The 57,671-nt window shown below is 39.4% G+C and carries 55 protein-coding genes and 1 riboswitch (1 of these 56 running past the window's edge); of the genes, 18 read left to right on the top strand and 37 right to left on the bottom strand.

Annotated features, from left to right (window positions below):
• Nucleotides 1-205: 205 nt before the first annotated feature.
• From AAEY62_RS07855 to xerD, 6 genes are all read right to left on the bottom strand, one after another.
• On the bottom strand, nucleotides 206-388 hold the full coding sequence (locus AAEY62_RS07855; protein ID WP_010553261.1) for a hypothetical protein: 183 nt from the start codon (nucleotides 386-388) through the stop codon (nucleotides 206-208).
• Between the two features lie 324 nt (nucleotides 389-712).
• Nucleotides 713-2,248 carry a lysine--tRNA ligase gene (gene lysS / locus AAEY62_RS07860; RefSeq protein ID WP_007583775.1) on the bottom strand — a complete coding sequence of 512 codons (1,536 nt, stop codon included), beginning with the start codon at nucleotides 2,246-2,248 and terminating at the stop codon, nucleotides 713-715.
• Nucleotides 2,249-2,274: 26 nt separating this feature from the next.
• Nucleotides 2,275-3,373 (bottom strand): peptide chain release factor 2 gene (gene prfB, locus AAEY62_RS07865; RefSeq protein WP_096058065.1). Its coding sequence is split into 2 segments (ribosomal slippage): nucleotides 2,275-3,297 and nucleotides 3,299-3,373, totalling 1,098 coding nucleotides; the frame shifts between segments, so codons are not numbered across the junction.
• Between the two features lie 143 nt (nucleotides 3,374-3,516).
• A complete protein-coding gene (gene recJ / locus AAEY62_RS07870; protein ID WP_350634772.1) occupies nucleotides 3,517-5,238 on the bottom strand; it encodes a single-stranded-DNA-specific exonuclease RecJ in 1,722 nt (573 codons plus the stop codon).
• An 81-nt stretch (nucleotides 5,239-5,319) separates the two neighbouring features.
• Nucleotides 5,320-6,048, bottom strand: a complete 729-nt coding sequence (dsbC, locus tag AAEY62_RS07875; RefSeq protein WP_007583768.1) for a bifunctional protein-disulfide isomerase/oxidoreductase DsbC — start codon at nucleotides 6,046-6,048, stop codon at nucleotides 5,320-5,322.
• A 63-nt stretch (nucleotides 6,049-6,111) separates the two neighbouring features.
• Nucleotides 6,112-7,038 (bottom strand): site-specific tyrosine recombinase XerD, encoded by a 927-nt coding sequence (gene xerD / locus AAEY62_RS07880; RefSeq protein WP_024590718.1) that lies wholly within the window; start codon nucleotides 7,036-7,038, stop codon nucleotides 6,112-6,114.
• 94 nt (nucleotides 7,039-7,132) lie between these two features.
• On the opposite strand from xerD, the gene fldB reads away from it, so the two are divergent.
• A complete protein-coding gene (fldB, locus tag AAEY62_RS07885) occupies nucleotides 7,133-7,654 on the top strand; it encodes a flavodoxin FldB (RefSeq protein ID WP_007583764.1) in 522 nt (173 codons plus the stop codon).
• A 344-nt stretch (nucleotides 7,655-7,998) separates the two neighbouring features.
• Here the strand turns inward: fldB and AAEY62_RS07890 are convergent, their stop codons facing one another.
• The 4 genes from AAEY62_RS07890 to AAEY62_RS07905 form a co-directional block, all read right to left on the bottom strand.
• Complete coding sequence (locus AAEY62_RS07890) at nucleotides 7,999-8,466, bottom strand: YHS domain-containing (seleno)protein (RefSeq protein WP_007583762.1); 468 nt, start codon at nucleotides 8,464-8,466, stop codon at nucleotides 7,999-8,001.
• A 139-nt stretch (nucleotides 8,467-8,605) separates the two neighbouring features.
• Complete coding sequence (locus tag AAEY62_RS07895; protein ID WP_024607541.1) at nucleotides 8,606-9,052, bottom strand: DUF2147 domain-containing protein; 447 nt, start codon at nucleotides 9,050-9,052, stop codon at nucleotides 8,606-8,608.
• 146 nt (nucleotides 9,053-9,198) lie between these two features.
• Nucleotides 9,199-11,208: an alpha-amylase gene (locus tag AAEY62_RS07900; RefSeq protein WP_350634773.1), complete on the bottom strand. Its 2,010-nt coding sequence runs from the start codon at nucleotides 11,206-11,208 to the stop codon at nucleotides 9,199-9,201.
• A gap of 156 nt (nucleotides 11,209-11,364) precedes the next feature.
• Entirely contained in the window at nucleotides 11,365-12,063 is a 699-nt protein-coding gene (locus AAEY62_RS07905; RefSeq protein ID WP_350634774.1) for a tRNA1(Val) (adenine(37)-N6)-methyltransferase, read from the bottom strand.
• 75 nt (nucleotides 12,064-12,138) lie between these two features.
• On the opposite strand from AAEY62_RS07905, the gene srmB reads away from it, so the two are divergent.
• Nucleotides 12,139-13,365 carry an ATP-dependent RNA helicase SrmB gene (gene srmB, locus AAEY62_RS07910; RefSeq protein WP_007376476.1) on the top strand — a complete coding sequence of 409 codons (1,227 nt, stop codon included), beginning with the start codon at nucleotides 12,139-12,141 and terminating at the stop codon, nucleotides 13,363-13,365.
• A gap of 273 nt (nucleotides 13,366-13,638) precedes the next feature.
• Nucleotides 13,639-13,959, top strand: a complete 321-nt coding sequence (locus AAEY62_RS07915; RefSeq protein WP_010553266.1) for a BON domain-containing protein — start codon at nucleotides 13,639-13,641, stop codon at nucleotides 13,957-13,959.
• Nucleotides 13,960-14,052: 93 nt separating this feature from the next.
• On the opposite strand, the gene AAEY62_RS07920 is transcribed toward AAEY62_RS07915, so the two are convergent.
• The 3 genes from AAEY62_RS07920 to yaaA form a co-directional block, all read right to left on the bottom strand.
• Nucleotides 14,053-14,736, bottom strand: coding sequence for a hypothetical protein (locus AAEY62_RS07920; RefSeq protein ID WP_197237131.1), 684 nt, complete (start codon nucleotides 14,734-14,736; stop codon nucleotides 14,053-14,055).
• A 238-nt stretch (nucleotides 14,737-14,974) separates the two neighbouring features.
• Complete coding sequence (locus AAEY62_RS07925; RefSeq protein WP_024592853.1) at nucleotides 14,975-15,931, bottom strand: mechanosensitive ion channel family protein; 957 nt, start codon at nucleotides 15,929-15,931, stop codon at nucleotides 14,975-14,977.
• A gap of 121 nt (nucleotides 15,932-16,052) precedes the next feature.
• Nucleotides 16,053-16,832: a peroxide stress protein YaaA gene (gene yaaA / locus AAEY62_RS07930; RefSeq protein WP_350634775.1), complete on the bottom strand. Its 780-nt coding sequence runs from the start codon at nucleotides 16,830-16,832 to the stop codon at nucleotides 16,053-16,055.
• 225 nt (nucleotides 16,833-17,057) lie between these two features.
• Between yaaA and tal the strand changes: the two genes are divergently transcribed.
• Together tal and AAEY62_RS07940 are read left to right on the top strand one after the other, a co-directional pair.
• A complete protein-coding gene (gene tal, locus AAEY62_RS07935) occupies nucleotides 17,058-18,008 on the top strand; it encodes a transaldolase (protein ID WP_007376481.1) in 951 nt (316 codons plus the stop codon).
• A 223-nt stretch (nucleotides 18,009-18,231) separates the two neighbouring features.
• Entirely contained in the window at nucleotides 18,232-18,420 is a 189-nt protein-coding gene (locus AAEY62_RS07940) for a DUF3545 family protein (RefSeq protein ID WP_007583746.1), read from the top strand.
• A gap of 107 nt (nucleotides 18,421-18,527) precedes the next feature.
• Here AAEY62_RS07940 and ung read toward each other — a convergent pair whose 3' ends face one another.
• The 8 genes from ung to AAEY62_RS07980 all read right to left on the bottom strand — a co-directional run bounded on the left by ung (nucleotide 18,528) and on the right by AAEY62_RS07980 (nucleotide 26,390).
• On the bottom strand, nucleotides 18,528-19,190 hold the full coding sequence (gene ung / locus AAEY62_RS07945; RefSeq protein ID WP_350634776.1) for a uracil-DNA glycosylase: 663 nt from the start codon (nucleotides 19,188-19,190) through the stop codon (nucleotides 18,528-18,530).
• Entirely contained in the window at nucleotides 19,187-20,047 is an 861-nt protein-coding gene (locus tag AAEY62_RS07950; RefSeq protein ID WP_350634777.1) for a cobalamin-binding protein, read from the bottom strand. Before AAEY62_RS07950 ends, ung begins: the two co-directional genes overlap by 4 nt.
• Nucleotides 20,047-20,646, bottom strand: coding sequence for a cob(I)yrinic acid a,c-diamide adenosyltransferase (gene cobO / locus AAEY62_RS07955; RefSeq protein WP_165722116.1), 600 nt, complete (start codon nucleotides 20,644-20,646; stop codon nucleotides 20,047-20,049). Before cobO ends, AAEY62_RS07950 begins: the two co-directional genes overlap by 1 nt.
• Nucleotides 20,639-22,123, bottom strand: a complete 1,485-nt coding sequence (locus tag AAEY62_RS07960; protein WP_350634778.1) for a cobyric acid synthase — start codon at nucleotides 22,121-22,123, stop codon at nucleotides 20,639-20,641. The genes cobO and AAEY62_RS07960 overlap by 8 nt, the downstream gene beginning before the upstream one ends.
• 4 nt (nucleotides 22,124-22,127) lie before the next feature.
• The gene (locus tag AAEY62_RS07965) at nucleotides 22,128-23,132 is read right to left on the bottom strand and encodes a FecCD family ABC transporter permease (RefSeq protein ID WP_024590707.1); all 1,005 of its coding nucleotides are present in this window, start codon (nucleotides 23,130-23,132) and stop codon (nucleotides 22,128-22,130) included.
• A gap of 1 nt (nucleotide 23,133) precedes the next feature.
• Nucleotides 23,134-23,946, bottom strand: a complete 813-nt coding sequence (locus AAEY62_RS07970) for an ABC transporter ATP-binding protein (RefSeq protein ID WP_024590706.1) — start codon at nucleotides 23,944-23,946, stop codon at nucleotides 23,134-23,136.
• A 288-nt stretch (nucleotides 23,947-24,234) separates the two neighbouring features.
• Nucleotides 24,235-24,384, bottom strand: a riboswitch (cobalamin riboswitch).
• A 34-nt stretch (nucleotides 24,385-24,418) separates the two neighbouring features.
• Nucleotides 24,419-25,351, bottom strand: coding sequence for a porin (locus tag AAEY62_RS07975; protein WP_024590705.1), 933 nt, complete (start codon nucleotides 25,349-25,351; stop codon nucleotides 24,419-24,421).
• Between the two features lie 166 nt (nucleotides 25,352-25,517).
• The gene (locus AAEY62_RS07980) at nucleotides 25,518-26,390 is read right to left on the bottom strand and encodes a LysR family transcriptional regulator (RefSeq protein ID WP_010553277.1); all 873 of its coding nucleotides are present in this window, start codon (nucleotides 26,388-26,390) and stop codon (nucleotides 25,518-25,520) included.
• Nucleotides 26,391-26,481: 91 nt separating this feature from the next.
• Here AAEY62_RS07980 and AAEY62_RS07985 point away from each other — a divergent pair, with 91 nt between their 5' ends.
• Both AAEY62_RS07985 and AAEY62_RS07990 read left to right on the top strand, forming a co-directional pair.
• Nucleotides 26,482-26,856, top strand: coding sequence for a MaoP family protein (locus tag AAEY62_RS07985; protein ID WP_002961378.1), 375 nt, complete (start codon nucleotides 26,482-26,484; stop codon nucleotides 26,854-26,856).
• 86 nt (nucleotides 26,857-26,942) lie between these two features.
• Nucleotides 26,943-28,178 (top strand): response regulator, encoded by a 1,236-nt coding sequence (locus tag AAEY62_RS07990; protein ID WP_024590704.1) that lies wholly within the window; start codon nucleotides 26,943-26,945, stop codon nucleotides 28,176-28,178.
• A 17-nt stretch (nucleotides 28,179-28,195) separates the two neighbouring features.
• Here the strand turns inward: AAEY62_RS07990 and rarD are convergent, their stop codons facing one another.
• Together rarD and AAEY62_RS08000 are read right to left on the bottom strand one after the other, a co-directional pair.
• Nucleotides 28,196-29,113, bottom strand: a complete 918-nt coding sequence (gene rarD, locus AAEY62_RS07995; RefSeq protein ID WP_024590703.1) for an EamA family transporter RarD — start codon at nucleotides 29,111-29,113, stop codon at nucleotides 28,196-28,198.
• A gap of 51 nt (nucleotides 29,114-29,164) precedes the next feature.
• Entirely contained in the window at nucleotides 29,165-29,620 is a 456-nt protein-coding gene (locus tag AAEY62_RS08000; RefSeq protein ID WP_007583728.1) for a thioesterase family protein, read from the bottom strand.
• Nucleotides 29,621-30,005: 385 nt separating this feature from the next.
• On the opposite strand from AAEY62_RS08000, the gene recQ reads away from it, so the two are divergent.
• The 4 genes from recQ to AAEY62_RS08020 all read left to right on the top strand — a co-directional run bounded on the left by recQ (nucleotide 30,006) and on the right by AAEY62_RS08020 (nucleotide 34,642).
• Nucleotides 30,006-31,829 carry a DNA helicase RecQ gene (gene recQ / locus AAEY62_RS08005; RefSeq protein ID WP_024590701.1) on the top strand — a complete coding sequence of 608 codons (1,824 nt, stop codon included), beginning with the start codon at nucleotides 30,006-30,008 and terminating at the stop codon, nucleotides 31,827-31,829.
• Nucleotides 31,830-31,836: 7 nt separating this feature from the next.
• Nucleotides 31,837-32,121 carry a DUF3630 family protein gene (locus tag AAEY62_RS08010; protein WP_007583724.1) on the top strand — a complete coding sequence of 95 codons (285 nt, stop codon included), beginning with the start codon at nucleotides 31,837-31,839 and terminating at the stop codon, nucleotides 32,119-32,121.
• A gap of 171 nt (nucleotides 32,122-32,292) precedes the next feature.
• The gene (locus tag AAEY62_RS08015) at nucleotides 32,293-34,002 is read left to right on the top strand and encodes a BamA/TamA family outer membrane protein (protein WP_024590700.1); all 1,710 of its coding nucleotides are present in this window, start codon (nucleotides 32,293-32,295) and stop codon (nucleotides 34,000-34,002) included.
• Between the two features lie 64 nt (nucleotides 34,003-34,066).
• Nucleotides 34,067-34,642, top strand: a complete 576-nt coding sequence (locus AAEY62_RS08020; RefSeq protein ID WP_024590699.1) for a mechanosensitive ion channel domain-containing protein — start codon at nucleotides 34,067-34,069, stop codon at nucleotides 34,640-34,642.
• Between the two features lie 88 nt (nucleotides 34,643-34,730).
• Here the strand turns inward: AAEY62_RS08020 and AAEY62_RS08025 are convergent, their stop codons facing one another.
• The 3 genes from AAEY62_RS08025 to AAEY62_RS08035 are packed head-to-tail and all read right to left on the bottom strand — an operon-like array spanning nucleotide 34,731 to nucleotide 37,118.
• Complete coding sequence (locus AAEY62_RS08025) at nucleotides 34,731-35,789, bottom strand: succinylglutamate desuccinylase/aspartoacylase family protein (protein WP_024590698.1); 1,059 nt, start codon at nucleotides 35,787-35,789, stop codon at nucleotides 34,731-34,733.
• A complete protein-coding gene (rimK, locus tag AAEY62_RS08030) occupies nucleotides 35,776-36,681 on the bottom strand; it encodes a 30S ribosomal protein S6--L-glutamate ligase (protein ID WP_002961977.1) in 906 nt (301 codons plus the stop codon). The genes AAEY62_RS08025 and rimK overlap by 14 nt, the downstream gene beginning before the upstream one ends.
• Before the next feature lie 2 nt (nucleotides 36,682-36,683).
• Entirely contained in the window at nucleotides 36,684-37,118 is a 435-nt protein-coding gene (locus AAEY62_RS08035; protein WP_024590696.1) for an ATP-dependent zinc protease family protein, read from the bottom strand.
• A gap of 285 nt (nucleotides 37,119-37,403) precedes the next feature.
• Here AAEY62_RS08035 and zntB point away from each other — a divergent pair, with 285 nt between their 5' ends.
• Entirely contained in the window at nucleotides 37,404-38,375 is a 972-nt protein-coding gene (zntB, locus tag AAEY62_RS08040) for a zinc transporter ZntB (protein WP_024590695.1), read from the top strand.
• Between the two features lie 285 nt (nucleotides 38,376-38,660).
• Here the strand turns inward: zntB and AAEY62_RS08045 are convergent, their stop codons facing one another.
• The 10 genes from AAEY62_RS08045 to AAEY62_RS08090 form a co-directional block, all read right to left on the bottom strand.
• Nucleotides 38,661-39,848 carry a polysaccharide lyase family 7 protein gene (locus AAEY62_RS08045; protein ID WP_024590694.1) on the bottom strand — a complete coding sequence of 396 codons (1,188 nt, stop codon included), beginning with the start codon at nucleotides 39,846-39,848 and terminating at the stop codon, nucleotides 38,661-38,663.
• An 898-nt stretch (nucleotides 39,849-40,746) separates the two neighbouring features.
• Nucleotides 40,747-41,082 carry a ribonuclease E inhibitor RraB gene (rraB, locus tag AAEY62_RS08050; RefSeq protein WP_007585369.1) on the bottom strand — a complete coding sequence of 112 codons (336 nt, stop codon included), beginning with the start codon at nucleotides 41,080-41,082 and terminating at the stop codon, nucleotides 40,747-40,749.
• Nucleotides 41,082-41,795, bottom strand: coding sequence for a 1-acylglycerol-3-phosphate O-acyltransferase (locus tag AAEY62_RS08055; protein ID WP_024590693.1), 714 nt, complete (start codon nucleotides 41,793-41,795; stop codon nucleotides 41,082-41,084). The genes rraB and AAEY62_RS08055 overlap by 1 nt, the downstream gene beginning before the upstream one ends.
• Nucleotides 41,796-41,957: 162 nt before the next feature.
• Nucleotides 41,958-44,252: a DNA topoisomerase IV subunit A gene (parC, locus tag AAEY62_RS08060; protein ID WP_350634779.1), complete on the bottom strand. Its 2,295-nt coding sequence runs from the start codon at nucleotides 44,250-44,252 to the stop codon at nucleotides 41,958-41,960.
• Between the two features lie 10 nt (nucleotides 44,253-44,262).
• On the bottom strand, nucleotides 44,263-45,357 hold the full coding sequence (locus AAEY62_RS08065) for a PQQ-dependent sugar dehydrogenase (RefSeq protein WP_350634780.1): 1,095 nt from the start codon (nucleotides 45,355-45,357) through the stop codon (nucleotides 44,263-44,265).
• Between the two features lie 29 nt (nucleotides 45,358-45,386).
• Nucleotides 45,387-47,276 carry a DNA topoisomerase IV subunit B gene (gene parE, locus AAEY62_RS08070; protein ID WP_024590690.1) on the bottom strand — a complete coding sequence of 630 codons (1,890 nt, stop codon included), beginning with the start codon at nucleotides 47,274-47,276 and terminating at the stop codon, nucleotides 45,387-45,389.
• Between the two features lie 108 nt (nucleotides 47,277-47,384).
• Nucleotides 47,385-47,945: a YqiA/YcfP family alpha/beta fold hydrolase gene (locus tag AAEY62_RS08075; protein WP_007585377.1), complete on the bottom strand. Its 561-nt coding sequence runs from the start codon at nucleotides 47,943-47,945 to the stop codon at nucleotides 47,385-47,387.
• Complete coding sequence (locus AAEY62_RS08080; RefSeq protein WP_024590689.1) at nucleotides 47,930-48,715, bottom strand: metallophosphoesterase; 786 nt, start codon at nucleotides 48,713-48,715, stop codon at nucleotides 47,930-47,932. The genes AAEY62_RS08075 and AAEY62_RS08080 overlap by 16 nt, the downstream gene beginning before the upstream one ends.
• Complete coding sequence (locus AAEY62_RS08085) at nucleotides 48,702-49,160, bottom strand: DUF1249 domain-containing protein (protein WP_024590688.1); 459 nt, start codon at nucleotides 49,158-49,160, stop codon at nucleotides 48,702-48,704. The genes AAEY62_RS08080 and AAEY62_RS08085 overlap by 14 nt, the downstream gene beginning before the upstream one ends.
• Nucleotides 49,161-49,186: 26 nt before the next feature.
• Entirely contained in the window at nucleotides 49,187-49,813 is a 627-nt protein-coding gene (locus AAEY62_RS08090; protein ID WP_010553288.1) for an NUDIX hydrolase, read from the bottom strand.
• Between the two features lie 151 nt (nucleotides 49,814-49,964).
• Here AAEY62_RS08090 and tolC point away from each other — a divergent pair, with 151 nt between their 5' ends.
• The 3 genes from tolC (at nucleotide 49,965) to AAEY62_RS08105 (ending at nucleotide 52,973) form a co-directional block, all read left to right on the top strand.
• Nucleotides 49,965-51,320 (top strand): outer membrane channel protein TolC, encoded by a 1,356-nt coding sequence (gene tolC / locus AAEY62_RS08095; protein WP_024590686.1) that lies wholly within the window; start codon nucleotides 49,965-49,967, stop codon nucleotides 51,318-51,320.
• A gap of 109 nt (nucleotides 51,321-51,429) precedes the next feature.
• Nucleotides 51,430-52,359, top strand: coding sequence for an LpxL/LpxP family Kdo(2)-lipid IV(A) lauroyl/palmitoleoyl acyltransferase (gene lpxL, locus AAEY62_RS08100; RefSeq protein ID WP_024590685.1), 930 nt, complete (start codon nucleotides 51,430-51,432; stop codon nucleotides 52,357-52,359).
• A 41-nt stretch (nucleotides 52,360-52,400) separates the two neighbouring features.
• Nucleotides 52,401-52,973: a toxin co-regulated pilus biosynthesis Q family protein gene (locus tag AAEY62_RS08105; RefSeq protein ID WP_024590684.1), complete on the top strand. Its 573-nt coding sequence runs from the start codon at nucleotides 52,401-52,403 to the stop codon at nucleotides 52,971-52,973.
• Nucleotides 52,974-53,048: 75 nt separating this feature from the next.
• Here the strand turns inward: AAEY62_RS08105 and glnE are convergent, their stop codons facing one another.
• Nucleotides 53,049-55,844, bottom strand: a complete 2,796-nt coding sequence (gene glnE, locus AAEY62_RS08110; RefSeq protein ID WP_024590683.1) for a bifunctional [glutamate--ammonia ligase]-adenylyl-L-tyrosine phosphorylase/[glutamate--ammonia-ligase] adenylyltransferase — start codon at nucleotides 55,842-55,844, stop codon at nucleotides 53,049-53,051.
• Nucleotides 55,845-55,921: 77 nt separating this feature from the next.
• Between glnE and AAEY62_RS08115 the strand changes: the two genes are divergently transcribed.
• The 3 genes from AAEY62_RS08115 to rsmE form a co-directional block, all read left to right on the top strand.
• Nucleotides 55,922-56,815 (top strand): DUF350 domain-containing protein, encoded by an 894-nt coding sequence (locus AAEY62_RS08115; protein ID WP_024590682.1) that lies wholly within the window; start codon nucleotides 55,922-55,924, stop codon nucleotides 56,813-56,815.
• A gap of 64 nt (nucleotides 56,816-56,879) precedes the next feature.
• Nucleotides 56,880-57,380, top strand: coding sequence for a hypothetical protein (locus tag AAEY62_RS08120; RefSeq protein WP_081709157.1), 501 nt, complete (start codon nucleotides 56,880-56,882; stop codon nucleotides 57,378-57,380).
• A 69-nt stretch (nucleotides 57,381-57,449) separates the two neighbouring features.
• On the top strand, nucleotides 57,450-57,671 hold the 5' end (the start) of the coding sequence (gene rsmE, locus AAEY62_RS08125) for a 16S rRNA (uracil(1498)-N(3))-methyltransferase (RefSeq protein WP_350634781.1). The gene runs 513 nt beyond the window's last position; only the first 222 of its 735 coding nucleotides appear in the window; its start codon is at nucleotides 57,450-57,452; its stop codon lies off the right edge, out of view.

A 57,671-nucleotide genomic window follows, 5' to 3' on the forward strand; every position in this document is an offset into this window, starting at 1 on the left:
ATTCGAACCCTCGATAGAGCTACAAACTCTATACTCCCTTAGCAGGGGAGCTCCTTCGGCCACTCGGACACCTCTCCGTCTTGTGGGGCGTATAATAAAGATTTCAGAAAATATGTCAAACACTTTTCTACCAAAAACGACTATATGGTTATAGATTGCACATATGCTTGGTTTAAAAGTGTAATTAGTTTGAAATTTAAGCGGGTTACGTATTTTTATTTGAAGGATTAACACCTAGCACAGGAACTAAGTCATCAGTTAACTGAGCCAAATACTGTTCTTGGTAACCTAATTGTTGGAATTCAGCAATACAAGCACGGTAGTAAGCATTTCTTTCTTGCTCTGATGTGCATTCTTCTGATAAATCATCTACTCGTTTGTCTTTCATACTATTATTCTAAGTCCTTTAAGAATCTATATTTAGCTGCTAAATACCAAGCAGTGTAAATTTCGTGCGTATTCTAGCTAAAACCTTTACATAAATACAACATATGTTTAAAAAACAATCATACTAAAAAGTTATAGCACTGTTAGTTTTAATATTAAAAACTGCCAATAACAATAAATTAGCGAAGCTGAATTGCACATTAACCAGCACTAATAACTACATTTAATTTTTAGTGTAGTACTTATTAATTAAAATACTAATGCAAAGCAAAAAAAACGCCGCTATTAAGCGGCGTTTATTAACTTACTTTGTTCCACCCAAAGCTTAGTCAGCTTGTGGACGCATATGCGGGAACAAAATAACGTCTTTAATTGTTGATGAGTCAGTAAACAACATTACTAAACGGTCAATACCAATACCTTCACCTGCAGTTGGCGGTAAGCCGTACTCAAGTGCGCGTATGTAGTCTTCATCGTAATGCATTGCTTCATCATCGCCTGCGTCTTTCTCTTCAACTTGGCGAGTAAAGCGCTCAGCTTGGTCTTGTGCATCGTTAAGCTCAGAGAAGCCATTTGCAAGTTCACGACCGCCAACAAAAAATTCAAAACGGTCTGTAACAAATGCATTTTCGTCGTTACGGCGCGCAAGTGGAGATACTTCCCACGGGTAGCCAGTAATAAACGTAGGTTGAATAAGCATGTGCTCTGCTGTTTCTTCAAATATTTCACACAAGAACTTACCTGGGCCCCAAACACAATTTTCAGGAATTTTAACGTGCACTTGTTTAGCGTACGCTTTTAATTCGTCAAAGTGGTTTTCTGGGTCGTTAAATACCGCAGCATCAAACTCAGGGTTATATTTTAATATTGCATCGCTCATGCTTAAACGTGTAAACGGTTGGCCAAAGTCGTATTCAACTGAGTCAATTACTTCGCCGTTTTCGTCTTTAGTTGTATTAACTACAACTGCACTACCTAGTACGTTTTCTGCAACCGTACGAAGCATGTCTTCGGTGATGTTCATCAGGTCGATGTAATCAGCGTATGCTTGGTAAAATTCAATCATTGTGAATTCTGGATTGTGACGCGTAGATAACCCTTCGTTACGGAAGTTACGGTTAATTTCGAATACACGGTCAAAACCACCTACCACTAAGCGCTTTAAGTAAAGCTCAGGCGCTATACGCAAGTACATATCGATATCAAGCGCGTTATGGTGAGTTACAAACGGACGCGCAGATGCACCGCCAGGTATAACCTGTAGCATTGGTGTTTCTACTTCCATAAAGTCACGGTCTGCTAAAAAGCGACGAATGCCTTCAACTACTTGTGAACGAATGCGGAATGTTTCGCGCGTTGCTTCGTTAGTAATTAAATCAACGTAACGTTGGCGGTACTTTGTTTCTTGATCTGATAAGCCATGGAATTTTTCTGGTAACGGACGAAGTGACTTAGTTAATAGTTGGTACTCAGTCATTTCTACGTATAAATCGCCTTTACCTGATTTATTTAATGCGCCTTTAACACCAATAATATCGCCAGTGTCTAGTTGACCATATTTTTCTTTAAGATCTTTTTGAACATCTTTAGATGCATACGCTTGTACGCGACCTTTCATGTCTTGAATTACAAAAAACGGTCCACGTTTTGCTAAAATACGGCCAGCGATAGACACAACTTCTTGCATCTCTACTAATTCTTCTTTGCTCTTATCACCAAACTGGGCTTGCAAATCAGCCGTGTAATGCTCACGACGGAATTGGTTTGGATGACCGTTGGCTGGGCAATTTTCGCGTATAGCGTCTAACTTGCCGCGACGCTCAGCGATTAACTTGTTTTCGTCTTGGATTTTATCAGTCATTTTTTAGCTCTTTATTAGCTTGGTGGTTATAGGCCAGATTTAAGGCTGGCTTCAATAAATTTATCTAAGTTACCGTCAAGTACCGATTGGGTATTGCGGTTTTCAACGCCTGTACGTAAATCTTTAATACGTGCGTCATCAAGTACGTATGAACGTATTTGGCTACCCCAACCTATATCAGATTTAGCGTCTTCTTGCGTTTGTTTTTCAGCATTTTGCTGCTGTAGCTCAAGCTCAAATAATTTAGCTTTTAATTGCTTCATCGCTTGGGCTTTATTTTTATGCTGTGAACGCTCGTTTTGACACTGCACTACGGTATTTGTTGGTACGTGAGTGATACGAACCGCCGATTCGGTGGTGTTAACGTGCTGACCACCCGCGCCCGATGCACGGTAAACGTCTATACGCAGGTCTGACGGATTCATATCAATTTCAATATTATCGTCAACTTCTGGGTATACAAACGCAGAAGCAAATGAAGTATGACGACGACCACTAGAGTCAAATGGGCTTTTACGTACTAAGCGATGTACGCCAGTTTCTGTGCGTAACCAACCGTAAGCGTATTCGCCAACAAAGCGGACAGTTGCGCCTTTAATACCAGCAACATCACCGTCGGTCGCTTCAACTAGCTCAACTTTAAAGCCTTTAGCCTCGCCCCAACGTAAATACATACGAAGTAGAATATTACACCAGTCTTGTGCTTCAGTACCGCCAGAACCTGATTGTAAATCAAGGTACGCATCGTTTGAGTCATGAGGACCTGAAAACATACGACGAAACTCTAAACCTTCTAACTGCTCGTTTAGATCAGTTAATTCGCTTTGCGCTTCGTCAAAGGTATCTTGATCTTCAGCTTCTACAGCAAGCTCAAGTAAGCCTTCAACATCATCAGTACCGGCTACAAGGTTGTCGATTGTTTCAACAACAGCTTCTAATGCTGACTTTTCACGGCCAAGCGCTTGTGCGCGTTCAGGCTCATTCCACACGGCTGAATCTTCAAGCTCGGCGTTAACTTCTTCTAAGCGTTCTTGTTTAAGAGCGTAGTCAAAGGTACCCCCGAAGCAATTCAGTACGTTCGCGAATTTCCTTGATTTGATTAATCACAGGATTCACTTCAAACATGTACATCACTCCAAAATGGCTAGGTAATTGCGCCCCTTTAAATGGGATTTTCGCAATAAATTATCGTCAAATGATAAAAACGCCCGATTTTAACAAAAAACCGCGCGCTTTATTAGCATTTTATGCATGATATTACATATTTTTTAGTGTACTTTTTCAAGCTCTCTAACTATTAATTGCAGCGTAAATTTACCTCTAAACTCATTTATATCGAGCTGGTACGCTACTTTTACAAACTTCGCCTCAGTATCTGGCCATTCTTTTACATCAATACCAAAAGCAATGGCATCAACTAAACGACCAGATTGGTGCTTTAACACGAGCTTTAAATGCTTTTCGCCTACTATGCGCTGCTGTATTACTTCAAAGGTATGCTCAAACACCGGCTCAGGAAATTGCTGACCCCACGGGCCCGATTGCTTTAATAGCTGGGCAAACTCCATTGTAAAGCAGTCGTTTGGCAGCTCGCCGTCAGTAAACACAATACAGCGTTTACTTTCTTCACTCAGTTGCGCGCTAACAGCGGCATCAAACGCTTTTTTAAAGTTGTTAAAGTGCTGCTCGTTAATACTTAAACCAGCAGCCATTGCGTGGCCACCAAATTTATTAATTAAGTGTGGGTCGGCTGTATTAAGCCCTTCGAGTAAATCGCGCATGTGCAGCCCTTCAATAGAGCGGCACGAGCCTTTAATCTCACCGTTTTCGCCACCAGCAAATATAACGGTTGGACGGTGGTATTTTTCTTTTAAGCGACCAGCCAAAATCCCAATAACACCTTGATGCCAATCGTCTTGAAACAAACAAATAGCATCAGGGATGTTATCGTCGCTAAATGCGAGTCTATCAAGCACGGCTTGCGCTTCGGCTTGCATGCCTTGTTCTATTTCGCGCCTTGCAAAGTTTAAGCTGTCGAGCTCGCCGGCTATACTACGCGCTTGGTTTATATCGGTGCTGAGCAAGCACGCTATACCCAAACTCATGTCGTCTAATCGCCCTGCTGCATTTAAACGCGGCGCAAGTGAAAAGCCAAAGTCGCTTGCGCTTAAGCGCGCAGCATTGCGGTTAGCCACTTCAATAAGCGCGGTAATGCCTGGGCGTGTTTTACCACTGCGAATACGTGCTAAACCTTGGTGTACTAAGGTACGGTTATTTGCATCAAGTGCCACTACATCGGCAACCGTGCCAAGCGCTACAATGTCGAGCAAGTTAGCTAAATTAGGCGGTGGTTGTTGCTCAAAATAACCCAAATCTCGCATTACGCTTCTCAGCGCTATTAATAAGTAAAAAGCAACGCCAACGCCTGCAATAGATTTAGACGGAAAATCACATTCGTGCCTATTTGGATTTACGATTGCATCTGCATTTGGCAGCTGCTCACCTTGTAAATGGTGATCTGTTACCAGCACTTTTATGCCAACCGCTTTTAAAATATCAATACCGGCAATACACGATATGCCGTTATCTACGGTGATCACTAAATCAGGTTTTATTTGTACTATTTGCTCAGCAAGCGCGGGGCTTAAGCCATATCCTAAGCTAAACCTGTCAGGAATTAAGTAATCTAAATGCTTAAAGCCAAACATCTCAAGGCCTTGCATTAATGTTGCAGTGCTTGTTGCGCCATCGGCATCAAAGTCGCCAACTATTAATATTTGGCTTTGCGCTTTTAATGCTTCAATTAATAAGTCGCTGGCTTTGTCGATGTCTTTAAACAATTTGAAGTCGTGAAGCGTAGCTACGCTGTTATTTAGCTCTTCGGCATTGAATACATTGCGGTTAGCATAAATTTGTTTAATTACAGGGTGTAAATTACTCGGCAGATGCGAGTCGTCAACGTTTTCACGCGCAATGATTAGTTTTTTCATGCAGGGTTTTAACTTATTGAGTCGTATTAAAAAGACAAAAAAAGGCCATTAAGGCCTTTTTAATAATAACTAAGCGTTTAATTACGACGCTTTGTTAGCTTCTAATGCTGCTTTTAGTGCTGCTGCTGGCTGGTAACCAGGGATCATTGTACCATCTTCTAAAATAATAGCGGGTGTGCCGCTAATACCAAAGCTTTGACCTAATTGGTAATGCTCTGCAACCGGTGCGCTACAGCCTGCAACTACTTTAGTGCTTGTGCCCGATTTAGCTTCTGTTAGTGCTTCTTGCTGATCGCGTGCACACCATACATTCATTAAATCTGCGTAACCTGAACCTTGTAAGCCACCACGTGGAAACGCTAAGTACTTAACGGTAATACCCGCATCAAGTAAATCGTCTAACTCGCGGTGTAATTTACGACAGTAACCACAGCTAATGTCGGTAAATACAGTAATGCTGTGTTTTTCGTTTGGCGCTTTGTACACAATCATCGATTCTTCGTATTCTTTAAGACCTTCAACACGCACGCCATTTAATGCTTGCTCTGTTAGGTTATTACGATTATTTAAATCAATTAACGTACCTTGCATTAAATATTGACCGTCTGGACTTGCGTAAAGCACGCCCTTATTAGTAATCAATTCTTTTAAACCCGTTACTGGACTTGGATTAATTTGCTTTACAGTTACACCAAGCTCGGCAAATTTAGTAATAATAGGATCATTAGCATCTGGTGTTACAGCAACGCCATTTGCAAATGCACTAATACTTGTGCACAACATGGCACCTGCTAACATTAATTTTTTCATAACTTCTCTCTATCCTAAAAATACTTAATATATTGACCGGCTTAATGATATTTACTTTCAAACTTACGCACGCGGGTGATGCTCTGCGTGTACCGACTTTAACCGTTCATTGGCAACATGGGTATAAATTTGCGTCGTTGATAAATCGCTATGGCCCAACATCATTTGTACCACACGTAAATCTGCCCCATGATTTAATAAGTGCGTAGCAAAAGCATGGCGCATAGTATGGGGCGATAATGGAGACTCAACGGCTGCCAAAATAGCATAGTGTTTAATTCTATGCCAAAAGGTTTGTCGCGTCATGCCTACTCCGCGTTTAGATGGGAACACAAAATCGGTGGCATGTTTTATCATTTGCGCACGCCCACCCTTTAAAAATTGCTCAAGCCAATACATGGCTTCTTCACCCAGTGGAACTAAGCGCTCTTTATTACCTTTACCTTTTACAAACACCACTGCTTGGCGCAAATTAATTTGCTCCATGCGCAGTCCAACAAGCTCACTTACACGCAAACCCGTTGCATAAAGTAGCTCTAGCATGGCTTTATCGCGCAGTCCCATCGCTTCTTCGGTATTAGGCGCATTTAATAATGCCTCAACTTCGGCCTCTGAGAGTGTTTTAGGTAACGACTGCCCTGCTTTTGGCTGAGAAATATTTAGCATGGGGGTGTCGCTAATTAGTTTTTCGCGCACAAAGTACTGATAAAAACGCTTTAACGCACTAATACTACGTGCAGTACTGCGTGGTTTTAAGCCTAAATCGACTCGGTGCGCTAAGTAACTCTCTACATCAAGCCCTGTTACCGTCATTAAATTTTCGCCCTTTAAAAATAGGCAAAACTTATCTAAATCACTGCGATAAGCACTTAATGTGTTTTCGCTTACGCCTTGTTCTAAGTACAGGCTATCTAAAAAGGTTTCTAGGTAGTCGCTATTACTGCTCATACTGCTGTTATTTTCAAAAGAATCGTCAGATAGCGTTGTCACATTATGCTCTCATGCTTTGCTAAGGTATCAATTAAAAATACCTTACGGTAAACTTGAGCCTATCATATCAGGCAATTACACAGTGATAAATACGATGCAAATTGGTTTATTTTTTGGTTCTACTACGTGCTACACCGAAATGGCAGCAGAAAAGATTCGCGACATTATTGGTGCCGATATAGTTACCCTGCACAATATTAAAGACGAGCCACTAAAAAATGCAGAGCAGTATGACTTTATCATCTTTGGTATTTCAACGTGGGATTTTGGTGAAATACAAGAAGACTGGGAGTCAAAGTGGGACGACATAGCCGACGTAAACCTAAATGGTAAAACCATTGCTTTATTTGGCATGGGCGATCAACAAGGTTACGGGCAGTGGTTTCAAGATGCGCTAGGCATGCTACACGACGAAATAAATACGCAAACATTTACTCAACTTGGTTTTTGGCCAAACGACAGTAGTTACGAGTTTGAAGCTTCAAAAGCATTAACACCTGATGGTAAACAGTTTGTAGGACTCGCGCTCGACGAAGACAGTCAATACGAGCTAAGCGACGACCGCATTGCAACATGGGTTGAACAGGTAATGACTGAATACGGCGAAACGCTTTAATAAATAAGCTAATAAATAAAAAGCAAAAAGCCCGCAACTAGTTTAGTTGCGGGCTTTTTAATTAGGGCGTGTTGATCTTTGGTGGGTGAATTTGCAGCAGTATGTTTGGTTTTTAGGCAAGGCAGAGCCTATGTAGTGTGGTTATTCCCCATAAATAGGCGATAACGCAGCATAAATGCCAAACATGCACTGCCCTCTGGGTTCTTTCTAGGGGCGATCAACTCTTTGTTGCTCGGTTTTTACTTAGCCCACTAGGTTACAAACCTCGCGCCGCGATTTAATCGCCCCTAGATTGAACAAATTTCAATCCACAAAGGTCAACACGCCCTAGCAATATGAGTAATTTATTGAAACGTCATCACATTGGTTGTTTGTGGGTAGTACCCATCTGCCATAACAATGTACGGTAATAAATTACTTAACCATTTTTGCTGCACGCTTTCGCTATAGTTTAAGTAAAGCTTACCTTCGTGAATATAAAATGCTTCTGGGTCTATACCTACAGCGTTACCTTCATCAGCCATTGCATAAGCACACCAACCACCGTATTGCGGTGCATAACGTTTTGGGTTTTCTGCAAATGTCGTTTTGTTTTCTTCACTCGAAAAGTGCCAGTTGGCACCTAAATAACTAAACGTGTATTTGTCGCTGCCTTTAACGGCTTTATTTTGCGTAAAATAAGCAACGCTGTCGTACCCTTTAATAGCCGTGTTATTAAACCAACCCGTATTTACAGCATCATCCTTTGCATTTGCCCCACCGCTTATTAACAGTGCGCTAAGCATTATTAAAGCAACTATGTACTTAATCATCTTTTTTCCTTTATTATTTACTCAAAATTGAATGCCAATTAAATATAGCTGGCTTAGTGAGTAAGAAAGGCAAAGCGCAAAAATGATTTCAGTTAATACTTAATTATTTAACGCCCAGTGATTAAATAAGTAGTAAAACTTACTCTACTTTTAGCCAATATTGGTTTCGGTAAAAAAAGCCAATGTAGCCGCGTACTTCGAGCTTTTTACCTTCATCTTGCGGAGTTAGTTGTAAAGTGTAGGTTTTACCATTTGTTGGATCGAGTATTTCACCGTCTCCCCAAACACCATCATCTTGTGCTTTTACACCCGTGATTATAGTCATTCCTAAAATAGGCTGATCTTTTAACTCATCATCGCATTTACTACATATATCATTTTGTTTTGCCGGGTTAAGAATGGTTTCAACTTTGCCGCTCAATACACCGCTGGTTTGGGTAATACGTACATACGACTTAGCTTGGTTTGTATCCTCATCAATTGTTTTCCAAAGCCCTACAGGCGTAATAGCAGCAAACACACCTTGGCTTGCAAAAATGGTGGCTGCTAACGTGCTAAGTAATGCTAATTTATTTAACTTTTTCATTGTGTTGCCTTTTAAATTAAGTGGCCAATGGCTAAATCATATCAGGTGATTTATAAACACACACTATTAAAGCGCTGTACATAAAGCAAAAAACCTAAACTAATAATCATTAGTTTAGGTTTTCATATGAGCTTTTTTGCTTACTTTTAAAAACTACGAATTACTACACCTGAATTATTAAACTCAAATTTATTAATTTTTCCGCATTGCGCCATATGATTAGTACTTGTATAAGGTGCATTGTCTTGTGCAATGGCAGTCTCCCATCCTTGGCCATTTTTAATGAATGCTTTTAGTTCAAACCATCCATTAACCGCTTTACTGCAATCCATATCTACATCAAGCATCCAATAGTGTTCGCCCCATATATTTAAAGGTGTCACACCAAAACCATCTGTGTTTACCGTTTTTTCAGCGCCCCAACCTGCTGGCCAAACGTTCGTTGTCCAGTCGGTAGCAGAACCTTCTGCTTCGCTACTTTGCCCATTTTCTATACCATACCAATCAAGGTAGTTATCATTTGCTTTCCAAGGGCTTGTTGTGACATTTTTTAAATTGTTATGACGAATAGGCATTGCACACTCAAAATTACTTGTTTGGCAATTTCGACCAAGGTTTGCGTTTGCATAAGCGTGGTCAATTCCACCACGGATAAACATATCTTGTCCGCTTTGTGTTTGTGCATTAATAAAAATAACCGTTCGCTGCCAGTCACTTTCAGTGCTTGAGGCAGAACTGGTATTTAACTTGGCATTTTTATGAATTGCCATCGCATCCCAAGCGCCAATATTAAGATTAATAGTACCGTCGGAATTAACCGTTATAACCTCACCACTACAACTTTTAGCATCAGCTGACAGTTCGCCTTTTAGCACATTACAGTATTGCCCTGACGCCATATCGGTTTGCACAGTTGCAGTAAGTGTTGAGTCTTCTTTGTTAATAGCCATATGACCCGAGCTACCTCGGCCAAATGAAATTTGATTATTTGTGTTATCCCACCAATTTGTTACTGCCCAGTTGTCGGCGGTGTTATTTCTAAAATCGACCCCGCCTGCAATATATGACCAGCGATGCTCACACTTCCAATTACTCGCAAAACACTCTAAGTTACCATTATTATGTACCGGTACATTTGGCCCACCAGCATCTGTATCACCATGAAAATCATAACTCGACATTACTTTTGGATAACCGTACGGATAAGCCAACATAAATACATTGGCTAAGTCATATAAGCGGCCATCTTCAAAGGTAATAACATTGCCAGCGCCGCCGTGCCCGCGCTGATTGTCGTGATTGTCTACAAAAACCACCGCAGAAGAGCTTGGCATAAAGCCCCACCCTTCGCCAAAATTACTCAGCCATGCAAGCGAGCCGTTTCTAAAAGTGTTACCAAGCTCAGTGCTATATTTAAATTCAGTTACTAAACCTGTGCTTAAATATTCAGAGGCACCAACAGCCTCCCCACCTTGATCGATCACTTCTTGAAAAACCACTGGCGAGCCATTTACTTTGGCCATTAAACTTTGGATATCGCTTGCTGCAACATGTTTAGAAGCATCAAACCGAAAGCCTTTTACGCCAATAGCTTGTAAGTCGTTAATATATGCTGCAATGGTATTTTGCACATAGTTTGAAGCGGTATCTAAATCGGCAAGTCCAACGAGTTCACAGTTTTGTACTCGGTAGCGATCGTTGCCATAATCAGAGTTATTAATGGTACAACTTTCATGAAAATCTTGTGGGCTATAAATAGGAAAGCTTTTATTACCAAAGCTATTTCCCGCCGTGCCTGTGCCACTTCCTGCTGCCATATGGTTAATAAGCGTATCAACGTAAATATCAACCCCAGCTGCACTACAGCGATTTACCATATCGATAAACTGTGCACGGTTTCCGCCACGACTTTGCAGTTCATAACTTACTGGCTGATAACGTGCCCACCATTGGCTTCCTGTAATGTGCTCATTAGGTGGCGAGACCTGTACTGCAGCGTAGCCTTTTGGTCCTAGGTATTGCTCACATTCTTGCGCTACATCTTGCCAATTCCATTCAAACAAATGTACAAATGTGGTGGGCGTAGCAGTCGCAATGCCAGGTAAGAGCAACCCTAGGCTTAAACCTGCGGTGGTGATTATTTTATTGAGTTTCATAGTGTGTGATCCAATTGTTGAGCGAGCAAAACAACTACTCGATGTTATTTACAAGTGGTTAACACTAGATTGGTAATTGATTAAATAAAAACTGAATACGTATGCATAATAGGTAAATTATCCTTTATTACTAGATAACCTACATAACTAGGCAATTTACATTTTCAAATAAAATGCTTTGCACAGGGCTATATAATCAGCAGTGTAGGTATTATCTAAGTTTCTAATACACAGAATTGATGTTTCTATATCGCTTTTTACGTAGCTAAATGTCATTAAACTGCGGCTAATATCTTTATTGGGCGTGGCTTTTACTTGGCAGTGAGTATTTAAATAAAGCCCATTTTGAGTAGCAAGCTCAATAAATAATGCGCCTTCAATGCTTGGGAGTATTAAGCTAAAGCGAGAACCTCTATGGCTTAAATGTTTAAACGCATTAATTAACTCTTCAAAACTTAGGCCGTCGGTATGGCGTGCGGTATTACGCGCAGCATTATCGCCTTTTAAACTGTGATTAAAATACGGTGGATTAGAGATAACCACGTCAAATTTAACTTCACTACTAAAGCTTTGAATAGTTTGATGCGTAATACTTATTGTTGGCCACGGGCTATTAGCTACATTTTGTAATGCTTGGGTATAGGCGCTTTCGTCAATTTCTACCGCAGTTATATCAAGCTCACTACTGCGCTGCTTACACATTAGTGCTAGTAAGCCGGTGCCGGTGCCTATATCAAGTAATGACTTTGCACCGCTTAAATTAGCCCATGCGCCAAGCAAAATGCCATCGGTAGAAACTTTCATTGCACAGTGGTCGTGTTCAACTTTAAATTGTTTAAATACAAAACCAGACATTTTTTCACCTTTTCATTCACCAAGCGCAGCATAGCGCGTATAATCAGGGTAATTGTCCCTTATTTTAGACACTCTATGCAATTTTCTGAATTTGATCTTGATAACAAGCTACTCGATGCCATTAATAAAATGGGCTACGAGACGCCAACCAGCATTCAACAACAAGCTATTCCTGAAGCACTACAGGGGCGCGATATTTTAGCATCTGCGCCTACTGGTACAGGTAAAACAGCGGCATTTTTAATTCCGGCTATTCAGTACTTACTGGATTTCCCACGTCGTGACCCTGGTTTTGCGCGCGTACTCGTTATGACCCCGACTCGTGAGCTGGCTTATCAAATTCATGAACAATGTGAACTGCTAGCTAAACGCACACACCTAAAAATTGGTGTAGTAACAGGCGGAATTAACTACGGCACGCATAAAGAAATTTTTGAAAAAAATAACGATATTTTAATCGCCACACCAGGTCGATTAATGGAATACCTTGAAACCGAAAACTTTCATGCTGAACACGTAGAAATGCTTATTATTGATGAAGCAGATCGCATGTTAGATATGGGTTTCAAAAAAGAAATGAGCCGTATTTGTGACGAAGCTAAAAATCGTCGCCAATGTTTTTTATTCTCAGCAACACTTGAAGGTGACAGCGTAGAAAGGTTTGCTGAAAAAACATTAAACGACCCTGCTCTATTAGAAGCCGAATCGTCACGTAAAGAAAAAGCTAAAATTCACCAATGGGTACATTTAGCCGACGATTATCATCACAAACTTGAGTTATTAGTTAATACGCTAAAAAACCCTGACGTGACTAAAGCAATTGTGTTTGTTAAAACTCGCGAACGCTTAGAAACATTGATTGGTGAACTTACAACTAATGATGTAAAAGCAGCGTGGTTACGCGGCGAAATGCCACAAGACAAACGTATGAAAGCCATGGAAAACTTCCATAGTGGCAAAACAAGCATATTAGTTGCTACCGACGTAGCTGCACGTGGTATTGACGTGTCTGACATCAGCCACGTTATTAACTTTGATATGCCGCGTACTGCCGACGTATATGTACACCGTATTGGTCGTACTGGCCGTGCTGGTAAAAAAGGGATAGCAATATCGCTAGTTGAAGCACACGATATTGGTATTTTATATAAAGTAGAGCGCTACGTTGAACAAAAATTAAAACGCCGTGTAATTAGAGGTGTTGAGCCACAGCATAAAGAAGCTAAGCCACCAGCTAAAAAGCGTAAAGATCCAGTGAAAATGAAAGCCAAGAAAAAGGCTAAGGTTAAAAAGAAAAAGTAACCTAAAACATTTTTTATACTAAGCCGACTTTTGTCGGCTTTTTAATGCAAGCCTTGCAGGCTCTGCTGTTTGTACCTGTTACATATGTAACCCAAGCATGTAACTCATACTCATTTAAATGTAATTTTTGCCCACCTGAATTCCCACTTAATAAAATTCCCTTATATTTCATAGCGTTAATATTGGCACCGAAATTGTAACTACAAAGATAACCTAGCCGATGGAATTTCCATATTGTGGCTGCACTATTCACCGTAATGTAAGGATTAAGTTATGAACCGCTTCAAGTTAACTATCGCTTTAGTATCATTTTGTTGTTTATTTTTATTAGCTTGCGCTACAAAGGTAAGTGCAGCAACCAACATGGCCGTAGTAAGCAGTGTAGCCACTCAACCTAACTTACAACAAGCTATCACCAACACCCTACGAACTAATCCTAACCTAGCGTTAAGTGATATTCGTGTGCAGGTAAAAAATGGTGAAGTAGATTTATACGGTGAAGCACAAACTGGTTTTCAGCGCGCACTAGCTCAAAAGTTTTTAGAAAATATGGATGGGGTTAAAATCATTCGTAATAAAATTAGTGTTATTTAATACGCACCACATAAACTTATTTGTATAACTAATTCATAAGCGCGGCTTGTTACTCCAACACAAGCTGCGCTTTTTTATGTTTATTTTTTGTAGTTATTTCAATTTATCTAGTTGTTGAATAACATCACTTAATTTAAAACTACTTTTTTGTGAATTAAAACTTTCAACAAAAACTTCTTTAAAACTGCTTACCGTAGAATCTTCATTTAGCTCAAAAGGAAAACCCTTAAGTTCCTTTGTTTTTGGGTTAAACTTATAAACAAAATTGTCACCACTTAAACCCGCTGAAAAAACGTAATGATGATTATCAACCCATCCTGCCGCGCCATGAAATAGAGCAATATTTATTTTATCGTTTTTAGTATGTACGCCGACTTTAACTACATTATTTTTATTGAATGCGGCTTTTGTTATTTCTTTACTGGGGATAAACCAAAACCCTTTTGTATTACCCACAAACACAGCTAAATATTCATTATCAGGTGACCAAGTGATAACGTTACTTTCATAACTTTTTCTAGGGCATAAAACATCATCTGAGCTGCAAAACTCTCGTAACTTCTCTTTTTCAATATATGCCGCTTTATTTGGTAAGATTAATGTAGAGGTAAGGTTTTTGTTTTTATCGAGAAAAAGTATTTCAGCGATATTGTTATCTATATTTAATTTATAACTCACATCATATTTAGCATTATATTCGTTACCTACTGAAATAAAGCTAATAACTAGGCTTGAAAATAAAATTATTTTTGTAAACCATTTAATCTTTAACTTCATTTGTTTGTAACCCTAATATCTAAAAAAATACACCTTGTATAACCAATAATTGCATAATAAATAGATAAAAGGGAAACTTACCTTATAAAAAATACGTTACAAAATCTGCTGGAGAAAATAATTAATGAATAAAGAAAAGTGACTTGAACTAATTAAAAAGCGCATTTTTACTCTGTAAAAATGCGCTGTTGGTAAGTAACTATTTCCCAATCCTTTTACCTAATGAGCTTTAACTAAATCACTCACTTTGGCTAGAGTCAGCACCGTCGCTACTGTCTTTATTTGATGACTGCTGGCTTATTTTATCGCTAATCATGGCATCGAGTTTTTCGCCCCCTTTAATACCAAAATCTAAAGTGCGAATTGGGAATGGAATGCTAATGTCCGCCTCGTCTAGTGCTTGCTTAACGGCAACTATACCTTTATGGCGTACCGTCATAAAGTCAGGCTCGCCTGGGTATTTAATCCAAAACCACACCAGTAAGTTGATGCTGCTGTCACCAAAGCCTTCAGCGTATACGGCGGTTTCGTCTTTGCGTATTACAAAGTCAAATTCGTTAATTTTTTCGACTATAACGTCTTTTGCTTTTTCTATGTCATCGCCGTACGAAATACCTACAGGTACTTCTATACGTCTTATACCTAGCGTGGTGTAATTTTTTAGTACATTTCTAAATAAGACTTTGTTTGGTACAAGTATTAGTTGCCCGTAAAAGCTCTCTATTAGCGTGTTACGTAGGTTTATAGAATGTATCGAACCAAACACATCATCCGTTTCTATTACATCCCCTGTTTTAAATGGCTTACGTACACCCATTGCTATACCTGCAATTAGGTTTTCGGTCATGTCTTGAAACGCAAAACCAATGGCTAAACCCACAATACCCGCACCAGCAAGTAGCGAAGTAACGGTGCCTTTTAAGCCAACAAAATCGAGCGCTATAAATAAACCTATGCACAACACAATAACTTTAAAAATTGACGCCATTAAGTCGGCAATTTGTTTTGAGTCGAGTGAGCGGCGTAATACGTTTTTCATCAGCTTGCCAGCAAAGCGTGCCAATATTGAAAACACAATTGCGATCAGTATCGCAACTATAAAATTAGGGATATGACTTATTACAACATCAAACCACCCTCCGAGCTTTTCTTCTATTAGTTTTTCGGCTTCGTCAATTGACGGAATGCTGATCATTTTATTTGCACCTATTTAATTAGTGTTCTCATTAATATTAGATGAGATTGCAAATATAACGCCAACATCAAAAAAGCCATGCAATGCATGGCTTTTAAATTTTTTATTTAAGCTTATAAACCTAATTTTGTTCGTCGCGCATAAATACCGGCTCAAGCTCTTTAACTGTTGCCTCTGGGCTAAAGTAATAACCTGCTACCGTAAACTCTTTAAGTTGGCTTAACTGCGTTACTTTATTTTCGATAATGTAGCGCGCCATCATGCCGCGTGCTTTTTTAGCATAAAAGCTGATTACTTTATATTGACCGTTTTTACAATCTTTAAAGTGAGGGGTAATAATTTGTGCATTTAATGCTTTTTTATCTACCGCTTTAAAATATTCATTTGAAGCAAGGTTAACTAAATATTGTGCGTCTTGCGCTTTTAATACGTCGTTTAATTTATTCGCTATTACGCTGCCCCAAAACTCGTATAAGTTTTTGCCACGCGAGTTTTCAAGCTTGGTGCCCATTTCAAGACGGTAAGCTTGCATTAAATCAAGTGGTTTTAATAAGCCGTATAAACCTGAAAGTATACGTAAATGGTTTTGTGCGTAATCAAGCTCGCTAGCTTTAAGCGTACTTGCATCTAAACCGCCATATACATCACCATTAAAGGCAAGTGCGGCTTGTTTAGCATTACTTTGTGTAAACGGCTGAGACCACTCACTAAAGCGTGCTGCGTTAAGCCCAGATAGCTTGTCGCTAATTTTCATTAAACTGCCAATTTGCGCTGGTGTTAGTTCACGGCATACTTTCATGAGCTCTTCGCTGTGCTCTAGTAATTCAGGCTGAGTGAACTTGTCTGTTGCGGGTGGCGTTTCGTAATCAAGATTTTTTGCAGGTGAAATAACAGTGATCATAGTTAGCTATTGACTTGTAATTTATTTAGTGTCAATTTCAACATTAAATGAAACGAAAAGCACGTTTTGTTTAAATAAATCCTCTCTTAATAACCCATGCATTACCGTTTTTTTATTGATCAGGACATAAGACCTATCAAGCATTGTCACACTGTTGCAGTATGGATTGTATATATTAAGAGTGATTAGATTTTTCTTTTAACTTGCTTGGAATGAGGAAAGCAAATGACTTCAGCTCTACAAAGGCTAAAACAACATTCATCTATCGTAGCCGACACTGGTGATATTGAAGCTATTAAAAAGCATCAACCAGAAGATGCAACTACAAACCCGTCGCTTTTATTAAAAGCGAGCGAGATTGAAGCATATAAGCCTTACCTAGATAAAGCTTGGAGCTATGCAAAAGAAACCGAGCAAGAGCCGGCTAAACAACTTGAATTAGCATGTGATTACTTTGCCGTATTACTTGGTAAAGAAATTAGCGCTATTGTACCTGGTTATATTTCTACTGAAGTAGATGCACGCCTTTCGTTTAATACGCAAGCTACGATTGATAAAGCACATACCCTACTTAGCCTTTACGAAAAAGAAGGTGTAAGCAAAGACAAAATTTTAATTAAAGTAGCGTCTACATGGGAAGGTATTAAAGCCGCTGAGCAGCTAGAAAAAGAAGGGACTAAATGTAACCTTACTTTATTATTTAGCGATGCCCAAGCCCGCGCGTGTGCCGATGCAAACGTATTTCTAATTTCGCCATTTGTTGGCCGTATTTTAGATTGGCACGTTGCTAACGGTATGGAAAAACCAACCGATCCGCTACAAGATCCAGGTGTTCAGTCTGTACGCAGCATTTTTGAATTTTACAAACGCCATGACTACAAAACAGTTGTGATGGGTGCAAGTTTCCGTAACACAGGCGAAATTATTGCCCTTACTGGTTGTGACAAGCTAACTATTAGCCCTAATCTTTTAGAAGATTTAGGTAACCTTGAAGGCGCACAAGAATATTTGCTTGAAAGCGATGTTCCACAAGAGCCAAAACCAGAGCCATTAACAGAAGCACAGTTCCGTTGGTTACATAACCAAGATGCTATGGCTACTGAAAAACTAGCTGAAGGTATTCGCTCTTTTGCTGATGCACAAGAACAACTAGAGGCGCGCTTTAAAGCAATGTAATTTGCTATAATCGTGTTTTAAAGACGTCGCAATAGCGGCGTTTTTTTATGCCTAAAATACGCTACCCCTCTATATAATCTTCATATCGACTTCATATAATCTTCGTATAAACCTTCATCAATTAATCACACTTATGTAACATAACTGTCACTTTTTTATTCTATTTTAACTAGGCCTGTGGTATAGGTATTCTTGAGGTCAATAAAATCAATAGGAGAAGTTCATGGATAGCCTAAACGATATATTAGAGATATTAGAAGGACCAGATACAACAAGGAAAACCTCTCAGAAAAATAAAAAAAGAAAATGGCGTGAAATAGAAGCAATAAAAGACAAACAGCGCCTACGTAAAGAACTACAAGAACTAGACTACTTTACAGACAGTATTGCAATTGAAGAGCTCGACTTTTAATTCAATACGCCCCAACTAAACAAAAAGGCTTCCGATATATGGAAGCCTTTTTTAATGCGCTGAAAATAGCTGCATGAGATAAATTTATTATTCAGAGCCCAGGTTATTTACACCTGCCAGTTAATCGGTTTTTCATCTTGGGCTTGTAATAGCTCATTCGTTTTTGAAAAATGCTGACAGCCAAAAAAGCCTCTATGCGCCGAAAGCGGCGATGGGTGCGGCCCTTTTAAAACATGATGGCGAGCGCTATCTATGCCTTTACCTTTTTTTTGTGCATGTGCACCCCATAAAATAAATACCACACCTTCGCAGTGTTTATTAATATGCGCTATTACATTATCGGTAAATTGCTCCCATCCTAAATGCTTATGAGAATGCGCTTGCCCTTGCTCAACGGTCAATACTGTATTGAGTAAAAACACGCCCTGATCTGCCCAGCTTTGCAGGTACCCGTGTTCAGGAACAGCAAAACCGCTGATATCGACAGCTAACTCTTTGTACATATTTTTAAGCGACGGCGGCAGCTTTTTTACATCAGGCAATACCGAAAAACACAAGCCATGCGCTTGCCCTTCTCCGTGGTATGGGTCTTGTCCTAAAATTACAACGCGGATGTCATTTAGTGCTGTGGCATCAAAAGCACTAAATACTTGAGGTTCAGGCGGATAAACAGCAACACCTTCATTGCGGCGATTAGCCACATACTCTAACGTTTCCTGCATGTAAGGTTGCTGTAATTCACTTTCTAAAAATGTAGCCCAATCGCTCATTGTGTACTCTTAATCTGTTTACGTGATGCGTCTATTTTATCACACATATCCGCGAGTCCATCTAGCATGCGCGGAGTAAAACGATGTAATAAATCGGCATTTACGCTAATAAATTGATCATTTTTAACGGCGGGCACTTCTGGCCACTTTTGCCAATTAACAACCGGCTGTGGTGTTTTTGATTTTTCATCAGGGATAATAATAACTTGTGGCTTAGTAACAATGACATTTTCGATACTAATTTGCGGGTAATCTGTAACGCTCTGTGCAAATACATTGCTTACATGGCATGTTTCAATCAGTTGGCTTATCCATGTATTTTTACTTACTGTCATCATGGGCTCAGCCCATAACTGATAAAATCCGGTAATATTTCTTTTATCTTGCTGGCTTTTAATAATCGCGTTTAGTTTTTGTGTAAATGCGCTTGCTGCTTGTTGGCTTTGCTTAATGTTCCCTGTAAATTCCCCAAAAGTAAGTAACTCGTCGGCTACACCAGCGATTGTGGTCGGGTTACTTAAATATACTTTTATGCCCAAGCGCTCTATTTGGGCTAAATCTTCGCTTTGATTTCCGCTTTTCCACGCAATTACTAAATCAGGTTTAAGCGCTAACACTTTTTCAAGCGAGATGCCGTAATAACCCCCTATGCGCTCAATACTTTGGGCTTCACTTGGGTAGTCGGCGTAATCAACCGTGCCCACAATATTATCGCCCGCCCCTATGGCAAATAGGTTTTCGACTATATGTGGTGCAAGCGCGATTATTCGCAGTTTTTTAGAATCATTAACCTGCTCTGCAAGTGCACTGCCCGATACACTAAAAAGCAGTAGCCCAATAAAAAACGCTTTAAACATTAGTAATCAAACCCTTCGAGCGCTTTTATGCCTGAGTCGAATGCGTGTTTTACATTACGCACTTCGCTTACTGTGTCGGCAAGGTCGGTTAAAGTACGATGCGCTGCACGCCCTGTAATAATAACTGACTGCATTGGTGGGCGGTTATTAAGCGCCGTTACTACTTCATCTAAATCAACGTAGCCGTAGGTCACCATATACGTAAGCTCATCGAGTAATACTAAATCAATACTGCTATCAGCAAGCATGCGTTTTGACTCTTGCCATGTTGCTTGGGCGGCTGCGGTATCGGCTTCTTTATTTTGTGTATCCCAGGTAAAACCGGTGTTCATTACAACAAACTCAACACCTGCACCTTGTAATAAATTACGCTCGCCACATTCCCACGTACCTTTAATATATTGGCAAACAGCCGCTTTTTTACCATGCCCTACGCAACGTGCTACAACGCCAAAGCCCGAAGTTGATTTACCTTTACCGTTACCGGTAATTACCTGAAAAATACCTTTTACATCTTGCGCGGCTGCAACACGTGCATCCACTTGTTCTTTTACTTTTTGTTGGCGCTGCTGGTGCTTATCATTGTTTTGTTCAGTCATTATTGTGCCCTTCATAAATCGAGATAATTTGCTGTATGTTTAAATGCGTTTCACACATGGTTGCTAATCGTTCTAACTGCTGCTCACGGTGAGCGGCAATACTAATTGGGTTAATTGAGGCGCTTGGTTTTACCCATTTTAAAATTTGCGATGTAGCATCGGCTTCATCAAATAAACCATGTAAATAGGTGCCCGCAATGGCGTTATCATCACTAATAAAGCCATCAAACGTAAAACCATGTGGGTGGTTTTCATCAAAGGTTAAAAATGGCTTATCAAGCGCTGCACCTTGGCTAATTCCTGCATGTATTTCGTAACCACTACAGGGTGTTTGTTGGTTATTTAAAAGCAGTGTAGCGGTTATTTTAGTTAATACTTTTTGCGCTGTCAGCGTGGTTTCAAAGTCGCATAGAGCAAGCCCATTCACTTGTTTTAATGACGATTCAATACCATCGGGATCGTTGAGCGTATTGCCTAGCATTTGCATACCGCCACAAATACCAAGTACTTTGCCACCGTAGCGTAAGTGGCGTTTAATTTGAGTGTCCCAACCTTCATTTTTCAAAAAATTTAAATCACCCAGCACATTTTTACTGCCTGGGAGAATTATCAGATCAACATCTGGGATCGTTTGGGTATGGCGCACATAATTTATATTAATGTTTGGGTGCAAACGCAGTGCATCAAAATCGGTGTGGTTACTAATGTGGGGAACAAGTAGCACTGCAATATTAATTGTGGCGTTGGTTACGTTATTATCAATTGCGACGGCGTCTTCAGCGTCAAGCGCGAGGTCGTGCAAATAAGGTAATACGCCAAGTACGGGTTTGTTTGTATATTTTTCAAGCCAATCTAGCCCGCCTTGCAGCAAACTTATATCGCCTCTAAAGCGGTTTATAACAAAGCCTTTTACGCGCGATTGTTCTGACTCGCTTAACAACGCAAGTGTACCTACCAAATGTGCAAACACACCACCTTTATCAATATCGGCAATAATAATGACAGGGCAATCTACCTCTTCGGCGTAACCCATATTGGCAATATCGTTTTCACGCAGGTTTATTTCAGCAGGACTCCCCGCTCCTTCAACAAGGAGTAAATCAAAGCGTTTAGCTAAGCGGTTATGTGAGGTAATTACTGCATCCATCGCCACTTTTTTATAGTCGTGATATTTGCCCGCTTCCATATTGCTAATGGCTTTTCCGTGAATAATCACTTGTGCGCCCGTATCGCTATTAGGTTTAAGTAAAATAGGATTAAAGTCTATTTCGGGCTCTACTTTAGCCGCTATTGCTTGCAAAGCTTGCGCACGACCAATTTCGCCGCCATCTTTTGTTACTGCGCTATTAAGTGCCATATTTTGTGGTTTAAAAGGCGCAACCTTTACCCCTCGCTTAGCAAATACCCTGCAAAGGGCTGCAACTAGGGTACTTTTACCTGCGTCGGAAGTAGTGCCTTGCACCATTAAGGTTTTCATGGAATTACACCCTTCGCTTTCTAAAAAACAATAAACTTAAAAAGAACACGCTACCAATAGCAGCAGTAATAACGCCTACGGGTAACTCTTGGTTTTTTAGCAAGGAGCGCGAAAGTACATCAACCCACACCATAAATGTACCGCCCACTAAGCTGGTTACTAGCAATCCCGCGATGGTGCCTTGGGAGATAAAAAAGCGCACAATGTGCGGTACCATTAATCCTACAAACCCAATACCACCACACATAGCCACCAGCACAGCGGTAATTAATGAGCTCAAAACTAGCATAAGTATTCTAAAGCGCTGGACCCTAACACCTAATGTAATTGCGCTTTCATCGCCAAGTAACATGGCATTGAGCTGCCTTCTATAGCTCAGCATTACAAACGTACACAATGTAATTACCAATAAAGGTAACCAAAGCGTAGCCCACTGCGCACGAGCAAAGCTGCCCAGTGTCCAAAATAAAATAGCGGCTACCGCCTGAGGGTCGCTCCAATAAAGCAACAAGCTGGTAAACGCACTAAATAAAAACGACAGAGCAACACCAGCTAATAGCATTGATTCTACCTGTGCACTTTGCTGCCTACCTGCAATAAGTATTAATAAACTCATAGCGAGTAAGCTGCCCAGCAGTGCTGCTGCCGATAGCATAAAGCCTGCGCTAATGCCTGCTAGCGCCATAAGTAACACCACGCCAAATGAGGCACCCGACGATATACCAAATAAGTAAGGATCGGCTAAAGGGTTGCGCGTTACCGTTTGTAAAATAAGCCCCGCAATTGCTAAGCCGGAGCCTGCTAAAAAGGCGAGTAATGTGCGTGGCATTCTTAGCTCGTAAATAATACGCGTATTAAAAGACGCATCATTTGAGAGTAAAAAACTATTAAGTACGTCTTGAAGTGAGGTTTCTGCTGCACCAAAACTAAGTGCTGCAAATAAGCTAAATAAAGCAGCTGCAGCACTTATAAATAGCGCAAGTGAGTGGCGAGTATTAACTGCGCTCATATTATTTGTAACCATAAAAGTAAGTGATATGAGGGATGCTATTTCCCGACTTCGATATTTGCGGGTGATTATTTACTTGGGCGCAGACACCAAAAACCTCGCCTAGCATGTTTTCGGTTAATACCTCACTTGGCGTGCCTGTATGTGTAATTTCACCATTTTTAATAACCACTAGTTCATCGCACATTGCAGAGGCTAAGTTTAAATCATGAAACGATGCAAATACCGTTACACCCAACGATTTAGCAAGCTCCATAACCTGTATTTGGTATCTAACATCTAAATGGCTAGTTGGCTCGTCCATTATTAACAGTTGAGGTTGCTGGACTATGGCGCGGGCTATCAAGGCACGTTGCTTTTCACCGCCCGAAAGTGACTCAAAGCTTTGCTCACTATGATCTACCAACCCGACTGTATTGATTGCTTGAATGATTTTTTGTTTATCAATGTTAGTTATTGAGCTAAATAGCGATTTATGAGGCGTTAGCCCAAGCGCAATAACATCAAATACGCTTAAGTTAAATTGCGACGGGGTTTCTTGTAAAACAACCGCTACTTTTTTTGCGTACTCATCGCTTTTTAGCTGCCAAATGTCGGTGTTGTTAAACTCTACAATGCCATCACTAGGTTTATTAAAACGATATAGACAACGCAATAAACTCGATTTACCTGCGCCATTAGGTCCAATTAAACCAACAAATTTACCTGTAGTTATTTTAAGGTTTATTTTTTTGAGGATCGTTTTATTGCCAATACCCCACGATACGTTTTTAACGTTTAGTAATGGTATATTTAATGGCGTTTGAGTGTGCAATAGTCAGTCCTAGATAGGGTTAAACTCACCAAAAATGCGATAAAAATACTAATGCACTACAAGAAAAAATGAGTAAACCCGCTCGTTAAAAGAATTCATACCAATTACATTAAATTAGTGATTTATTATAGCGACAAATAAATAGCTTAATAACAAGGCGGAAATTATGACATATAGTTGTTATCACTAATTGCTCCCTGCATTGCTCTGCATCCATGCAGTCGTATATCAATAATTTTTAACTAAGTTAGTAAGTTATTTAATTCGCTAGAAAGATCATGTTTTTAATAAAATTGGTATTATACCATTTGTATCTGACTTACAGCTCAGCTGCTTACAGTTGCGGGAACAGTCGAGGACTCGCACCTCATTCCAAATGAAGCTCTATTATGGGCGGCTAAGTAAATAATTTAAAGCAAAAAAAACCGCACTCAAAAGAGCGCGGTTAAAAAGGGAGTGTTTTAACTAATCGTTAAAACTTGTATTCCATACCTAAGCCTACGTAGTCTTGGTCAACGTTGTTGTCCATATCGAAGCTTGAATAAAAACCAAATACTTTAATATTTTTATTTAATTTGTGATCAAGACCAACTGAAATTGCTGACTTATCGTCGCTGTCGTCAAAGTCCATATCTTGGTATTGCACTTTAAATGTGTTGTTACCCATGCTGTAAGCAGCATTTAGCAAGTAACCATCCGCTTCTGCGCTGCCATCTACTGCTTCTTGTGTTTGGTACATTGCGCCCAATTTAAAGTTTTCAACTTTACCTTGGATTGATGCACGCACTACATCATAGCCATTTACTTCGCTATCGGCTGCAATAGAGGCGTATACCGCGCTCTTTTTAAGTGCCACGTCACCGTATGTCACCGCCATTGAATAGCCGTTATCAGCGTCTACATCGTCTTCAGCTACAAAAGTAGCAAGTACTTTAAAGCCTTCGTATGAGTTTGATGAATAACTAACTGTATTTCCTAAGCGGTTTTCACCTTTAAATACATTTTTAATGTCGCCTTCAAGATCGTTAAATAAATCTAACTTACCTTGAGATTGTTTAAGCGCAGTATCGTTACGACCAATAACCACTTGGCCAAACGCACCTTTTAAACCAACGTATTGGTTACGCGCAGAAATATTGTCGTCGTTATCGCCTTTTGAATCAGCATCAGACACATCCACTTGAAACTCAAACTTATATACCGCTTCTAAACTATCATTTATTTTTTCAGAACCTTTAACACCAAGACGAGATGCATTACTTTTTATCTCAGTAAAAGACCCTTCGCCATCATCAGATGATTGCACTGTTACATTCGCCTTACCGTAAATGTCTACATCAGCAAGTGCATTAAAAGATAAACCACTTAATAGTGCTAAGCATAAGCTCGATTTTACAAATTTCATGTTATTTCCTTGGATAATCACAAAAGACTAATTTTTAAAACTGCTGCATTTTGTCACCGCTAAATGACAGTAATATTACAATGGAAATATTAATGTCTTTTTTTATTAATAAAAATGCATTAAATGTGAAATCAAAATAACATGAAAGCTTAATAAACGGCCGAACTTACTTACCTTGCTTTAATGACAAGCTTGGCGTCATTTGCGAAAGTAAATTAACTAAGGTTTCTATTAGCTCTTTTTGCTCGTTGTCTCTGTGATACGCAATAAATACGTCTCTTGAGGTGTTTTCTACCCCTTTAACATGAAACAACTCACCTTTTTCTAAATGCCCTTCTACCAATACTTGAGGTATAAACGCACTGCCGCCACATTGCAGTATTAAATCAAGTGCAATACGTCCTGTGCTAGTTCTAAAATAAGGAGGGGTTTTTCCAGTAAACTGGCGTGCATGCCAAAGTGAGAAAGTAGTTCCCCAATCAACATATACATACTGATTATCAAAAAAGTTTTCGTTCGTTGCAGTGTCGTATCCGCTTACTGGAATGATTGGCAACTCACAGATTCGCTCTACTACTAACTCGTCTACTTTTGGTGGATCAAACAATATTGCCAAATCAAGCGTGCGTTCTAATAACAGCCGAGTGCTTTCTTGTTGTGCTTTAACTTCTGCGACTAATGACACGCCCGGCATCGCCGATACAATATTTGTTATACCAAACTGTAAAAAAGCATCCCAAATATTAGGCGTTCCTGCTAAGCTAATTTGCTTATGCATATTGTCGGCAAGTGCAACATCGACTTTGGCCCGCTGCATGCCCGTAATAATCATTTGTGCATGGGGTAATAAACGCTCGCCAGGTGCTGTAAGTTGAATGTTATTACGCTGGCGAATAAACAAATTAACACCAAGTCCTTGCTCTAATTGGCGAATTCTAAAGCTCACTGCAGACTGCGTAATATAAAGGTTTTCGGCCGCTTTACCAAAGTGACGCGTACGCACTACCTCAACGAATGTTTTTAATAAATCGATATCCAATTTTTTATCCTCACGATAAAAATAATTTGTTTAATAAATTGCCAAACTTGCATCATACTCCAGCTAATTACTAAGGTATGAGGATAAAGCTATGAGCAATAACATTTCATTACTACGCCAAGCATTTGTTAGCCAACGTCAATTTTATGATGATCAAAACTTTCCACGAGGCTTTAGCCGCAGCGGAAACTTCACCTTATTAGAAGCCAGCATACTTGAACAACACGGAGTTGTTTTAAAAGGCTTATACAGTAAAACAATTGAGCCGCAAAACGAACACCAAGAACAGTTTGTAGCAGTCGTAACTGGCTCACAAGAACCTACCAACCCAATCGAACGAGCTTGGGTAAAATACTTAAAACTAACGACTTGCAAAACTAAGTTTCATACTTTATTTGGCCGCTCAAAAATGTCAGGGCCGGCACCGATTAGCCAAGAGTATTATTCAGAAGCGGATAATCTGTAAGTACTTAAGTTATTTGCTTTTTTGCGTTTTAACAGTTACAACTTGTATAAGCAAATATTTTTGCAAAATATAAACAGGGTTGTTCCGTGACGCGAAAAATACTAATAGTTGAAGATACACCTGCAATGGCGCGAGTGCAAAAGCACATCGCGCTTAAGGCTGGTTATGAAGTTGATATAGCTGAGTCATTAGCGCAAACAAAAGAGCTTATAAGTAAAAATAGCTATTTTTGCGCTGTAGTTGACTTCATATTACCTGATGCCCCATCTGGTGAAGCTGTACCTTGTACTATTAATGCAGACATTCCAACTATTGTAATGACGGGCAATATTGATAAAAAAACTCGCGACACTGTAGAAAAATACCCAATCATCGATTACATCATTAAAGAAAACAAACAAGCATACCAATACCTCGAAAAACAATTGCATCGCTTACCCCGCAACGAAAATGTAAAAGTACTGGTTGTTGATGACTCTAAATCGACTCGCCGATACATTTGCAGCCTATTAGTTCGTCACAAATATCAAATTATTGAAGCACAAGACGGAAAAGAAGCATTAAAAATGCTCGAAAATTCACCCGACATTTCAGTCATCATTACTGATAACGAAATGCCAAACATGAATGGTGATGAGTTATGTAGCGAAATTCGCCGCTTATATAGCAACGACGAAAAAGCCATTATTGGTATTTCGGGCTCTGACTATGTAGGGCTTTCTAGTTTATTTTTAAAAAATGGCGCAAACGATTATTTACATAAACCTTTTAATAGCGAAGAGTTTTACTGCAGGCTTAGTCAAAACGTCGATATGTTAGAACTTATAGCCACTATAAGGCGACAAGCCAACACGGATTATTTAACCAATTTACCAAATCGTCGTTACTTTTTTGAAGAAGCTGAAAAATCATTAAAGCAAATAAAACATACTAAAGGTGATGGTGCTTTAGCTATGCTTGATATTGATCACTTTAAATCAATTAACGATACATACGGGCACGATGTTGGCGACGAAGTATTAAAAGGACTCTCTATTTGCTTTAGTAAATATTTTAAAAAGTATTTAGTAGCCCGCTTAGGTGGTGAAGAGTTTGCCGTTTACTTTGCAAATGCGGATAAACAAGAAGCACTAAAAAGACTTGAAGGTTTTAGGTACTTTATAGAAATGAATAGCCAGGAGTTTAGTAAAGCTAAAATAAAATTCACCATTTCTATTGGTTTTGCAAACGGGCCTGTTTATCAAATTGATGAATTATTAAAACAGGCCGACTTAAAGCTTTACGACGCTAAAGAATCTGGTCGTAATAAAGTAGTTAGCTAGCAGCTCTATTAGCTTAATTATACTTCTGCGGCTGTAATAGCCGCTTTTTTACGTTTGCGCGATTGATGGTAAGAGTCCCAACTAAAAATAGCCAGTGCACTCCAAATACATGCAAATGTTACTACACGCTCTGCATCAAACACTTCACCATAAAACACCACAGCTAGTATAAACATTAGGCTTGGCCCAATATACTGAAAAAAGCCTAATGTAGTGTATTGCAAACGCTTAGCGGCGCCAGTAAAACACAGCAGTGGTAATGTAGTTACAATACCTGCACTAATCAGTAATGCATTAGTATGCCAATCGTTAGCTGGCAGGCTTGATGTTGCAGAAGGTGCCATTAACCACCAATAAATGAGTGCAACAGGCAGTAATATAAGTGCTTCAAGCAAAATGCCTGGCAAGGCTTCAACGGGTAGTTTTTTACGTAACAAACCATAAAGCGCAAACGATATAGCTAATGAAAATGCCACTACCGGAAACGAGCCAAAACTAATTAGCTGCAGCACAACACCGGTAAAGGCAAGTGCCACTGCTACACCTTGAAACTTACGCAGGCGTTCACCTAAAAAGAGCATACCCAGTAATACATTTAAAAGAGGGTTTATGTAATAGCCCAAACTCGCATCAAGCATATGGTTATTATTTATAGCCCATATAAATAAACCCCAGTTAAACCCTAGTAATGTTGAGGTAATAACAAGCATAAGCAAAAGCTTAGGCTGAACAATAATGCGTTTAACTTTATCCCAATACTTTAAAACACTTACTACTAGCACTAAAAATACAACCGACCAAACAACCCGATGCATTAAAATTTCAAAGGCAGAAACATGCTGAATTAACTTAAAATATATTGGCGCAAGGCCCCACATAAAAAAAGCAAGACAAGCAAAAATAGCACCTTTACGCTGCTCAGTATCAATCGACATAATAAACACTTAGTGATTTAAAAGGCCGCTAGTTTACTTCCCATACACGTTTTATCCAACTAAATACGTGCCTGTCCCAAAAGCAATTTGAACAGACTGCTCGTTATGTAATTCCATTCGACAAACACACACTTTATTACCTGAGCGAATAAGTGTGGCACTCGCTGTAAAGCTCTCTCCTTTACCAGGGCGCAAATAATCGGTGCGCAAGTCGATAGTCCCAAGCGTGGCTAATTTTGTTTGCACACTTCCTATATCTAAATCGGTGAGCTTATCAATCACGCTTGCTGCAGCGAGCATACCGCCTACATTATCAAGTACGGCTGAAATAACACCACCGTGCAGTATTTTTTGCGCAGGGTTACCAATGAGTACATCCTGCCACGGAAACGTAATTTTGGCCTGTTCAGGGCTCAACGACTCAACCGATATTTGTAAAAACTGGTTAAACGGCATGCCATTTACAAATAATGCGCCCACTTGTTCAATTAACATTTCTTTATTCATTATTATTCTCTATGTTTAAACTGGTACGATGAGTAAAGCATAACTTAAGCAAAACTACGAGGCTCTAGTTAAATCATTTACTTAGCAACCTAACTTTAAGAAAGCAGATCTATCTTAATAAGCGGTTTCAACACTACCAGAGTTTAATTTACTTACAATAGAGTTGAAGTTAATACCAATTAGCTTAATTAAGTGATCTATCTGGAGGTAAGAAAATAGTGTCTATAACAAGGCAAAAAACTCGTTATTTAGTTGTTCTATATCAGAAATTTTCAACGCAGCTAGCGTCAGATTTGATCCCTCAAATTGATTAAGTAGTATTGCGGATTGGTATAAGTAACTCAGCTAAAGACATCTCACTAAAAAACCACTAAAATACCCGCCAATGAATACATCAACACCACCTTCTAGCACCCTTGTGCGTAAACCCGAAACTGTCCTCAAACAAGTGTTTGGCTACAGTGAATTTCGCGACGGCCAAAAAACAGTTATTGATGCTGCTATTAACGGCCAAGACTCGCTTGTATTGCTCCCTACTGGCGGCGGAAAATCGGTTTGCTATCAAATACCCGCTTTAGTACTCGAAGGCGTAACTATTGTTATATCTCCGCTCATATCGCTAATGCAAGATCAGGTAAGTCAACTTCAAGCACTTGGGGTTAAAGCCGCTTACGTAAATAACAGCTTAGCGCGAGAAGAGCAGCAATTGGTGTATCAACAGCTTCATCAGGGGCAAATTAAGCTTTTATATGTGGCACCTGAAAAAGTATTACAACGCGAATTTTTAGAGCGTTTATCGCATTTAAATGTAAGCTTATTTGCCATTGACGAAGCGCATTGTGTGTCGCATTGGGGTCACGATTTTAGGCCTCATTACTTTCGCTTAAACGAATTAAAGCAACGTTTTGCACATGTACCCATGATGGCGCTCACTGCAACTGCCGATAAAGCCACCCGTTTTGATATAGTTGAGCAACTAAAATTACAACAGCCTTATATTCATACTGGCAGCTTTGATCGCCCCAATATTCGCTACACCATAGAAGAAAAATTTAAACCTATGGTGCAACTACTTCGCTACTTAAAAGAACAAAAAAGCCAAAGTGGTATTATTTATTGCACCAGCCGTAAACGTGTAGACGATATAGCTGAAAAAATAGCTGATGCAGGTATTAACGCCGCTGCCTACCATGCAGGTATGAGTAATGAGCAACGACAATTTGTACAAACTGGTTTTGCCCGTGACGATATACAAATAGTGGTCGCAACCGTTGCTTTTGGTATGGGTATAAACAAGCCTAACGTGCGTTTTGTACTGCATTACGATATTCCAAAAAGTATAGAGTCGTACTATCAAGAAACAGGCCGAGCTGGGCGAGATGGACTTGCCGCAGAAGCCATAATGTATTTTGACCCAGCTGATATAGGTCGCGTAAGGCGCTTTTTTGAAGACATAGACGACGAGCAACGCCGCCGTGTAGAAGAACAACGCTTTAACGCAATGGCAAGCTTTGCAGAAGCACAAACGTGTCGCCGCCAAATATTGCTTAACTATTTTAGTGAGTATCAGCGCGAACCTTGTGGTAACTGCGATATTTGTCTAAATCCACCTAAAAGCTTTGACGGTACATTAGTTGCCCAACAAGCGCTTTCTTGTGTGTATAGAGCTGACCAGCGCTTTGGTCTTGGGTACATTGTTGAATTACTACGTGGTGCAAATACTAGCCGCATACGCGATAACAATCATCATGAGCTAAGCACTTACGGCATAGGTAAAGATAAAAGCAGTGAATTTTGGCTTAGTATTTTACGCCAGCTTATTCATCAAGGCTTACTTAGCCAAGATATAACGCAAGGTGCGTCACTTAGGTTAACCGAAGCCGCGCGTGCAATTTTAAAAAGTGAGTACGCACTGCAATTAGCCGAGCCACGCCTGCAAGCCAAACACGTTTATCAAGATAAGTTAGCGCAATTCAATTACGACAAAAAACTGTTTGCTCGCCTGCGCGCACTACGTAAAGAACTTGCTGATGCCGATGATGTACCACCTTATGTGGTATTTAATGATAAAACGCTAGCCGAAATGGCGCAGCTTATGCCAACAAACGACAGTGAATTTTTAAAAGTGTCGGGTGTCGGTTTTACTAAATTAAATAAGTACGGCGGCGAATTTTTAACGGCAATTCGCAATTACCTAGCTACAAATTAAGAACCTTATGACCCAAATAGAATATGACCACGCCCATAAATACATTTTAATTACGCCAGTCGAGCCTCCACACGATGAAGACTTTGAGCTGTGGAGTACACTCTTTTTACACTCAGATGATGTAACACTCAATGAGTATTCTGCAGGCGCCGATCGCCATCAAGTCCGCTTTACCTATAATCAGCAGACCTTTAATTTAAACTATGAGCATTATAGCCAAAGTATTTGGATTAATGCCGAAGGCCATGAAGCTGAGCACTTATTAGCCGCTTTAGCATTTTATTTAAGTTAGCTTTTAATACCCCGCGCACAGGCGGTTCTAAACCAAGTTGGTTATTAACATAAGTGAATATGAGTAACAATTAATTAGTTTCAAAATCCATACCTTTTACTTACATTATAATAACAATGATGTAAGCTGATATTACGATAGTCATTTGCTACGTAGCAGTAAAGAGGTTTAATGGTGAACAAGAAATGGATAGCACAATGTTGTATTAGCTTAACGGTTTTAAGCTTTTATGTGCCTAATGCATTCGCACAACAATCTTCAATGAAAACCGATAACTGCCTTCTAGAACAGACAGATTTAAGCACAAATAAAAACTTACGCCGAGAAGTTCAAGACAAAACAACCCTCACGCACAGTAATAGTAACGCTAAAATAGCCTCAATAAAGCTCAAGCAACTTAATGTATTTAATACTGAGCTTGAAGAGGAAAATAATGCCCTATTCCGATTTGCTAACCGCGCTCATATTCAAACAGAGCCCGATGTCATTAATAACCTTTTATTATTCTCCCCAGGTGACAAGTACGATGCTAAAAAGCTTGCAGAGTCTGAGCGCCTACTTCGTAAAGAAAGCTACTTATATGATGCACAAATTAGTGCAATCGAAAACTGCGACGGCGATGTTAATGTAGAAGTGGTTACCCGTGATTTATGGACACTTTTACCTGAAGTAAACTTTAGCCGTAGCGGCGGAGAAAATAAATCGAGTATAGGTTTTAGAGAATCAAACCTGCTTGGTTGGGGGAAGCGCCTTTCGTTGTCACGCACGACCGACAGCGATCGTAGCGGTTATTTATTTGTTTACGACGATCCTAATATTTTATCTACTCGCTACCGCGGCCGTTTAGAGTACGCTGATAACAGCGATGGCAAGCGCCATTTACTTGAGCTAACCTATCCATTTTACGCGATAGACACCCCTTTTAGTTACGGTATTTTAAGCTATTCTGAGCAGCGCGAAGAGTCACTATATAAACGCGGCGAAGAGTTTAGCGAATTTGATCAAACTACTGATTTAAACCGTGCATTTATAGGACACTCTAAAGCGCTTAATAATAATTGGACCCAACGCTTAACCTTAGGTTATACCGACGAGCAGCATACCTTTGAAGCTATAGACACTACATTTGCACCACTTGCCGATGACAGAAGTTTAAGTTATCCCTTTATAAGCGGCCATTGGTTTGAAGATAACTACATAAAAGTGCGCAATTTTGACAGTATATCTCGCACTGAGGATTTAAACTTAGGTTGGAATATTAAAAGCTTAATTGGCTATTCAGACGAATCATTAAGTAATGACGACAGCCGCGCGGTGTATTCTTTTAACTTTAAAAAAGCCCACTTTACTAACGATAATACCTTATGGCGTTTTAGTGCTGATATTGATGGCTATTGGAATAAAGAACAGAAAAAACTCGAAAACTTTATGGCCACTAGCCAAGTACAATATTATTTAAATACCAGTGAAGACCAATCTTGGTATGTTAAAGCTCGGATGCAATACGCAAAAAACCTTACTGCTGATCAACAACTTACTTTAGGCGGCGAAACAGGCCTGCGTGGTTACCCTATGGATTATCAACATGGCGACCGCAGCTTTTTAGTTAATCTAGAAAAGCGCTATTACTGGGAGTACGATTTACTACAACTATTTAAAGTGGGTGGCGCAGCTTTTGTAGATGTAGGCAGAGCATGGTTTAACGATGAGAATAACGGCGAAAATTCACATGTATTAAAAAATATAGGCGTGGGTCTTCGTTTAGCACCAAGTCGTGCAAACTCAGGAACCATGATCCACATTGATATTGCAGCCCCAGTTGATAGCTACGATGACGTAGACTCAGTACAGTGGTTAGTGAGCGTTAAAAACACTTTTTAAATAATACAAACGCGTTAAACTAATACCAATTGAATTAAATTGGTATAAAAGTTCAGGGCCTAATGTGGAAATAATAGAAGTTTTAGAATTGTTTGCATCACAATATAAGTTAATTGTAACTATAATCGCTATTTTGGTTTTCCCTCTGCTATTAAAAATAACCAAAAAATTACTCGAAAAAGCAATTAAGGGGAAAGTTGATTTACACCGAAAATACCGTGCAGAGCTCTTACTAAAAATTATACTCGCCTTTGTCGTGCTGTGTTTAGTTTTAGTATTTTGGGGTATAGAGCTTCGTGGCTTATTGGTTTTAGGCTCCTCTTTATTCGCTATGTTGGGCGTAGCACTCTTCGCTGCCTGGTCATTATTAAGTAATCTCACCGCATTTTTACTAATGTTTATTCAAAACGATTGCCGTGTTGACTATTGGGTACGAATTATTGATGGTGCAAATCATGTTGAAGGGCGCATTGTTGAAATGGGCTTAATGAATGTAGTACTTGAGCATATTGATGGGCACCGTGTAATTTACCCTAATAATTTATTTGTGACACGCCCTGTCATGGTTTTAAATAAAGAACCAAAGCCAACAAAAGCTCCCGTTATAAAGCGTATTATTGGCCCTAAAAAACATAGTTAAAAAAGTAATAGTCACAAAAAAGCCGCAGAAGATAATTACCTTCTGCGGCTTTTTTAATGCTTTAACTAACCAAAATTAAGGTTAACTATTAGTTATTTAGCTCAGCTGTTTTAAGCTCGTCATCTAAATCATTTATCTCATCAATAAAGTTCTCTAGTTGCTGCTCTACTAAACTATTGTCATTTGCAAAGTAAGCAAGGTGGAATACCGCATCACCTTCATTTACTAATGGCATAGTTTGCTGACCAATAACAATACCGCCTTTAGGCGCTAAAAGCTCAAGCTCAGAGTCACCTAGTGGGCTACTAATATAAGCAAGTACTTGCCCTTTAGTTACATGCTCACCCAGTGATACTTGTGCACGCACAATACCATCAACTTCGGCACGTATCCAACTAGTTGAACCTGCAATAATAGGATCTGGTAACTTTTTAGGACGCTTGCCACGGATCATTTTTAAATGACGCATAACATAATCAACACCCTGCACACCTGCCGCAATTGCGATTGGATCAAAACGCAGTGCTTCACCAGCTTCATAGGTTATAACCGGTATACCTAGGTTTGCTGCTTCACTTCGTAATGAGCCATTACGCAATGATGCATCTATAACTGCTGGCGTGCCGAATGCTTTAGCCATTTCAGCGGTTGCTTCATCAGCTAAGTTAGCGCGAATTTGCGGTAAGTTAGTTCGATGAATAGCGCCAGTATGTAAATCAATAATGTGGGTACAATGTATTGCCACTTGATTAAAAAACATATAAGCCATACGCCCAGCAAGTGAGCCACGCTCAGAACCTGGGAAACTACGGTTCATATCGCGTCGGTCTGGTAAATAACGCGATTTATGAATAAAGCCAAACACATTCACAATAGGCACAGCGATTATTGTGCCGCGCAGTTGGCTTGGGTCTATTTTAGCAATTAACTGACGCACAACTTCTACGCCATTTAGCTCATCACCATGAATAGCCGCACACACCATAAGCACAGGACCTTCCATTACACCGTTAACCACTTCAATAGGAATATTAAGTGGTGAATGGGTATAAAGCTTAGCTGCCTCTAAGGCAAGTGTTTTACGCTCGCCTACGCCTACACTTTCACCTAATAAGGTAAAAGGACGGTTAATTTTAACCTTTGCCACGTGTTGCTGTTCCTTTACTTGAGGCATTTTTTTCGATGAAATCAATCACCATGCCTGCAATGTCTTTACCTGTTGCTATTTCAATGCCCTCTAAACCTGGTGATGAGTTTACTTCCATCACAAGTGGTCCACGAGATGAGCGAAGTAAATCAACTCCCGCTACGTTCAAGCCCATTGATTTAGCCGCCGCTACTGCCGTTTTACGCTCCTCTGGAGTAATACGAACTAATGTAGCACTACCACCACGGTGAAGGTTAGAGCGGAACTCACCTTCTTGTGCTTGGCGCTTCATAGCTGCTATTACTTTATCGCCTAATACGAAACAACGTATATCGGCACCACCCGCTTCTTTAATGTATTCCTGAACCATAATATTAGCTTTTAAGCCCATAAATGCTTCAATAACACTTTCAGCCGCTTTGCGTGTTTCAGCAAGTACAACACCAATGCCTTGTGTGCCTTCAAGTAATTTAATTACAACAGGTGCACCGCCTACCATTTCTAGTAAGTCTTTTACATCATCTGGTTTGCTAGCAAAACCTGTTACTGGCATACCAACGCCTTTGCGCGAAAGTAACTGAAGTGAGCGTAATTTATCGCGCGAACGAGAAATAGCGACTGATTCGTTTACAGGGTAAACACCCATCATTTCAAACTGACGAAGTACCGAACAGCCATAAAATGTAACCGATGCACCAATACGCGGGACGATTGCGTCAAATTCTTTTAAGTTTTCACCGCGATAGTGAATTTCTGGTTGCTCAGAGTTGATATTCATATAACAGCGCAATGCATCAATCACTTTAACTTCGTGACCGCGTGCCTCTGCCGCCTCAATTAAGCGACGTGTTGAATATAATTTTCTGTTGCGAGATAAAATACCGATTTTCATAGTTAAACCTTACGACCTAATAGTTGAGATAAAGCCGGGTCAACGACTATACGATTTTCCATGGCTGTACGCCCTAATAACATTCTAAACTTCATTGTTGCACGGCTTGTTAAAGTAAGCTCGATAGGCCAGCTGTGCTCGTCTGCATGCAATGTAGTCTCTATAAAGTAACGTAACTCTTTTTGCCCACTTGAGCTGGTTACGTACTTCATTTTTTTAACTTTTGCATTGCAAGTGACTTGCGTTTGCTCATCATCTTGCAGTGGCTGGGCCGTAAATTTAACCCATTTTTCTGAGTCAACTTCGTATTCTTCAATGTTAATTGCATGAATACATGAAGTGCGAGCGCCAGTATCAATTTTTGCTTTTATCTCGTTAATACCAAGCTCAGGTAAACTTAACCACTCACGCCAACCAACTGTGATCTTTGCTGTCATAAATGTGCCCTTAATAAAAAAGTGACTTATACGCTACAGGTAAAAAAACACCAACGAAATAAATTTATCTAGTCGATTAGTAAATTAAATTGATCTTTTTAAACAACTGGTCACACAATGCACGCCTTGCTGAATAGTACTTTATGCCACTTTACTCAGCCCAAAGGCTCTGCATATATTTTGCTATTTAAGCTTAACTTATTAAAAATAAAGGTAAGTTTAAAATAGTTAAGTAGATACACTATAGTTAACGGTATTAAAAATACACTATTATGAGAAATAATTATGATTAATGGTTTACTACATGCACTTGTACTTGATGGACAAGGCGGCGCTCGCCCTATTGAAAGCACTAATGAGCTAAATAGCTGGCAACCAAGCCACGGAAAACTTTGGGTGCACATGGACTATAGCCAAAGCGAGGCTGTTCAGTGGCTCAAGGCACAACCTCATTTAAACGACTACGAATTAGAGTCCTTAATTGCTGATGAAACACGCCCGCGTATTACATCAACTACTAACGGACATATGTTATTTTTACGTGGTGTAAATTTAAATCCAGCACAAAGCCCTGAAGACATGGTTTCAATTCGTTTATTTATTAGCGAAGACATTCTTATTACTACCCGCAAGCGTCGTTTATTATCGGTGCAAGATACGCTCGCCTGTTTAAATGAAAATAAAGGCCCATGCAATATTTCTGAGCTAGTATGCTCTATTACACAAAAACTAACTTCTCGCATGCAAAGCGTTATTGACTCACTAGATGAAACACTCGACGAGTTTGAAGAAGAAATAGATGAACCAAGTAAAAAGTTTGATAACCAAGGTTTATCACAGTTGCGCCGTCAAACAATTGCCTTAAAGCGTTATTTAAAACCGCAAAAAGAAGCCCTTAGCTCAATGGTAAATAATCACTACCCGTGGCTGTTAGATGACGATAAAGCAAAATTAAACGAAACAACTAACTTACTTATTCGTTATTTAGAGGAGCTTGATAGCTCTATTGAACGTGCGCAAATCATTCAACAAACAATCACTAACCAAGTGTCTGAGCAATTAAATCAGCGTATGTATGTAATGTCGGTTGTGGCTGCATTGTTTTTACCTTTAGGCTTTTTAACCGGCCTGTTCGGCGTAAACGTAGGAGGCATTCCGGGTACCGAGAGTCCTTATGCGTTTAGTGCTTTTGTCATATTTTTAATTGTGCTTACTGGCGGTATTGGTGTGTATTTTAAAAATAAAAAATGGTTGTAATACCAACCCGCAATAATACTTAATCAATTTGAGAGATTAAATCTGACGCTAACTGCGTTAAAAATTTCTGATATACGTCTGCATGGATGCAGGAGGTAGAGCAATGCAGGAGCAATTAGTGATAATAACTAAATAACGAAATTTTTGCTTTGTTATCGACACTATTTTCTTACCTAAAAATAGATCACTTAATTAAGCGAATTGGTATAAATTAAGTTTTTACAGTTAAAAAAGCCACTCAGCTTTAAACTAAGTAGCTTTCTAAACTACTGAATAACTAAATAATTAGTTAGTTTTACGCGTATAACTAACGTCAGTCATTGTTACTTTAGCTTTTGTAATTCCTAAATCTTTAAAGCACTCTTTAAATGAATCTGAGTTTCCTGACTCGCCACACTCATCTAGTGTATATGGGTCTTGTGATTGTAAATAATTACCAAACTTGAAGTAAGATTCTGAATCATCTTCTACCGGAATACCAAAGGTAGTACCTAGTGCAGTCACATCTACATCACCGTAATTATTAACTACTTTTAGATTGAATGAACCACCACTTCTGATAGTACCTAGTGCATGTTTTTCTTCTTTACCACTGGTGTTACGCAGGCGAACATAAACGTCAAAAATCCCGTTACCTGCTACGCTATCATCAAAACCTGATTCATCAGTATCTGAAACATATACTTTTGAAATCGTACCCGTATCGCTAGCGTGGTGCTGAGAAATAATCGTTTTACCACCATCTGACATTTCAACTTTTACAGTTGCCTCAAAAACCTCATAGGTTTCAGTCATTGCAACACGTGCACTTTCTTTTACTTTATATTCATGACGCCAGCCATTCCCGTTTGGAGTGATATGACGCGCTTCTAGAGGAACAAACTCTAAAGTGTCGCTATTTACTAATGGATGAGGATCGTTACCTTCAAGGTCAAAAATACTACCGTTGGTGATGTTGCTTGCTATACCTGAGCCACTACCAGTGTCGCCACCGCCAGTATCACCACCACCCGTGTCTCCACCGCCAGAAGAAGTTCCCTTAGTTAATGAAAAGTTGTCAAAGCGAACATCATTTGAGCTTTTGTCATGCTTAGCAAATACCTGCAATGAATTAGTACTAGCTGTGGTGAAAGTTTTAGATACTTTTGTCCACGAAGAAACGTTAAATTTCTCACTTTTAAACAAACCATTAAGATCGTTAATGCCGATTTGTCCCTTGCCAAGTACGTACGCACTTAACGTGTACTGAGTATTTCGATCTACATCTACATTCTGGTAAACACGCCCTGGGCTACCTTGAATTTTTAATGATTTAGAGCCTTTATACGAATCTGAAGATAGTGCTGCGGGCTCTGTTTCATTCCAGTTACTCCAACCATCTTCAAAACCAGAATTATCAATCGTGGCAGCATGCGCAAAAGAAGTACTCGCAGCAATTGCAGAACAAATAAGTAACTTTTTATATTTAACCATCATTTTTATTCCTTTAAATCTGTATAAATAACCTAACAGCTAACTTAGTACTAAATACCAAACTTAGCTTGAGCTTGCATCATGTAAACAGACTTTCAATTCAAAAAATTGGTAATATCAAAAATAAATTAAAATAACTCAAATTGGTATTACCAAAACATTGCCAGACCGGTAAGGCAAGGCTATATTTTTTGTATCCAATATGTCAACAAGTGAATTGTTACCATGAAATCAGCTAAACGTTCTAAAAATAATAATAAAATAAACATTAATCAATTAATAACAACAAGTTAAAAACAAACCAATTTAAAAAAACGAATGTTGTTATTTGTAAATTTCAGAAAATAGTAGTAATTAAAATAAAATGGTCTATTACCAATTTTTATTTATAGCTTAATGCTTTATGAATAAACCGAATTAAATTTTGATTAAATTGTAACTGAGAAAAACTGGTCATACCAATAAGGCACTAACACAGCTTGATTTGAAAATAGATTTAGTACGAATAATTAATTAAATGGAGCTTTAATCAACACATTTACTAGCATATTAAAGCCCTAAATATTTAGATTTATTAGTCTCTAGCTAGTCCATGTTGACCTTTGGTGGTTGAATTTGTAGCAGTATATTTATTTAATACCAATTCGTTTAATTAAGTGATCTATTTTAAGGCTGGAAAAACGTGTTGATAGCTAGGTAAAAAAATCGCTATTTAGTTGTTCTAAATGAGAATTTTTTAACGCAGGTAGCGACACGTTTAGCCCCGTAAAATGATTAAGTATTATTACGGATTGGTATAACCTCGAAAATAAACATGCCCTAGTTATAGGCATAAAAAAGCGAGTGCTTCTACAGCACTCGCTTTTAAACTAGTTAATCTAAACACTCGTTAATTACATTACTCTTGAAAGTAAGTACCCCAACCATCGTACTCAACTTCGCACTCAACGGCTAGTTGCGCTAGCTTATCAACGTCTTCCATAATAACGTCTACGTCTAGCTCAGCTTCAACTACAATGTCAAAGCTCCAAATTTTGTTACCGTCTTCAAGCTCAAGCTCTGCTGGTTCTTCAACATCGTAACCCAATTTAAAAGCAGCAAGTGCAGCTTGCTCTAACTTAGGAAAGTCTTCACACACAAAGTGGTGCTCTACTTCATAAAGTATTTCAGGGTCTGACCCATCTTCAAGTAGTGAACTTACGATGTCTTCACTTATTTCACGCCAGTTTTCCATTATTTTTCTCTCACTTGAGCATCTAATTCAGTTATTTTAGCAGCCATAATGCTATGCACGCTTTTAGCATGCTCACGCGCGCTAATTTCTTTATCAAGCGGTATAGGCGCTAACATTTCGATGTGAATTGTACCATTATCCCAACGATTTAGCTTAATGGTTTTATGTGTTGTATTCATACATACCGGAATTATGGGTACATCTGCGCTCATTGCGGTGTGAAATGCACCGGTTTTGAATGGTAGCAACCCTCTTCCGTAGCTTCGTGTACCTTCTGGAAACATCCATACAGATAAGCCATTATTTTTAATTTTTTCGGCTGCTTTTGAGATAGTTCCTGCCGCTTTGGAGCGATTCGATCTGTCTATTAATATATTACCCGACAACCAATAAAGCTGACCGAAAAATGGGATCCACTTTAAGCTCTTTTTACCCAAACTTACGCAGTTTTTTGGCACCATTGCTGGCACTGTAAATAAGTCGTAGCTATTTTGATGATTAGCAACATAAACTGCAGGACCTGGATCAACGGCATCTTTATGACGTGTTAAAACTAGCTTAACGCCAACCATTTTAGCCATTGAGCCAAACCAACCCGCTATAATATGTACATTATTAGGGTGAAATGGTCTTACAATCGAAAGTAATAAACCAAAAATACAACTGAATAATATAAACAGCAGCATAATAAAAACGCGTATAACAGCTAGCAAATGGGCTTCTCCAAAAATGAATTATAATTATTATAGCGTTATTTTGTGACACAAACGAGTCAATAGCGCACAAGTGTACGCTGAAATATTTAAGCTCTTTATTTTAAAACAAAAACGGCCTGCAAATGCAGACCGTTTTTATTTATACAAAAAAGTAATTGGCTACTCTTCGCTAATAACGTCTATTGGTTCATCATCTTGAGGGGTTAGCTCAACAACGGCTTCGTCAACACGCTGTAAGCCACGCGGTAGTTTATTACCCCTACGTCCTCGCTCACCATGATAATGCTCTAAATCACTTGGTTTAAGTGTTAGTTTACGCTTACCAGCATGAAGCGTAACACTGCTTCCTAGTGGTACAACAGCAAGCACTTTTACAAACTCTTCACGGGCTTGTACTTTAGCACCTGGTATAGAAATGATTTTATTACCTTTACCCTTACCTAATTTTGGTAAGTCTCGCAGCGGGAATAAAAGCATTCGACCTTCGTTAGAAATAGCCATACAGTAATCGCTAGCAACATCGTTCACTCTAATAGGAGAAAGTAATATTCCACCTTTAGGGACACTTACCAGCGCTTTACCGTTTTTATTTTTACTAACTAAGTCTTTAAAGTCGGTAATAAAGCCGTAACCTGCATCTGACGCCATAAGCAATACTTGCTCGTCTTCACTCATTACCACGTGCTCAAAATTAGCACCTGGTGTTAAGTTAAAGCGACCTGTCATTGGTTCGCCTTGGCTACGCGCCGAAGGTAGACTGTGCGCATCGGTTGCAAACGCCCGCCCCGCTGAATCTAAAAACACCGCAGGTTGATTACTCTTACCACGAGCAGAGGCTCTAAAGCCGTCCCCTGAGCGATAATTTAAGCCTTGTACATCTAAGTCATGACCTTTACCAACGCGTGCCCAGCCTTTGTCTGATAGCACAACAGTAACTGACTCTGATGGAATTAAATCTTTTTCGTTAAGTGCTTTCGCTTCTGAGCGCTCAATCACTGGCGAGCGACGATCGTCACCATACATTTCAGCGGCTTCTTGAATTTCTTTTTTAAGCAGTGTCGACATACGACGTTCTGAGCCCAAAATTTGCGCTAATTTATCACGCTCTTTAGCCAGTTCGTCTTGCTCACCACGAATTTTAAACTCTTCAAGTTTTGCTAAATGACGAAGTTTTAATTCTAAAATTGCTTCTGCTTGCATATCAGTTAAATCAAAGCGCTCCATTAATACAGGCTTTGGTTTATCTTCGCTGCGAATGATTTCAATTACTTCATCAATATTTAAAAAGGCGGCTAGCAAACCCTCTAAAATATGTAGACGTGCTAATACTTTATCTAAACGATACTGCAAACGACGACGCACTGTTTCGCGTCTAAATATTAGCCACTCACTTAAAATACAGCGTAAGTCTTTAACTTGCGGGCGGCCATCTAGGCCTAGCATGTTTAAGTTTACTCGGTAATTTTTTTCAAGATCGGTGGTTGCAAATAAGTGCGCCATTAATGGCTCAGCTTTAATGCGGTTTGAGCGCGGAATAATTACAATGCGTGTTGGATTTTCGTGATCTGACTCGTCACGTAAATCGGCAATCATTGGTAATTTTTTAGCGTTCATTTGCGCTGCAATTTGCTCAAGTACTTTACCACCAGAACATTGATGCGGCAGCGCTGTAATAACAATATCACCATGCTCTTCGGTATAAACCGCACGCATTTTGATAGACCCACGACCGGTTTTATATATTTTGTGAATATCGGCTTTTGGGGTAATTATTTCAGCATCTGTTGGGTAATCTGGTGCATGTACAAGCTCAAGTAATTCTTCAAGCTCTGTTTTTGGTTTATCAAGTAATAAACAACATGCACTAGCCACTTCACGTACGTTATGTGGCGGAATATCGGTTGCCATACCTACGGCAATACCCGTTATACCATTTAGTAAAATATGCGGTAAACGAGAAGGCAGTACAACAGGTTCGTCCATTGTGCCATCAAAGTTTGGTGTCCAATCGACGGTGCCTTGGCCAAGCTCTTTAAGCAGTACTTCTGAAAACTTAGATAAACGCGCTTCGGTATAACGCATTGCTGCAAACGATTTAGGGTCATCTGCCGCGCCCCAGTTTCCTTGTCCATCCACCAAAGGGTAGCGGTAAGAAAACGGCTGCGCCATTAATACCATCGCTTCGTAACATGCACTGTCGCCGTGTGGATGGTACTTACCAAGCACGTCACCCACTGTACGGGCTGATTTTTTGTACTTAGCGTTAGCCGACAAACCCAGTTCGCTCATCGCATAAATAATACGACGCTGTACTGGTTTTAAACCATCACCTACATGCGGTAAGGCGCGGTCCATGATCACGTACATGGAATAATTTAAATAGGCGTCTTCGGTAAAACGCCCCATTGTTTGTTGCTCAATTCCTTGCATTAGCAAGGTATCTGTATCACTCATTAAAGCTTACCTAGTTTTTCTTATAGCTTACACGGTAGATTACATTGGCGTAATCATCGCTTACTAACAGACTGCCGTCACCTAATTCTGCAAATGCAACAGGGCGTCCAAATGTTGTTTCGTCTTTCATAAAGCCAGTAATAAATGGCGTATATTTAGTTACGCGACCTACTTCAATTGTTGCTAGCCCTACTTTATAACCTGACTTTTTAGAACGGTTCCATGAGCCATGTTCAGCAACAAATAATTGTTGCTTATAGCTTGCTGGAAATTGCTTACCGTTATAAAAATGAATACCTAATGGCGCTACATGCGCTGGAAGTGCAAGAGCTGGCGACGTGTAATCGGCAATATTTTTACCTTCACCAAACTCAGGGTCAATAATTGCACCGGCATGAACATACGGAAAACCAAAATGCTCACCCTCTTGCGTTGCACGGTTTAACTCATCAGGCGGAATATCATCGCCCATCATGTCGCGACCGTTATCACTAAACCATAAAGCTTGAGTAGCTGGATGAAAATCAAAACCGACGGTGTTTCTAACGCCCTTGGCTATTGTTTTTATTTGTTTTGTTTCTACATTAAGCGCAAAAATACGACCAAAACGTTCATCTTCAGCACAAATATTACACGGTACAACCACCGGAATGATTAGCTCGCCCGTTGGTGCAAAACGTAAAAATTTCCAACCATGATGACGCTCGCTCGGTAATGCGTTATAAACCACATCAAATTTTGGATCTTTTAATTGGGTATCAATATTTTTAAAGCGAATAATACGATGTACTTCGCCTACGTATAAATCGCCATCTTTAATTGCTATGCCAGAGGGCATGTTTAGGCCTTTAGCCACAACAATTTTTTTATCTGCTACGCCATCGCTATTATGATCAATAAGCGCATATACGTTGCCCGCTTTACGAGAGCCAACATACACAATACCTTTTTTGGAAACAGCTATTTGACGTGCATTTTCTACATCATTTGCAAATAAGCTTATTTCAAATCCCGGTGCTACGGTGAGCTTATCGAGTATATTTTTCGCCATTACAGGAGCGGTAGTCAGCCCAAGTAACAGCAAACTTCCTAGTAGTTTTTTCATTCGCCTCTCCTAGTGTTAAGCACAGGTAATTAAACGAGTGCCTTGTTACCATGATCTTCTAACCATTGACGACGATCAGGCGATCGTTTCTTAGCAAGCAGCATATCCATCATTTCCATGGTTTCTACTTCTTCATCAAGCGTAAGCTGCACTAAACGTCGTGTATTTGGATCCATCGTGGTTTCACGCAGTTGTAACGGGTTCATTTCACCCAGACCTTTGAATCGTTGTACGTTTACTTTTCCGCGTTTTTTCTCGGCTTCTATGCGCGCCAAAATAGCGGTTTTTTCTTGCTCATCAAGTGCGTAATAAACTTCTTTACCAATATCGATTCTAAATAATGGCGGCATTGCTACATACACATGCCCTGTTTTTACTAACTCTGGGAAATGGCGAACAAACAGTGCACATAATAGTGTTGCGATGTGTAGTCCATCCGAGTCAGCATCGGCCAATATACAAATTTTATTGTAGCGTAATGCCGACATATCGGTTGATTCTGGATCAATACCCAGCGCCACTGAAATATCGTGTACTTCTTGTGATGCTAGTATTTGGCCTGACTCAACTTCCCAGGTATTCAAAATTTTACCACGTAGCGGCATGATAGCCTGAAATTCACGGTCTCTTGCTTGTTTAGCAGAGCCACCAGCAGAATCACCTTCCACTAAAAACAATTCGGTACGGTCGTTATCGGCCGCGCTACAATCGGTAAGTTTACCCGGTAAAGCAGGACCTGCAGTAACACGTTTACGCACTACTTTTTTAGCTGCACGCAAGCGAGTTTGTGCATTTGAAATACATAACTCAGCTAATAACTCTGCGGTATCTGTATGTTCATTTAACCATAAACTAAACGAGTCTTTTACAACCCCCGATACAAACGCAGAACACGAGCGTGATGATAGTTTTTCTTTTGTTTGCCCTGCAAATTGTGGATCTTGCATTTTAACCGACAACACGTAACTACAACGATCCCAAATGTCATCAGGAGTTAATTTCACACCACGCGGTAGTAAGTTTCTAAACTCACAAAATTCACGCATTGCTTCAAGCAAGCCTTGGCGTAAACCATTTACATGCGTACCACCTTGCGCGGTAGGAATAAGGTTTACGTAGCTTTCGGCTATTGATTCACCACCTTCTGGTAGCCATACAACAGCCCAGTCAGCGCCTTCAATTGAACTTTTAAATTCGCCAACAAACGGGTCTTGCGGTAATGTTTCAAAACCTTTAATTGCTTCAACTAAATAATCTTTTAAGCCTGTTTCGTAAAACCATTCTTGGGTTTCTTTTGTTTGCTTATTAACAAACTTAATTCGCAGCCCGGGACACAAAACGGCTTTGGCTTTTAATAAATGATTAAGTTTAGTAATTGAATAATTTGGTGAATCAAAGTAGCTAACATCAGCCCAAAAACGAACCGTAGTACCGGTGTTACGCTTACCCACTGTACCAATTACGTTTAAGTCTTCTACTTTATCGCCGCTTTCAAATGCCATTCTGTATTGTTGAGCGTCGCGTCTTACTGTTACTTCTACACGCGTAGATAACGCATTTACTACCGAAATACCTACGCCGTGTAAACCACCCGAAAATTGATAGTTTTTATTAGAAAACTTACCACCGGCGTGTAATTTAGTGAAGATCAATTCAACCCCAGGGATACCTTCTTCTGGGTGAATATCAATAGGCATACCACGCCCGTCATCACTTACTTCAAGCGAATTGTCTTCGTGGAGTATTACGTCGATACGAGTAGCATGACCCGCCATAGCTTCATCGACACTGTTATCGATAACCTCTTGGCCTAAATGATTGGGACGTGTTGTATCTGTGTACATCCCTGGGCGTCGTTTTACCGGATCTAATCCATTAAGTACTTCAATGGCTTCGGCGTTATAATTTTGATCACTCATAGTTTTTGTCTTTATATCCGCTAAGGCTCTAATACGTTTTACTAGTTTTATTGTTATATGCGCTAAAGCGTTAATATAGTAACTAACCTCAGTTCAGGCTAACTAGTTTTACGTGATTTTAAGAAAATCTACAATACTTGCAAAGGTGCGTTCAAATTCAACGTAGCTATGATCGCCACCAAATTCTATCAATTGCTTGCATTGCGAATAATATTTTACTGCGTGTTGAAAGTTCAACACTTCATCGCCTGTTTGCTGTAATAAGTACAGTAACTCAGGGTATGCTAATTTATCTACAGCGAGTAATTTAAGTGCCTCAATATGACTGTTATTTAAATCGTAATGATAATCTTGATACGGATTATAATTAGGTCCAAGTAACGACTGTAATAAATTATAGGGTGCGACCGCGGGATTAATAACCACTGCAGGAATTTGATAACGCTGCGATAAATACGTGGCAAAAAAACCACCTAACGAGCTACCTAATAAAACGGTATTTGGCGTTAGTAATTGTTCAAGCTCAATTATAGCTTGTAGGGGCTCGTGGTTTAAGTTCGGTACACAATAATCAACGTCATAGTTTGCCATAAGCTCACCAAAGCGCACAGCTTTATATGATTTTTGTGAACTATTAAAGCCATGAATATAAATTACGCGTTTAGCCATACTACTTCCGTTTTTACTTCTACTTTATCTTTTTTACTCTTTATATTTAGCGTTCTGTAAGCTGGTCCCGCATTTTTTTGCTCCCACTGTGAAGTGTGCTTTACAAACTGTATTGAGCTGGCTGGGGTCGCATATATGGGCAGCCCTCTAAAACTTTGTTCGTAATCATTGTGCACATGCCCATGAAAAAGCGCAGATACATTATTACTATTAACTAAGATATTTAAAAGCTGTGGGCCATTTTCTAATAAGTGTTTATCAAGGTAGCCGTTTATTGGCAGCGGATTATGATGACAAAATATAACTTTACTATTATTCGAGTTGACTAAAGCGTCCGTTACTTCATCTAAATGCGTGCCAGTAACCCATCCTGCGGGCGTGGGCCCTTTAGAATTAATAAGAAGTAGCTCAATCCCATTAGCAATAATATGTTTAGCCGAATTTATTTGCCCACCACTTATGCGATTAAGCATTGCTAGTTCATCATGATTACCTGGCACCCAAAATACAGGGCAAGTAATGTCACTGGCATTTATAAGTTCACTAAATAATAAGTACGATTCAAAACTATGATCTTGTGTTAAATCGCCACCAAAAATAATGCAGTCTATTGATTGCTTAGCTATGTGTGCCAAGGCTTGTTCAAAATGATCTGCGGTATTTACAGTAAAGTACTCACCGCTTTTGTCTGCAAATAAATGGCTGTCAGTAATATGAGCAATTTTTAAAGATGATTTATCAAATGTATATGTATCATCAAACCAAGCCATTATTTACATCCCAATTTAACGTCGCTTGTCCGTGCTCTACACAGGCCACTAACCAATCGTATAAAAAAGCATTCAGTTGATACTTTTCATCTTTTTGATGCATTTTAGGGTTAGGGTATCCATAAGATGGTTTTATGCGTTGATGGTAATCGTGATGAACAATTTCAGCCACTTTGGCATCGTGATACATGCGTACCGTTAAATACAGTGGCGTAATCCCTTTAACCATTCCTGTTAGCTGCTTAATTGAAATATCCATGGTGTATTTTGCGCTGCCATCAATTTTTGTAGCAAACTCACTGTTGCCAAATTTAACTTCACGAATGCTTCCTATATTGCGCTCGCTCGGTAACAACTTTAATAGTCGCACATAGTTATGCTCACAAAGTGTTAAATACTTTGGGAGGCTCTGAATATATCGCTTTGTTGCTAATTGTGCTGTCAAAGTACCACCATAATATTAGTAAGAGTTTATGCCCATTTGCTTGCCATTTTTTCACGATTAAGCGCAAGCCACTGCATACAAATAACCGTTGCCGCATTATCCATTTCACCGTTATTGAGGCGCATTAGCGCATCATCAACTGATAGAATGTGAGTTTTTATATCCTCCCCTTCAGTTTCAAGACCATATACACCTGATTTCACTTGGCTTAAGTCAGTACGCGCTAAATACAAATGCAAGCGCTCAGTTGTACCACCAGGGCTTGATAGGTATGAAAGCATAAATTCAAGTTCAGTTAATTCAAGCCCAGCTTCTTCATACGCTTCTTTTTTTACAACTGATTCGTAATCCGTACTGCCGTCTGTCATTCCGGCTATACACTCTAGCAGCCAAGGCGAATGCTTGCTTTTAATAGCGCCAATACGTATTTGCTCAATTAAAAGAACAGTATCTGATATTGGATCGTAAGGGAGTACTGCAATTGCATCGCCACGTTCTAATATTTCTCGACTAATTACTTTAGATTTTCCACCCGCAAAAAGAGCATGTTCAAACTGGTATAAATCAACCTGAAAAAAACCTTTATAAAGGTTTTTTATTGGCTTTAAATTCACATCTTTATGTGTAAATTGAACGAGCTTTTTATCAACCACGTACATACCTCCTACTTATCTAAAGCTTTAAAATGCGTTAATATATTCTGTTACACTTGAACATACTGTTTTACTAATTATTTTTTTTGTTATGCAGTAAAACAGGTTAACATGCTTTTAGTACAAAAATTGTCTAAGGACCGAACCCCACATGAAAAAGAACATTCTTGCGGCGCTAGTTAGTTTATCATGCGCATTAGGTGCAACAGCAGTGAAAGCTGAAGATTTACTACAAGTTTTTGAAATAGCGACAGCTAACGATCCTACTGTTTTAAAAGCAAAAGCCCAAGCCGATGCGCAGTCTTACCAAAGCGATTTGGCGATGAGTGCACTATTACCTCAAATTGGTTTAACTATGGGTTATACAAAAAGCGATGCAACGTCGTACCAAAGCGTTGGCGACTTATCTAACCAAGTAAAAGTTGAAAGTGATACAGACCAATTCTCTCGCGGTGTAAGCTTAAGCCAAACATTATTTGATTTAGGTGCCTGGAATACGTTAGATATTGCCGACAAGCAAGCGCTTCAAGCAAGCGGCCTATACGATGCAGCTAAACAAAACTTAATTGTACGCGTTGCTGAAGGTTATTTTAACGTATTAAGTGCAAGCGATAACCTTGAATTTGTTGAAGCTGAAAAACGTGCAATTGAACGTCAACTTGAGCAAACAAAACAACGTTATGCGGTAGGCTTAACAGCAATTACAGACGTACACGAAGCGCAAGCTCAGTTTGATAACTCTGTAGCTCAAGAAATTATTGCAGGTAATGCTGTAGAAACAGCACGTGAGCAACTTCGTGAGATTACAGGTAAATATCACGAAAAATTAGACTTTTTAAATACAGATACTTTCTCAACAACTAAACCAACTAAGCGCTCAAGCGACTTTGTTAAAGTAGCTGAAGATAAAAATATAAACCTACAAGTGTCTAAAGTAACGGTTGATATTGCAAAAGATCAAATTGAATTAGCAAAAGCGGGTCATTATCCAAAGCTAACCCTTAGTGCTAGTTATGGCGATTCTCTTACAGACAATCAAATAAATGGCGCTAACTTTGATGATCAGCCACGTTCAGACTCAAGCTCTGTAGGGCTTAACTTTAGCGTACCTTTATATTCAGGTGGTGCAACAGTTGCTGCAACAAATCAGGCCCGTGCGTTTTACGTAGGTGCGAGCCAAGACTATGAAACAAATTACCGCGCAGTAACTCGCACAGTGATTACATCTTATAACCAAGTTGTTTCAGACATTGCTACTTACAAAGCGCTAGAGCAAGCCGTTGTTTCAGCTCAAAGTGCCCTTAAAGCAACTGAAGCTGGTTTTGAAGTAGGTACTCGTACCATTGTTGACGTACTAGTAAGTACGCAAAACTTATACGATGCAAAGCGTAACCTTGCTGATGTACGTTACCGTTATGTGTTATCTACCCTTCGCTTAAAACAAGCTGCGGGTACACTAACAAGTGCAGATTTAGTGGCTATAAACCAAGGTTTAAAAGCCGCTTAAATCGCATAATTCATGTAGTTAAAAACATTGGAAGCCAGCTAAATGCTGGCTTTTTGTATTTTACAGCGCTTAGCGTTAAACTATCGTTTTTATTCTCAGAGATATTTTTGTGGTCACCTCATCTCCTTTTAAAGCATCTTTTTTGGGCCCTCGATACTGGTTAACGTGGATTGGCGTTCTATTTTTATATTTAATTTCTTGGTTACCGCAAAAACTACAATTGGCAATGGGTAAACAGCTTGGTCGCTTAGTTCATAAATTTATGAAACGCCGTCGCCATATTGCAGAAGTTAACATTAAATTATGTTTTCCTGATATGAGCGCAGCAGATCAAAAAGACCTTGTGCTCAAAAATATGGAAAACACCGGTATTGCAATGGTTGAGACTGGCATGGCCTGGTGGTGGCCGCAGTGGCGAGCACAAAAAGCATTAGGGTCTTTTAAAGGGCTTGAGCACTTTGAACGCGTGCAAGCGTCTGGTAAAGGTGTTTTATTACTTGTCCCCCATATTCTGCATCTTGAAATGGCTAGCCGTATTATGGGCTTAGAGTGTCAAGGTGTTGGCTTTTATCGCCCTCATAACAATCCATTAATGGAATACTTTACGACTAATGGGCGCCTTCGCTCTAACGAATATTTAATCGGTCGAAAAGATGTAAAAGGTTTACTAAAAGCATTAAAAAATAAAAAGGTATGTTATTACTTACCCGATCAAGATTACGGTCGTAACCGCTGTGAATTTGTCCCATTTTACGCAGTACCTGACGCTGCAACTACAACGGGTACTCTTATGTTTGCAGGCAGTAAAAACTGCGAAACAATGAGTTTAATAACTCGCCGTGATGAAAATGGTAAATATCACTTAGAAATACTGCCAGAGCTTGAAAACTTCCCCAGTGGTGATAATAAGGCTGATGTAACACGTGTAAATCAACGCATGGAACAATCTGTTAATGCTGCACCCGAACAATATATGTGGCTACACCGTCGTTTTAAAACTCGACCTGATAAAAATACCCCTTCTTTTTATAAAAAGTAATGGTATAACAATAATAGGAACAAATAAGGTGGGGAATAATCATGTGGTTTTGGATTAGACATTTATCATTTGCAGCTGTACTAATAGCACTCGCCGTATATTTTTTGTTGAGTGATGGTTCTTTATTTGATATTAAAAAATCTAAAAATGCAGCTGCCGAAGGATTATCACGTTTTTACTCCTCTATTCGTAACCAAGTAAAAAGTAATAAAGAACGAGATCAATTTGTTTTAAAACTTAAAACACCAGAACAAACCTTGGATAGAGTATTGGCTGAACGTGCGCGAACAGTAGATCCAATGCCTACAAATTGGACTGGAGAAGTTGAGCCTAGACGCTTTGAAAATGGCACAACCCTTAAAGATGTACTTAATCAATATGCTAAAAATGAGGGGATTGAGCTTTACTGGTACTTAAGTAAAGATTACGTAGTTAAAGATCATTTTAGAGTAGACAGCAACTTTACTTCAGCACTTTATCAAATTGGTCGTGCTATAAATGACGACTTTGAGCATGAGGTTTACACTTACTTTTGCCACAAACAAAGAGCAGCGGTTATTACCGAGTTACCATCAGAATTTGTGCGAACAAACTGTTTAAAGCTAAAGGTTTAAGGGTTTAAGGGTTTACGCGCACAAAAAACCCAAGCAAGCGCTTGGGTTTTACAATTCAATTCAATTCAATTCAATTCAATTCAATTCAAAAATACTATTCCAAATATTCGTTACGTTAGTAATATCTTGTAAAAAAGCTTCTCGCGAGATCAATTTGCCTTTTTGATCCAAGCTCAACACGTGATAACACGAGCGATAATCAATATACGCTTTGATCAACTGCTGTTTTTGCTCTTTAGTAATACAGCCTATATTTGCTGCATCCGTTAATATTCTTACGTTATCTGAATAAACGGTAAGCTGCTCAAATTCATTAGCGTGTTTAAGTACTAAATATTGCGTAATAAACTCAATATCAGCCATACCACCAACATCTTGTTTTAAGTCAAATTGCTCAGTATTTCCCTTCGCTAGATGGTCGCGCATTTTTTCGCGCATTTTTATTACATCGGCTTTTAACACGGTATCATCTCGCTGCTGGCAAAGTATATTTTTACGAATTTGTGAAAAACGATCTATCAGATCGTTTTGACCTAAAATTAACCGAGCCCGCACAAGTGCTTGATGTTCCCACGTCCATGCTTGAGTTTGCTGATAGTGATTAAAACTCTCTAGATTGATAGCAAGTAAACCTGATGCACCTTCAGGGCGTAATCGAGTATCAAGCTCATACAAAATACCCGATGCAGTACGAGTATTAAATAAATGCATTAAGCGCTGAGCGAGTTTTAAATAAAACTGGCGAGAATCTATCGGTTTTTCACCATTGGTTTGGCTTGAGCCATCATGATTATGCACAAACACCAAATCTAAATCTGAGTCGTACCCTACTTCTAAGCCGCCTGTTTTACCATATGCAATAACAGCAAAGCCTTTGTTTTCATCATCAGTGCCAGGGGGCATACCAAAACGCTTAACGGTGTTATGCCATGCAATATTAACAGCTTGATCAACAATCGCTTCGGCCAGTACGGTTAAGTGATCGCTTACTTTCATTACATCAAGAACACCGGTTGCATCAGCAGCAGCAATTCGTAATTGATGCGTTTGCTTAAATTGCCTAAGCGACTCCATTTGCAGTTCTAAATCGTCATGCTCTATTCGTAAAAAATACTGCCTTATTTCATCTTTATAAGCGGTTAACGGTGTCGGTTTATAAAGAACAGCCGGGTCTATTAGCTCATCCAGCAATATAGGGTAGCGAGAAATATGCTCGCCTATCCATTTGCTATGACAACACAGTAAAACAAGTTGCTTTAATGCACCTTGGTTTTCGTACAGCAATTCTAAATAAGCAGTACGTGAAATTATCTTATTAAAAATTTGGCAAACCATTGTAAAAGCAGCTGCGCTGGCATTAAAGTCATTTAACTGACTCAATAAAACAGGCATTAATTTATCAAGGGTTTCACGCCCTCGGTTACCTATGTTTACCTTAGACAGTCTTAATTTAAAATCGCTAAGGGGTGTTTGCCATTCATCTCTAGCCTCTTTTAAAAAGCTCACATCACCATGATCCCAAGCACTAATAAATGCGCCTTCACAGGTATCTAGTGGCGCGGTTTCTTCACCAATAACGAGAGCAAACTCACCGTTAACTTGCTTCATTACCTTTTCAATAGTGCTTAAAGTGGCAGAAAAATCAGCTTGTTCTAATAATAAATTTAAGCGCTGCTGATTCAATTCATCATCGGGGAGTGTTTGCGTTTGCTGATCGTCAAATATTTGTAAGTACTGCTCAACTTTTCGCAAATAAAGGTAATTGCGTTTAAGCTCGCTTGCTTCTTGCTCATCTATAACTTGGATGAGGGCCAACTCATTTAATGCTTTAAGTAATGATTGAGTTTGTAGGTTAGCCTCTCGCCCACCTCGTACCATTTGCAGGGCTTGCACTATAAATTCAACTTCACGAATGCCACCAGCACCTAGTTTTATATTATTAGTTAAGCGTTTACGGCGAACCTCTTGTGCAATCATTAACTTCATTTTACGCAAAGATTCAATTACCGAAAAATCAATATACCGGCGATAAACAAACGGCTTTAAAAGCTTAATAAATTCATCCCAATATTTATTAGGTGTGCCAATTAGGCGCCCTTTTAACATTGCGTAGCGTTCCCAGTCGCGACCTTGTTCTTGGTAGTAATCTTCAATGGCATTAAAGCTCATAACCAAAGGGCCACTTTCGCCAAACGGGCGTAGGCGCATATCAACCCTAAATACCTGCCCGTCACCGGTGGCTTGGTTAAGTGATGCAATGAGCTTTTGTGCAACTTTGGTATAAAATACTTGGGCCTCAAGGCTTCTGCGGCCACCTTGGGTTTTTGTACTGCGCGGATATGCAAAAATGAGATCAATATCAGAGGAGTAATTTAGCTCTTGTCCGCCGAGCTTCCCCATCCCTAAAACCATTAATGGCATTGCTTGGTTTTGCTCATCAAGCGGCTCACCATTTACTTTTGCCACCTGTGCATGCGCCCATTGGTTAGCACTATTTATTAGCATGTCAGCCAATTGGCTTATGTAATTAATACTATCGGCAATGGGGTTATTACAGCATAAATCTAAAAAGGCGACTTTAAGCCAGTACTTTTCACGATATTGGCGAAGTACTTTATGGCACTGCACTTCATCAATGTCAGCTAAGTTGAGGTTTTTAAAAGGAGAATCTATTACTCTATTTTGTATTTCGTCTTTGCATAATAGCCAAGTATTTAAATCAGGTTGTGATTCTAAACTGCGCCAAGCAAAGTCGCTTAATGCTAATAACCTTACAACTTCACTTTGTTTACTTTGCTGCGGGTATAACTTTTCAAAGCGCATCAAGCCAAGTTTTTGTAATTGAATAGGAAGTTGCTTTACGTTACTCATCAATCCTCTCTTTTATATCATCAATAACCGTACTAGAATGATTAAAACCTAGAAAGGTTAACTTAATTAGGATCACCATGTCATATTTGTCTTTATCTAACACTAGTTTTATTGCGATTGCCATTAGTTTTGCGGTTATTTGCATAACTATTTTTTGTTTACGAGTTGTCACTCAAATTAAAGCAAAACAAGCGCTTAAAGATGAGCTAGCACAACACGACAACTTTGCCATGGGTATTAGTTTTGCATCTGAAATATCAGTTGTTATAGCCACTATGGCTTTCTTATTTGACGAAATAAGCATAAGTACCGCACAGTCAAACCCGTTAAAAGTGTTAATTATTATTATTCTTTTATTCACTTTTATAAAAGTGGGTCATTTAATTCACAGAAAATGGATACTCCACAGGTTTAACGAAGAAGCTGCCATACTAAAACAAAATGTATGTGCTGCATTGGTAGATTCAGGAATGTTAATCGCTAACTGTATTATTGCACTTGGCTTATACACGTGGACGCACACTCAAGGGTTTAGCAACTTACTTATTGCTTGTGTTAGCTTTTTTACGCTTCAGGGAATGTTTGCATTGGATAGTAAAATACGAGAACACCGTTTTGCAAAAGCAAATCAAGGAGCTTCGCTACAAAGTAACTTTAACCTAGAGAATACGTCTATTGGTATAAGGTATGCTGGCAAATCAATAGGTTTATCATTGGCTGTGTATGCTGGTTTATCTAGCGCAGCATTTCAAAACGGTAAAATGGTAGAAAACATATTTACACTCGTTATGCATTGCGGTGTAATGTGGATATTACTCTACAGCTTAACGTATGTGATAAAAATTATCTCTTTACCAAATATTGATACGGCTCTTGAAATAGACCATCAAGACAATATTGGGGTAGCGTGTATAGAGTTTGCTGTTTTTTGTGCTATTGGCTATTTACTTATTAGCATGTTTTCTCTTTAGACCTTTTTACTAAAAATACAGTCATTAAAACGTCTGCATTTAAGTAATAATGGTAATTACTTAAATGCAACAAGGTCCTACCTCTATGCCACTTGAAATAACGAACTACTTGTTAATTGACATAGACAACGAATTTAGCCGCGCATTTGCTGAGTATTACGTAAATAATAATGGCAAAACAAAAGCGAGTACGCTTATTGCTGCAGGCAGTAATACACGCCAGTTAGTAAAAATGATGTTTGACGAACTAATTAAAGACTATAGTTATTGCGACCTTGAAAACGAAATAAGCGTTTCTGAATTAATTAACTATCTAAAAGAGCATCACGATTTACACGGAGTCCTTTTTAATAGTACCGATTACTTACTCGCAAGCGATAAACAACGCTTTATTTATAACTCGTTACATGAACAGCGCTTTTTAATAAGCTTTGATGATACAGGCTATACACTAAGCCTAGTTACTGACGAGACGTTAACGGAACCTTCGCAAAATCACCACGATATAGCGCACACACCACAAGATTTAATAGACCTTGCAGAGCAACTTAATAAAAATAAATAATTGCGCACAGCTCCCAGCTTACTTACCATAGCAGTATATATTTTTACGCTAAGTAGTAAGTGACGCCCTATGCGAGTTCCTCATATTTATCAAACATCGAGTATTGCCCTAAACACCCCTGTAACTTTAGATGACGATGCTGCAGGGCATATTGGCAGAGTGCTGCGCATGAAAGTAGGCGAGCATGTATCTATTTTTAATGGCGAAGGCGGCGAATACCTTAGTGAAATAATTGAGGTAACAAAAAAAACAGTCGTCGTAATGCCATTAGAGCTTAATCCCCATGATGTA

The organism is Pseudoalteromonas sp. GW168-MNA-CIBAN-0100 (assembly GCF_040309225.1).
Taxonomy (GTDB): Bacteria; Pseudomonadota; Gammaproteobacteria; order Enterobacterales; family Alteromonadaceae; genus Pseudoalteromonas; species Pseudoalteromonas arctica.

What these genes read in the sequence shown, in the direction of transcription:
- AAEY62_RS07950 (WP_350634777.1), bottom strand. Translation starts at nt 20,047, where the DNA reads ATGTTTAAAGCGTTTTTTATTGGGCTACTGCTTTTTAGTGTATCGGGC.
- AAEY62_RS08075 (WP_007585377.1), bottom strand. Translation starts at nt 47,945, where the DNA reads ATGGCTAAACGCGTAATTTATATTCATGGCTTTAATAGTTCACAAAAA.
- AAEY62_RS07975 (WP_024590705.1), bottom strand. Translation starts at nt 25,351, where the DNA reads ATGAAATTTGTAAAATCGAGCTTATGCTTAGCACTATTAAGTGGTTTA.
- AAEY62_RS08105 (WP_024590684.1), top strand. Translation starts at nt 52,401, where the DNA reads ATGTGGTTTTGGATTAGACATTTATCATTTGCAGCTGTACTAATAGCA.
- dsbC (WP_007583768.1), bottom strand. Translation starts at nt 6,048, where the DNA reads ATGAAAAAATTAATGTTAGCAGGTGCCATGTTGTGCACAAGTATTAGT.
- AAEY62_RS08120 (WP_081709157.1), top strand. Translation starts at nt 56,880, where the DNA reads ATGCAACAAGGTCCTACCTCTATGCCACTTGAAATAACGAACTACTTG.
- AAEY62_RS08015 (WP_024590700.1), top strand. Translation starts at nt 32,293, where the DNA reads ATGGTGAACAAGAAATGGATAGCACAATGTTGTATTAGCTTAACGGTT.
- AAEY62_RS08000 (WP_007583728.1), bottom strand. Translation starts at nt 29,620, where the DNA reads ATGAATAAAGAAATGTTAATTGAACAAGTGGGCGCATTATTTGTAAAT.
- AAEY62_RS07900 (WP_350634773.1), bottom strand. Translation starts at nt 11,208, where the DNA reads ATGAAACTCAATAAAATAATCACCACCGCAGGTTTAAGCCTAGGGTTG.
- rraB (WP_007585369.1), bottom strand. Translation starts at nt 41,082, where the DNA reads ATGGAAAACTGGCGTGAAATAAGTGAAGACATCGTAAGTTCACTACTT.
- zntB (WP_024590695.1), top strand. Translation starts at nt 37,404, where the DNA reads ATGATTAATGGTTTACTACATGCACTTGTACTTGATGGACAAGGCGGC.
- AAEY62_RS07915 (WP_010553266.1), top strand. Translation starts at nt 13,639, where the DNA reads ATGAACCGCTTCAAGTTAACTATCGCTTTAGTATCATTTTGTTGTTTA.
- AAEY62_RS07960 (WP_350634778.1), bottom strand. Translation starts at nt 22,123, where the DNA reads ATGAAAACCTTAATGGTGCAAGGCACTACTTCCGACGCAGGTAAAAGT.
- glnE (WP_024590683.1), bottom strand. Translation starts at nt 55,844, where the DNA reads ATGAGTAACGTAAAGCAACTTCCTATTCAATTACAAAAACTTGGCTTG.
- AAEY62_RS07920 (WP_197237131.1), bottom strand. Translation starts at nt 14,736, where the DNA reads ATGAAGTTAAAGATTAAATGGTTTACAAAAATAATTTTATTTTCAAGC.
- parC (WP_350634779.1), bottom strand. Translation starts at nt 44,252, where the DNA reads ATGAGTGATACAGATACCTTGCTAATGCAAGGAATTGAGCAACAAACA.
- rarD (WP_024590703.1), bottom strand. Translation starts at nt 29,113, where the DNA reads ATGTCGATTGATACTGAGCAGCGTAAAGGTGCTATTTTTGCTTGTCTT.
- AAEY62_RS07985 (WP_002961378.1), top strand. Translation starts at nt 26,482, where the DNA reads ATGAGCAATAACATTTCATTACTACGCCAAGCATTTGTTAGCCAACGT.
- AAEY62_RS07890 (WP_007583762.1), bottom strand. Translation starts at nt 8,466, where the DNA reads ATGATTAAGTACATAGTTGCTTTAATAATGCTTAGCGCACTGTTAATA.
- AAEY62_RS08035 (WP_024590696.1), bottom strand. Translation starts at nt 37,118, where the DNA reads ATGACAGCAAAGATCACAGTTGGTTGGCGTGAGTGGTTAAGTTTACCT.
- AAEY62_RS07940 (WP_007583746.1), top strand. Translation starts at nt 18,232, where the DNA reads ATGGATAGCCTAAACGATATATTAGAGATATTAGAAGGACCAGATACA.
- tolC (WP_024590686.1), top strand. Translation starts at nt 49,965, where the DNA reads ATGAAAAAGAACATTCTTGCGGCGCTAGTTAGTTTATCATGCGCATTA.
- AAEY62_RS08115 (WP_024590682.1), top strand. Translation starts at nt 55,922, where the DNA reads ATGTCATATTTGTCTTTATCTAACACTAGTTTTATTGCGATTGCCATT.
- rimK (WP_002961977.1), bottom strand. Translation starts at nt 36,681, where the DNA reads ATGAAAATCGGTATTTTATCTCGCAACAGAAAATTATATTCAACACGT.
- AAEY62_RS07965 (WP_024590707.1), bottom strand. Translation starts at nt 23,132, where the DNA reads ATGAGCGCAGTTAATACTCGCCACTCACTTGCGCTATTTATAAGTGCT.
- AAEY62_RS07855 (WP_010553261.1), bottom strand. Translation starts at nt 388, where the DNA reads ATGAAAGACAAACGAGTAGATGATTTATCAGAAGAATGCACATCAGAG.
- yaaA (WP_350634775.1), bottom strand. Translation starts at nt 16,832, where the DNA reads ATGATCACTGTTATTTCACCTGCAAAAAATCTTGATTACGAAACGCCA.
- ung (WP_350634776.1), bottom strand. Translation starts at nt 19,190, where the DNA reads ATGAGCGATTGGGCTACATTTTTAGAAAGTGAATTACAGCAACCTTAC.
- srmB (WP_007376476.1), top strand. Translation starts at nt 12,139, where the DNA reads ATGCAATTTTCTGAATTTGATCTTGATAACAAGCTACTCGATGCCATT.
- parE (WP_024590690.1), bottom strand. Translation starts at nt 47,276, where the DNA reads ATGAGTGATCAAAATTATAACGCCGAAGCCATTGAAGTACTTAATGGA.
- AAEY62_RS07895 (WP_024607541.1), bottom strand. Translation starts at nt 9,052, where the DNA reads ATGAAAAAGTTAAATAAATTAGCATTACTTAGCACGTTAGCAGCCACC.
- lysS (WP_007583775.1), bottom strand. Translation starts at nt 2,248, where the DNA reads ATGACTGATAAAATCCAAGACGAAAACAAGTTAATCGCTGAGCGTCGC.
- AAEY62_RS07905 (WP_350634774.1), bottom strand. Translation starts at nt 12,063, where the DNA reads ATGTCTGGTTTTGTATTTAAACAATTTAAAGTTGAACACGACCACTGT.
- cobO (WP_165722116.1), bottom strand. Translation starts at nt 20,646, where the DNA reads ATGACTGAACAAAACAATGATAAGCACCAGCAGCGCCAACAAAAAGTA.
- AAEY62_RS07925 (WP_024592853.1), bottom strand. Translation starts at nt 15,931, where the DNA reads ATGATCAGCATTCCGTCAATTGACGAAGCCGAAAAACTAATAGAAGAA.
- AAEY62_RS08080 (WP_024590689.1), bottom strand. Translation starts at nt 48,715, where the DNA reads ATGGCTTGGTTTGATGATACATATACATTTGATAAATCATCTTTAAAA.
- recQ (WP_024590701.1), top strand. Translation starts at nt 30,006, where the DNA reads ATGAATACATCAACACCACCTTCTAGCACCCTTGTGCGTAAACCCGAA.
- tal (WP_007376481.1), top strand. Translation starts at nt 17,058, where the DNA reads ATGACTTCAGCTCTACAAAGGCTAAAACAACATTCATCTATCGTAGCC.
- AAEY62_RS08065 (WP_350634780.1), bottom strand. Translation starts at nt 45,357, where the DNA reads ATGAAAAAACTACTAGGAAGTTTGCTGTTACTTGGGCTGACTACCGCT.
- AAEY62_RS08045 (WP_024590694.1), bottom strand. Translation starts at nt 39,848, where the DNA reads ATGGTTAAATATAAAAAGTTACTTATTTGTTCTGCAATTGCTGCGAGT.
- AAEY62_RS08010 (WP_007583724.1), top strand. Translation starts at nt 31,837, where the DNA reads ATGACCCAAATAGAATATGACCACGCCCATAAATACATTTTAATTACG.
- fldB (WP_007583764.1), top strand. Translation starts at nt 7,133, where the DNA reads ATGCAAATTGGTTTATTTTTTGGTTCTACTACGTGCTACACCGAAATG.
- recJ (WP_350634772.1), bottom strand. Translation starts at nt 5,238, where the DNA reads ATGAAAAAACTAATCATTGCGCGTGAAAACGTTGACGACTCGCATCTG.